We start from the raw sequence: 56,070 nt of genomic DNA on the forward strand, positions 1-56,070 counted from the left end.
TCGAGCTTCTCCATGATCTCGTCGGAGACGTCGAAGTTGGCGTAGACGTTCTGCACGTCGTCGCTGTCTTCGAGGGCGTCGATGAGCCGGAACACCTTCTTGGCGGCCTCCTCGTCGAGGGGCACGCTGATCGTCGGCAGGAAGCTGGACTCGGCCGAGTCGTAGTCGATGCCGGCGGACTGCAGGGCCTGGCGCACCGGCACCAGGTCGCCCGCCTCGCACACCACCTCGAACGAGTCGCCCAGGTCGTTGACCTCCTCGGCGCCCGCCTCCAGGACGGCCATGAGCACGGTGTCCTCGTCGAGGCCGTCGGTGCGCGGCACGATCACGACGCCCTTGCGGTTGAACATGTAGGACACCGAGTTGGGGTCGGCCAGCGAGCCGCCGTTGCGGGTGAGCGCGACCCGGACCTCGGAGGCGGCGCGGTTGCGGTTGTCGGTGAGGCACTCGATGAGCACCGCGACGCCGCCGGGGGCGTAGCCCTCGTACATGATGGTCTGCCAGTCGGCGCCGCCGGCCTCCAGGCCGCCGCCGCGCTTGCGGGCCCGCTCGATGTTGTCGTTGGGGACCGAGTTCTTCTTCGCCTTGAAGATCGCGTCGAACAGGGTGGGGTTGGCATCCGGGTCAGGCCCGCCCGTCCTGGCCGCCACCTCGATGTTCTTGATGAGCTTCGCGAACAGCTTGCCGCGCTTGGCGTCGAGTGCGGCCTTCTTGTGCTTCGTCGTCGCCCATTTGGAGTGGCCGGACATCGCCTAGAGCTCCCTCACCATGTCTACGAAGTATCGGTGCACGCGCGCGTCTCCCGTCAGCTCGGGATGGAAGGACGTCGCGAGCAGCGGCCCCTGTCGAACCGCGACGATCCTATCTCCAGGCTCGGCCCTTCCCAGCACGTCGACTCCCGGCCCGACCGATTCGACCCAGGGAGCGCGGATGAAGACGGCGTGCACGGGAGCGCCGGCGAAGTCGAGATCGGCCTCGAAGGAGTCCACCTGACGGCCGAAGGCGTTGCGCCTGACCACCATGTCGATGCCGCCGATCGTCTGCTGGCCGGCGATGCCGTCCTCGATGCGGTCGGCCAGCATGATCATGCCTGCGCACGAGCCGTAGGCGGGCATGCCTTCCTTGATCCGCAGCCGCAGCGGTTCGAGCAGCTCGAAGGTGTCGGCGAGCTTCCAGATGGTGGTCGACTCGCCGCCGGGGACGACCAGCGCGTCGACGGCGTCGAGCTCGGCCGGCCGGCGTACCGGGCGGGCCGTGGCGCCCGCCTCCTGGAGCATGCGCACATGCTCACGCACGTCGCCTTGCAGAGCGAGCACCCCGATTTCGGGCACGGTCGTCCTTCCGTCAGCTTCCGGGTGTCATCTGTTCAACACCTCGCGTACGTGACATCTTCCTACAGGGCCAGCTCCGCGTAGAGCGGCCGGTGGTCGGAGAGCGTGACGGGATGGTCGACGTGGCAGCGCCGGACGCTGCCGGGCGGCGCGAACACGTAGTCGAGCTTCTTGCGGCCCGTGCTGCCGTCGTGCGTCCACCGGCCGGCCCTGGAGGCGCCGCGCTGGTCGCACTCCCGGTGGTCGCGGTAGGCGGCGGCCGCCGCCCGCCGGCCCGCGGCGCCGCCGACGCGGCCGTCGGGCGGGGCGACGTTCAGGTCGCCGCCGAAGACGGCCCGGTGGCCGGGCCGGGCCGCCACGTCCAGCAGCCGCCTGATCTGCCGGGTGCGGTAGGGGGCGCCCGGCTGCCGGTCGTCGTAGGCGGCGCCCGACGACAGGTGGGTGTTGCAGGCGTGCACGCGGATGGCGCCGATGGTCGCGCAGAGGACGGCGCGGCGGACGTACCAGGGCGGGAACGGCAGCGGGTGGGTCCGGAAGACGGCCCGGTGGTCGGCGACCGCGACGGCGATGCTCTGCGCGCCGCGCGGCCGGCCGAGGCGGTCGGGGTGGCACAGGTACGGTGCGCCGCCGGCGTCCTGAAGGCTCCAGGAGCCGACGGTCCAGGGGCGGCCGGTGCGGATCTCCAGGGTGCGTTCCAGGGTGGCGGTGGCGCCGGAGCAGAACTCCTGCAGGAAAATCACGTCGGGCCGGACGGGGCCGCCGATCGCGTGGCCGCTGATGTTCCAGGCCAGCTCCAGCGCTCCGGCCCGGTAGAGGGCGCACAGGGAGTTGGTGCCCGCGCAGACGTTCCAGGTGAGCACCGACAGGCGGGTGCGGGCGTGCCCGGCGCCGGCCGGGACGACGGCCGCGACGGTCAGCGCCATGACGAGGATCACCCGTGCCATCACGGACGCATCCAATCAGATCCGGACATCCTCGTACGGCGGGTTCTCCGGGCCGGCGGTCCCCGTCACGGGCGCTCGGTCTCCCAGCGGACGGTGTCCTCGATCGTCGTCCGGCCGCTGACGCGGGCCGTGGGGTCGAGCGGGCGCAGGTAGGTCCGCTGCACGCCGGGCACCCGGTCCTCGATCACGAAGGTGGCCCTGGTGTGCGCCCGCGCGCCGGGTTCGCGCACGGTCGGCACGACCTTGAAGTCGGCGGTGAGCCGGTCGCGTTCGACGCGGGTGAGGACGTAGCCGCGCTGGTTGTTGTAGAACCGCAGGTGCGGGTTGTTCCACAGGAACGGGTGCGTGGCCGGGTCGGAGTCGGCCCCGTCGCCGCCGCTGGTGATGGAGGTGGTCACCAGTTCCGAGCCGACCGTCGGCCCGGTCGGGTCGTCGTAGTCGAGTTTGAGGTCCGAGGCCCAGTGGGCGTGCACGTCGCCGGTGAGCACCACCGGGTTGCGCACCCCGGCGTCGATCCAGCCCTGCGTGATGCGCTGCCTGGAGGCGGCGTAGCCGTCCCAGGCGTCCTGGCTGATGATCTTGGCGGGGCCCTCGTCTCTGTCGCGCTGGGCGAAGAACACCTGCTGGCCGAGGACGTCCCAGCGGGCGCGCGACCGGTGGAAGCCGTCGAGCAGCCATTCCTCCTGTCTGGCCCCGGTGATGGACCTGGCCGGGTCGACCGCCTCGGGGCAGTCCCGGTAGCCGTCTCCGCAGCTCTGGTCGTCGCGGTACTGGCGGGTGTCGAGCAGGTGGAAGGTGGCCATCCGGCCCCACCGCACCCGGCGGAAGAGCTGCATGCCGATGCCGCGCGGGACGGAGCCGCGGCGCAGCGGCATGTTCTCGTAGTAGGCGCGGAAGGCCGCCTCGCGCCTGGTCAGGAAGTCCGGCTGGGGCCGGTCGGGCCGCTCGGGCACCTCGCCGGCCCAGTTGTTGTCCACCTCGTGGTCGTCCCAGACGACCAGCCAGGGGGCCGCGGCGTGCGCCGCCTGCAGGTCGGGGTCGGCCTTGTACTGGGCGTGCCGCTGCCGGTAGCCGGCCAGGGTCTCGGTCTCGGGGCCCTCGTGGTCGCGGACGTTGCCGCCGAGGGCCATGTAGCTGTCGGGGGCGTACTCGTACTGGTAGTCGCCGAGGTGCAGGACGAGGTCGGGCTGCTCCTCGGCGAGCCTGCGGTAGGCGGTGAAGTAGCCGTGCTCGTACTGGCTGCAGGAGACGAAGGCCATCGCCAGCGGCCCGCCGAACGAGTCGCGGCGCGGCGCGGTGCGGGCGCGGCCGACCGGCGAGAGGTACGGGCCGAGCCGGAAGCGGTACCAGTAGTCGCGGCCTGGGCGGAGGCCGTTGAGCTCGACGTGCACGCTGTGACCCCACTCCGGCGCGGCGACGGCGACGCCCGAGCGGACCGGGCGCCGGCCGCGCTCGTCGGCGTACACCTGCCAGCGCACTTCGAACGGGCGTGGCGGCATGCCCCCCAGGCCGTCCTCGGCCAGCGGCTCCTGGGCGAGCCTGGTCCACAGCACGAAGCCGTCGGCGTCGGGGTCGCCGCACGCCACACCGAGGGTGAAGGGATCGGTGCGCAGGCCTCGGGCCGCGCGGTCGCGTCCGGGATCGGGGCCGGCGTGGGCGGCGGCGGGGAAGGTTACGGCCGCGCCCGCCGCCAGACCGGTGACGAGGAAGTGCCGACGGTTGAGCTCGGGCATGTGACGCTCCTGAGTGGATCACGGTCAGGGGACGCACGCGTGCTGACTCGTGAGCGTGACTCGGAAATGAACGCCAGTAAACGCGAAAGGGCGACATCCTTCGCGGATGTCGCCGTTTCTCGAAAAATCCTTACCCCGCCCCGGGCGCCCCGCCGGACGAGATCGTCTCATCCGGCGGCCCGGAAGCGGAGCGCGACGCGCCGATCACCAGCCGCGTTCGGCCAGGCGGTGCGGCTGCGGGATCTCGTCGACGTTGATGCCGACCATGGCCTCGCCCAGACCGCGCGAGACCTTGGCGATGACGTCGGGGTCGTCGTGGAACGTGGTGGCCTTGACGATGGCGGCGGCGCGCTTGGCCGGGTCGCCCGACTTGAAGATGCCCGAGCCGACGAACACGCCCTCGGCGCCGAGCTGCATCATCATCGCGGCGTCGGCCGGGGTGGCGATGCCGCCCGCGGTGAACAGCACCACCGGCAGCTTGCCGCTGCGGGCCACCTCGGCGACCAGCTCGTACGGGGCCTGCAGCTCCTTGGCGGCCACGTACAGCTCGTCCTCGGGCAGCGAGGACAGGCGCTTGAGCTCGCCCCGAATGGTGCGCATGTGGGTGACGGCGTTGGAGACGTCGCCGGTGCCGGCCTCACCCTTGGAGCGGATCATCGCCGCGCCCTCGGTGATGCGGCGCAGGGCCTCGCCCAGGTTGGTGGCGCCGCACACGAACGGCACGGTGAACTGCCACTTGTCGATGTGGTTGGCGTAGTCGGCCGGGGTGAGCACCTCGGACTCGTCGATGTAGTCGACGCCGAGCGACTGCAGCAGCTGGGCCTCGACGAAGTGGCCGATGCGGGCCTTGGCCATCACCGGGATCGAGACGGCGCTGACGATGCCGTCGATCATGTCAGGGTCGCTCATCCTGGAGACGCCGCCCTGCGCGCGGATGTCGGCGGGCACGCGCTCCAGGGCCATGACGGCGACCGCGCCTGCGTCCTCGGCTATCTTCGCCTGCTCGGGGGTGACGACGTCCATGATGACGCCACCCTTGAGCATCTCCGCCATACCGCGCTTGACGCGGGCGGTGCCGGTGACGGTGCCGGTGACGGTGCCGGGGGTCGACGGGGTTTCGGGCGTGCTGGTGGACAACGGTCTTCCTCACGAGCTAGGAGGGAACGGTAAGTTTTCACACCCATCGTAGGTCCTGAGGTACTTGTCCCCCGCATGCCACCATGTCAGGAATGGCGCGGAGTTTTGTACGTCAAGGCGTCACGGGCTTGCGGCTGGCGAGCGCCACCCACACCTGACCGGGCGCGAAGTTCAACGGCTCGCCGCTCTGTGTGGTGAACGTCGTGCCACCCTCTTCGGATTCCCGCTCCCACCTGGCCTTGTACGCCTTGCCGTCGCGCAGCACGATGGCCGAGCCCTTGCCGACGGTGCGCACCAGCGGGGTGTAGCTCTGGTTCTTGTCATGGAACTGGGAGCGTTCGGTCTTGGTGTACTGGACGACGACCGTGGAGGCGCCGAGCTGGCCGCCCTCCGCCGCCATGTCCTTCTTGCCGTCCTGCCAGATCAGCCACTGCTTCTTCGCCTCCGACCAGCGGAAGGTGAAGCGGGCGGCGGGCCACTTGACGGTGTACGACGTACGGTCGACGCCGCCTTCGGCGGGCGGGTCGCCGAAGGTGAAGCCGATGTCGGAGGCCTTGCTCGCCTTGGGCGCGCCCGACAGCAGCTTCCTGGTGTTGGCGAACAGGTTGTAGGGAGCGTAGCGGCCGGGCTCGCGGTAGTAGGCGCCGGGCACCCGGCTGTCGGAGACGTCGAAGAGCGACGCCTCGGCGATGAACGGCAGCATCTTGGTCTGCGCGCCCGAGTAGGCGAACGCCGGCTTGCCGAACATGGGCGCCAGGTGCAGGTCGCTGATGCGGGCGCTGCGGACCGGCCCGATCTTGGCCGGGATCTTCGAGGAGAAGACCGCGATGAGCCGGGTCAGGCCCGCCTCGACCTGGGTCACGTACACGATGTCGGCGCTCTTGAGACCCAGCTGCGGCTTGCCCGCCGCGGTGTTCTCGATCTTGACCGCGAGGACCGGCCGGAGCCGGTTGGCGGGCTTACCGGTGAAGGGGTGCAGGTTCTCCGGCGTCGGCTCCTCGGTGGGCGCGGCGGCCGAGTCGGTGGACTGCGGGGCGGTGCCGGCCGCGGGCTCGTCCGACGAGCAGGCCGTGACGGGTAGCAGAACAGCCATCCCGGCCAGCGTGACGGTGATCATCCGGGTTAGCCGCACCTGTACACTCCTCCGCTTTTGCCCAGAACGGATGGAAGCTTACCGGTCTCCCCTAAAACGGGTCATTCAGTTGCCATGGCCGCCGGTGGATTGTCATCGATCTCGAAGAATTCCGGATACTCCGTATGGCCCGCCAGGCGGAGCGTACGGGCCAGCCACCGGCGCTGCGCCACCCGGGTGACGCCGACCGCGTTGTTGTAGAAGCGGCGCGAGTAGACCACCTTGGCCACCGCGGCGTCCAGCTCCTCCAGCAGGTCCTGGCCGCCGGGCGACTCGGCCAGCTTCTCCCTGAACCGCTCCTGGTCCACCACCGCGCGCAGGGCGCCCGACAGGTCGCTCTCGGCGTGCTCGCGCTCCTCGGGCCCGGCCATCCTGGCCTCGTGCGCGGCGGCGGCCAGCACCAGCGAGGTGGCCGGGTCGAGCAGCCGCGAGCCGGCCAGCTCCAGCACCACGGCCCGCCGCCGCACCAGCGCCGCCTCCAGCGCCTCGCGGGCCAGCTCCAGCCGGATGTGCAGCCGGTCCAGCCGGCCCGCCCGCCAGGAGACGTAGACGGCCATGAGCACCACGACGATGCCCACGATCAGCACGATCATCGTGGATGTCACAGATCTTCCTCCACGCCCGCGCCGGCGGCCGTCACCGTCTCGTAGACGCGCACCACGTCACGCGCCACCGTCGACCAGTCGTACTTCATGACCGCCACCCGGGCCTCCTCGGCGAGCTTGGCCCGCCGCTCCGGCGCGTCGAGCAGCGCGCCCGCCTCGCGCGCCAGCGAGGCCGGGTCGCCGTTGGCGAACAACGCGCCCGCCTGCCCCTCGCCGAGCACCTTGCGGAAGGCCGGGATGTCGCTGGCCAGCACCGTCGCCCCGGAGGCCATGGCCTCGGCGAGGACGATGCCGAAGCTCTCGCCGCGGGTGTTGGGGGCGCAGAACACGTCGACCGAGTGGTAGGCGCGGATCTTGTCGGCCTCGCTCACCATGCCGAGCACGGTCACCCGGTCGCGGAACTCCTTGCGCACCCGGTCGTAGACGTCACCGGCGTCACCCGGGCCGGCGATCAGCAGCTTGACGTCCGGCCGCTCGGCCGCCAGCAGGTCGAAGGCGTCGAGCAGGATCGGCAGGCCCTTGCGCTCCTCGTCCATCCGGCCCAGGAAGCCGATCGTGGCGCCGTCGGGGCCCCAGCCGTCGAGCGGCTCGGCGTCGGTGTAGCGGCTGACGGTCACCCCGTTGGGGATGAGCACGGTGTCGCCGCCGAACTGCTCGACCAGGCTCTTGCGGGCGGCGTCGGAGACGGCGATGCGGCCGCTGAGCTTCTCCAGCGCGCTCTGCAGCAGCGGCTCGGCCATCGCGATCGCCCGGGAGCGGGTGAAGGAGGCGTGGAAGGTGGCCACGATCGGGCCCCTGGCCGCCCAGCAGGCCAGCACGCCCAGGCTGGGAATCAGCGGCTCGTGGATGTGGAGCACGTCGAAGCGGCCGTTGCGCACCCAGCGGCGCACCCGGGCGGCCGACAGGAAGCCGAACGACATCCGGGCCACCGACCCGTTGTAGGGCACCGGCACCGCCCGGCCGGCGCCTGTCACGTACGGGGGAAGCTCGTCGTCGTCGCCGGCCGGCGCGATGACGGAGACCTCGTGGCCCTGCCCGATGAGCGCCTGGGCCAGGTCGTCGACGTGCTGCTTGACCCCGCCGGGCACGTCCCACGCGTAGGGGCAGACGATGCCGATCCTCATCGCCGGGGGTCTTCCAGCCACAGGCGCTGCAGCATGTGCCAGTCTTCGGGGTGCTCGGCGATGCCCTTCTCGAACACGTCGGCCAGGCGCTGCGCCACGATCGCCACCTTCTCCTGACGGGAGCCCTCCTCGGGCACCGGGATCTCCTCGTGGATGTGGATGCCCCAGTCGGCGCCGTCGAAGTAGACGACGGCGGGCAGCAGCGCGGCGCCGGTCTGGACGGCCAGCAGCGGCGGACCGGCGGGCACCTTGGTGGTCGCGCCGAAGAACCGCACCTCGATCCCGTTCTTGGTGAGGTCGCGCTCGGCCGGCAGGCACACCACGCCGCCCTTGCGCACGCGGGTGGCGAGCGTGCCGAAGTTGTGGCCGTCGCCGCCGGTCAGCGGCAGCACCTCCATGCCGAGCCCTTCGCGGAAGCGCACGTAGCGGCGGAAGAGCGACTCGGGACGCAGCCGCTCGGCCACGGTGGTGAACGGGTGGCCGACGCCGACCAGCCAGGCCCCGGCGGCGTCCCAGTTGCCCATGTGGGGCAGCGCCAGCACCACGCCCCGGCCCGCGGCGACGTTGCCGTGGATGTGCTCGGCGCCGATCACGTGGGTGCGCCGGACGATCTCCGCGCGGTCGATGGACGGCAGCCGGAAGATCTCGTGGAAGTAGCGGAAGTAGGAGCGCATGCCGGCCCTGGTGAGCTCGCCCAGTTCGCCGCTGCCGGGCGGCAGCCCGGTCACCCTGGCGAGGTTGGACTCCAGGCGGCGCACCGACGGGCCGCGCCGCCGCCACACCCGGTCGGCCAGGAAGCCGAACACCGCGGCCGTCGGCCGTTCGGGAAGGTAGGGGACCAGCGTCCACCCCGCCGCGAACCCCGCGGCGACGACGCGATCGGTGACTGACGGCTTGCCGCTCATCGCTCCCTCGTCTGCCGATAGACATGGACCACACGCTGTACAACGGTGACGGCGCCGGCCGCCGCGAGCAACCACATGCCGGCCGCCAGGAGATAGGGCACGCCGAGACCGGAGAAGCAGGCGGCGACCAGGACGACCACCAGCCGTTCCGGCCGTTCGGCCAGCCCCACGTCGCAGGTGAGCCCGAGCCCCTCGGCCCGCGCCTTCGCGTAGGACACCAGCATGCCCGCCACCAGGGCGAACAGCGTCACCCCTGCCAGCAGGGCGTCACCCTGGGCGATGAAGTAGAGGATCAGCCCGGAGAAGATCGCCGCGTCGGCGACCCGGTCGAGCGTGGAGTCGAGGAACGCCCCCCACGTGCTGCCCCCTCCCCCGCCGAGCCGCGCCACCACGCCGTCGAGCAGGTCGAACAGCACGAACACGGTGATCACCAGGGCGCCGACCGTGAGCAGGCCCCTGGGGAAGAAGAGCAGGGCGGAGACCACCGTGCCGAGAGTGCCGATCGCCGTGACGGCGTCCGGGCCGATCCCGCGGCGGACCAGGGCCCTGCCCAGCGGGGTGAGTATCCGGGTCATGGCCGGGCGCAGGAGTTTCAGCATCGCGCTGTCGATCGTAGGCCATCGCGGCGCCGGTGACTTTCTTTGCCCCGGCCCCCTTGTGATATCCGCCACATGGGTATTTGGTGAACACACCGCGTCCATGCGGTTTTCTCACTCCCCGCGCGGGCGCGGCGTTGGCACGCACACCGACGACGCGGGAGGCGATGTGGCGGACAAGAACGCGGGCGGGGCCATGGGAGCCGCGGGCAGGGCACCAGCGGCCGACAAGGCGGATGCGATACGCAATGTCGTCCTGGTCGGCCATTCGGGAGCGGGCAAGACGACCCTGGTCGAACAGCTGCTGGCGGCCACCGGCACGATCCAGCGGGCCGGCCGGGTCGAAGACGGCAACACGGTCAGCGACTTCGACGAGGTCGAGGTACGCCAGCAGCGGTCGGTCAACCTGTCACCGGCGCCCCTGGTCTTCAACGGCATCAAGATCAATCTTCTCGACACCCCCGGCTACGCCGACTTCGTGGGCGACCTGCGCGCCGGGTTGCGCGCCGCCGACGCGGCGCTGTTCGTGGTCTCGGCCACCGACGGGATCGACGGGCTCACCCAGATGCTGTGGGAGGAGTGCGCCCAGGTCCGCATGCCGAGGGCGGTGGTCATCACCAAGCTCGACCACCAGCGGGCGAACTTCGACGAGGTGCTCGCCACCTGCCAGGACGTCTTCGGCGACGGCGTGGCCCCCCTCTACCTGCCGGTCATCACGAACGGGAACGTGAACGGCCTGATCGGGCTGCTGACGCAGAAGTTCTACAACTACGCGGGCGGCACCCGTACGGAGAAGGAGCCGGGCGCCGAGTACGAGGCGCGCATCGAGGAGCACCGCGGCGTGCTGATCGAGGGCATCATCCAGGAGAGCGAGGACGAGTCGCTCATGGAGCGCTACCTCGAGGGCGAGCCCATCGACATCAAGGTGCTCATCCAGGACCTGGAGAAGGCGGTCTGCGAGGGCGACTTCCACCCGGTGCTCTGCACCGGGCTCGGCGTCGGCGCGATCGAGCTGCTGGAGCTCGTCACCCAAGGCTTCCCCGCACCCCACGAGCACCCGATGCCGGAGATCACCACGCTCGACGGCAAGCCCGTGACCGGCATCGCCTGCGACCCCGACGGCCCCCTCGTCGCCGAGGTCGTCAAGACCACCAGCGACCCGTACGTGGGCCGCATCAGCCTGGTGCGCGTCTTCTCCGGCACCCTGCGGCCCGACATGACCGTGCACGTCTCCGGTCACGGCCTGGCCGAGCGCGGTCACGAGGACCACGACGTCGACGAGCGCATCGGCGCCCTGAGCTGCCCGCTCGGCAAGCAGCAGCGCCAGATCCCCAAGGGCGTCGCGGGCGACATCGTGGCGGTGGCCAAGCTGTCACGGGCCGAGACCGGCGACACGCTCTCTGACGTCGAGCGGCCGCTGCTGATGACGTCCTGGACCATGCCGGAGCCGCTGCTGCCGGTGGCCATCCGCGCCAAGTCCAAGGCCGACGAGGACAAGCTCGGGCAGGCCCTGGGCCGCCTGGTGGCCGAGGACCCGACGCTGCGCCTGGAGAACAACGCCGAGACCCGCCAGCTGGTGCTGTGGTGCATGGGCGAGGCGCACACCGACGTGCTGCTCGACCGGCTGGGCAAGCGGCACGGCGTCGAGGTGGAGCGGGTCGACCTGCGGGTGCCGCTGCGCGAGACGTTCGGCGGGCGCACGCAGGCGATGGGCCGCAACGTCAAGCAGACCGGCGGCCACGGCCAGTACGCCATCTGCCATCTGGAGGTGGAGCCGCTGCCGTCGGGCGGCGGGTTCGAGTTCGTCGACAAGATCGTCGGCGGCGTGGTGCCGCGCCAGTTCATCCCTTCGGTCGAGAAGGGCGTGCGGGCGCAGATGGAGCGCGGGGTCCGCGCCGGCTACCCGGTGGTGGACGTGCGGGTCACGCTGTACGACGGCAAGGCCCACTCGGTCGACTCCTCCGACATGGCGTTCCAGATCGCCGGCCAGCTGGCGCTGAAGGAGGCCGCGTCGAAGGTGCCGACGCTGCTGCTCGAACCGGTCGACGAGCTGTCGGTGCTGGTCGCCGACGAGCACGTGGGCGCGGTGATGTCCGACCTGTCGTCGCGGCGCGGGCGGGTGCTCGGCACCGAGCCGGTGGGCCGGGGCCGCACGCTGGTCAAGGCGGAGGTGCCGCAGCTGGAGGTCACCCGGTACGCGATCGACCTGCGGTCCATGTCCCACGGCACCGGCTCCTTCCAGCGCTCGTTCCTGCGCTACGAGCCGCTGCCGCCGCACCTGGCCGACAAGGTGGCCGCCGAGTCGGGCTGATGTCCGGGCGCCGGGAGGGACCGTCCCTCCCGGCCCACCGGTCACAGTGATGTCACGAGTCGATTTCTTTTTTCGGTGCGAAGCATGCCGGCGCCGATGCCAGACTGGTTGGCACTATGCGAACCGGACGCCCCCTCCTCGCCACGACCGTCATCGCCGCCGCAGCCGTCGCCGCCGCCTACACCTTCGGGCCGGGCGCCGAGGCCGGCCGGCGCAAGGCGGAACCGGCCAAGAAGAAGACGACCGAGAGCGCGGCGGTGACCGCGGAGTGCACCCCCGACCCCCGTCACCCGAAGCGGCAGCTGCGCGGGGTGTGGATCGCCACGGTCAACAACATCGACTGGCCCTCGCGCACGGGGCTGTCGGCCGACCGGCAGCGCGCCGAGTACGCCAAGCTGCTCGACGCCGCGGCCAAGCGCAACTTCAACGCGGTCTTCGTCCAGGTCAGGCCGGCGTCCGACGCCCTCTACAAGTCGTCGATCGAGCCGTGGTCGCAGTTCCTCACCGGCACCCCGGGGCAGGACCCCGGCTGGGACCCGCTGCCGTTCCTCGTCGAGGAGGCGCACAAGCGGGGGCTGGAGTTCCACGCCTGGTTCAACCCGTACCGCGCCGCCTACGACGCGAACGTCGCCAAGCTGCCCGCCGGCCACCCGGCCCGCCGCAACCCCGGCTGGACCGTGAAGTACGGCGACCGCCTCTACTACAACCCGGGCCTGCCGCAGGTGCGCGCGCACGTGGTCAAGGTGGTCACCGACGTGGTCCAGCGCTACGACGTCGACGGCGTCCACTTCGACGACTACTTCTACCCCTACCCCGGGCCCGGCGGCACGTTCGACGACCGCGCCGCCTTCAAGAAGCACGGCAAGGGCATGAAGCTGGCCGACTGGCGGCGGCAGAACGTCGACAAGCTCGTGGCCGAGGTCGACGAGGCCGTCCACGCCGCCAAGGGGCACGTCAAGTTCGGCATCAGCCCGTTCGGCATCTGGCGCAACAAGGCGCAGGACCCGTCCGGTTCCGACACCTCCGGCATGTCCGCGTACGACTCGATCTACGCCGACGCCAAGGCGTGGATCAAGGACGGCACGGTCGACTACGTGATGCCGCAGCTCTACTGGTCGCGCTCGCACAAGCTGGCCGCCTACGGCAAGCTCGCGCCGTGGTGGGCCGACGCGGTCAAGGACAGCGACGTCCACCTCTACATCGGCCAGGCCCTCTACCGGGTCGGCGCGAGAGACGAGGCCGCCTGGACGAAACCGGGCGAGCTGCCCGCCCACCTCACGCTCAACCGCAAGCACGACGCGATCCGCGGCGACGTGTACTTCAGCGCCAAGCAGCTGCTCACCAACCCGCTGGGGGCCATCGACCGGGTGGCCAAGGCCCACTACGCCCGCCCGGCGCTGCTGCCGCTGATGAAGTCGCGCGGCGGCGACGCCCCGGCCAAGCCGTCGGGCGTCAAGGCGGCCGGCACGGCGGTGTCGTGGCAGCCCGTGCGGGGGGCGCGCGCGTACGCGGTCTACCGGGTGCCCAAGTCGGGCGACGACTGCCACACGAGCGACGCCCGCAACCTCGTCGCCGTGGTCTCCGGCCCGTCCTTCACCGCGAAGACGGCCGGCACCTACCTGGTGACCGCCCTCGACCGCCTCCACAACGAAAGCGGCCCGGCCCGGGTCAAGGTCGAAGCCGTCTGACCCAAGCGCCGCCCCGTTTTCCCAGGTGGACACCGGAACGGCCGCCCGCGGGCGGGCCCCGGGGGCCGGTCCCGCGGTTGTACGCCGAGGAGCGGCGACCTGCCTCGTGCGGGATCCCGGGGGTCAGGGGCGCCAGGCGTCGGCGAGGAGGCGGCGGGTGTCGCGGAGCATCTGAGGGAGCACCTTGGTGCGAGCCACCACGGGCATGAAGTTGGTGTCGCCGCCCCACCGGGGCACCACGTGCTGGTGGAGGTGGGCGGCGATGCCGGCGCCGGCGACGAGGCCGAGGTTCATGCCGACGTTGAAGCCCTGGGCGCCGCTGACCTCGCGCAGCGCGCGCAGCGCCCGCTGGGTGAACTCCCCCAGCTCGACGATCTCGGCGGCGGTCAGCTCGTCGTAGCCGGAGACGTGCCGGTAGGGCACGACCATCAGGTGGCCGGAGTTGTAGGGGTAGAGGTTCAGCACCGCGTACACCACCTCGCCTCTGGCGACGACCAGACCGTCTTCGTCGCTCATGGCGGGTATGGCGTCGAACGGGCACCCGTCGGGGTCAGTGCCGACCGGTTTGTTCTCGCCCTTGATGTAGGCCATGCGGTGCGGGGTCCACAGCCGCTCGAAGTTGTCGGGCTCCCCTGCTCCTGCCTGATCGTGCATACGTAGCAGCATAGGGCCCCCGTCGGCCGGACAAACGAGGTGCTCATCCGGCACAATCCAGACACGCGAAGGAGGCAGCCATGACCGACGCCACAGCCGAGCAGACCGCCCCGACCGAGCAATCACCCGTGATCCCCGCCGGACCCGGCGCCGCGAGCGGCATCGGGCTCGCCGTGGGACCGGACGGCTCTTCGTCCCACTCCGCCGTGGTGAAGGGCCGGATCAAGGTGGCGGACGAGGTCGTGGAGAAGGTGGCGGCGCTGGCCGCGCTGGAGGTGGCGGGGGTCGCCGACATGGGCGGCGACCTGGAGCGGGCCTTCGAGGCGGTACGCGACCGCATCGGCATCGGCTCCCGGCGCGGCACCCAGGGCGTCGAGGCGCACATCCAGGACCGCCAGGTGGCCGTCGACCTGACGATCGTGGTCGAGTACGGGCACGTGGTGATGGAGGTGGCCGCGGAGGTCAAGTCCAACGTGGCCAGGAGCGTGAGCCGGATGCTGGGCATGCGGGTGATGGAGGTGAACGTGACGGTCGATGACGTCCGCCTTCCCGGTGAGGGCCGCCCCGCCCCCGAACCGGCCGCCGAAGAGCCGTTCTGACCCGTTCTGACCTCTCACCACCCCGGGCCCTGCCCTGCCCCGTCTCAGCGCAGCCGGTCGGCGAGTGCGGTGACGGCGCCGATCAGCTCGGGGCCGGACAGGAACACCGGGTCGTTGTGGCCCGCCCCGGGAACCTCGACGACCGTGACGGGGCCGGCGGCGGCCGCCGCGACCGCGCGGCTCTGGCCGGCCGGAATGATCGTGTCGGCGCTCCCGTACACCACGACGGTCGGGACCCGGACCGCCGCGACCCGCTCCGCGACCGGGAAGCGGTCGCGGAGCAGCGCACGTACGGGGAGGAAGGGGTAGTTGACCTGGCCCGCGGCGGCGAGGTCGGTGAACGGCGAGCGGAGCACCAGCCCGTCCGGCGGTCGCTCGGCGGCGAGCCCGGTCACCACGGCGGCGCCGAGGCTCTCCCCGAAGTAGATCACCGGACCGTCGCCGAGGAAGTCGCGGGCCGCCCGCGCGTCGAGCCGGAGCCCGTCCTCGCTGGGGCTGCCGGGGTTGCCGCCGTAGCCCCGGTAGTCCATGAGCAGCACCGGCAGCCCGTGGGCGGCGAGCGCGCGGGCCAGCGGCGCCCGGTGGAGCCGGTTGCCGGCGTTGCCGCCCGCCACCAGCACGCGCACCGGGTGGTCGCCGGGCACGTACCAGGCGCCGAGCCGCAGGCCGTCAGCGGTGGTCAGCGTCACCTCGCGCGCACCCGGCACGACCTCGGCCGCGGGCGGCACCGGGGCGGCGTCGGGCAGGTAGATCAGCCGTCGCTGGAACGCCCAGAGGAGCCCGAGCAGGACCGCCAGCACCGCGAGGACCACGAGGGCGGGGCGCGCGCCGGGCAGGTTCACCGGGCCAGTCCACCACAGATCACGCGGTCCGGGTCATGTGGGAGTCGTAGCCGCCTCCGCCCGGGTAGACCCAGGCGCCGCTGACCGAGTCGCCGTCGGGGGCGAACGTGCCGCGGTAGTAGGCGGGCGAGCCCTTCTCCCCGCCCCAGATGGTGAGCGTGTCGCCCTCGACCTCGTACACGTAGTCGAAGGTCTCACCGTGGCTGCCGTAGAAGCGGGACATGATGTCCGCGCTCGGCTCGCCGCCGAAGGGCCGCGTGCGGCCGATCATCTCCACGCCCGCCACCCGCTGCCCGTCCTGGACGAGGTCGATGTCCTGGACGAGGAAGAAGCCGCCTTCCAGCCAGCGGTAGGTGACGGTGCCCTCGCCGCCGCCGGTCACCCGCCAGGTGCCCACGAGCCGGTCCAGAGCCTCGAGCTGCTTGTCGCCGGTGTTCATGTCAGGGTCCTTTCCTCAGGTCGTCGTCACTTGCACCCGTATGACGGGAGCGGCCCGGGAAAGGAATCGGTGGGAATCAGATTTTCTCCGGCAGGCCGAAGGCGGCCAGCACCTCCGGCCCGAACGTGGTGATCTCGGCGATCAGGCCGTCCTCGATCCGCAGCACGTCGAGGTTGACCGCGGTGAACGCGGTCTCGCCGCCCCGGCGCACGTAGTTGGCGACGGCGGGCAGCCGGTTCGCCGACGTCTCGATCGCGCGCCACTCGCCCCACGCCTCGGGGCCTTCCACGACCGGGCGCCACATGTCGAGGATGGCGGCGCGCCCGGCGTACAGGAGGGTGGCGGGCGGCATGGTCTGGCGGGCGTCCTCGCGGAGCAGCGCGGCGAGCGCGGTCAGGTCGGCCCGCTGGGAGGCCTCCAGGTAGCGGCGGAGCACTTCCCGTTCGGCCGCGCTCGGCTCCGTGACCGGGCCCCAGTCGGCGCGGCGCTCAGGCAGGTGAAGGCGGAGCGTGGCCCGGGCGCGCTGCAGCGCGCTCTTGACGGCCGGCACGCTCAGCTCCAGCGCCGAGGCGGTCTCCTCGGCCGGCCACCCGGCCACGTCGCGCAGGATGAGCACGGCCCGCTGGCGCGGCGGCAGGTGCTGGATGGCGGCCAGATAGGCCAGCTCGATCGTCTCGCGGGCCACCGCCACGGCGTGCGGCTCTGCCTCGCCCGGCGCGGCCAGGTCGAGCACCCGGTCGGGGATCGGCTGCAGCCACGGCACCTCCGCCTGCGCGGAGCGCTCGCCCTGCGCCGCCACCGCGATCTCCCGGCGGGCGGGGCCGGACAGCAGGTCGAGGCAGGCGTTGGTGGCGATGCGGTAGAGCCAGGCGCGCACCGTGGCCCGCCCCTCGAACGTCTCGCGCCGCCGCCACGCGCGCAGCAGCGTCTCCTGCACCATGTCCTCGGCGTCGGTGTACGAGCCGAGCATGCGGTAGCAGTGGACGTGCAGCTCGTGGCGGTGGCGTTCGGCCAGCGCGGCGAACCGCTCCCGGTCACCCGACCGGACCGCCTCGACGATCTCGTCCTCGCCCACCCCGATGCCCCTCCCCCGGTGCCCCTCCCCGGGGCGCTTCGCGAGGGTCATCGTACGGGTCCGGCGTCTAGGGTGAGACCCATGGCCGATCAACTCGAACCCATGCCCACCGACTGGCAGCGGGCCCTCGCCGTGGTGGCCCACCCCGACGACCTGGAGTACGGCTGCGCGGCGGCCGTGGCGACCTGGACCGCGGCCGGCCGCGAGGTCGTCTACCTGATGGCCACCCGCGGCGAGGCGGGCATCGACACGCTCGCCCCCGCCGAGGCGGGGCCGCTGCGCGAGCGGGAGGAGCTGGCCAGCGCCGCCGTCGTGGGGGTGACCACGGTGGAGTTCCTCGACCACGCCGACGGGGTGATCGAGTACGGCACCGCGCTGCGCCGCGACATCGCCGCCGCGATCCGCCGTCACCGCCCCGAGCTGCTGATCACGCTCAACTTCGACGAGACCTGGGGCGGCACGTTCTGGAACACCCCCGACCACAAGGCGGTCGGCCGGGCCGTGATGGACGCCGCAGCCGACGCGGGCAACCGGTGGATCTTCCCCGACGCGGGCGAGCCGTGGCAGGGCGTGCGCTGGGTGGCCGTGGCCGGCAGCGAGTCCCCCACTCACGCCGTCGACGTGACCGACGGGCTGGAGCCGGGCGTGCGCTCCCTGATGGAGCACCGCGCCTACATCGAAGCGCTCACCGGCGACGACCCGGAGAAGTACGCCCGCGAGCTCATCGAGGGGTTCGCCCGCGAGATGGCCCCCCGGTTCGGCGGGCGGCCGGCGATCACCTTCAGGCTCTTCGGCCAAGGCTGAGCGCCGGGGCCGCCGTCGGACGGCGGCCCCGGCCTCTGATCAGACCTGGATCCGGCGCTCGACGGCGTCGACGATCTCGGCGACCGCCCGGTCGACCGCGATCCCGTTCTTCTGCTCGCCGCTGCGGTAGCGGAAGGAGACCGCGCCGTTGGCGATGTCGTCGTCGCCGGCCAGGAGCATGAAGGGCACCTTGGCCTTCTGCGCGTTGCGGATCTTCTTCTGCATGCGGTCGTCGGAGGAGTCGACCTCGACCCGGATGCCGCGCTCACGCAGCTTCTTGGCGACGTCCTGCAGGTAGGGCACGTGGCTGTCGGCGATCGGGATGCCCACCACCTGGACGGGCGCGAGCCAGGGCGGGAACGCGCCGGCGTAGTGCTCGGTCAGCACGCCCAGGAAGCGCTCGATGGAGCCGAACAGCGCCCGGTGGATCATGACCGGGGTCTGGCGGCTGCCGTCGGCGGCCTGGTATTCGAGCCCGAACCGCTGCGGCTGGTTGAGGTCGAGCTGGATGGTCGACAGCTGCCAGGTGCGGCCGATCGCGTCCTTGGCCTGCACGGAGATCTTGGGGCCGTAGAAGGCGGCGCCGCCCGGGTCGTCGACCAGCTCCAGCCCCGACTCCTCGGCCGTCTCGCGCAGCGCCTCGGTGGCCTCGGCCCAGTCGGCGGGGTCGCCGATGAACTTGTCGGAGTCGTCGCGGGTGGACAGCTCCAGGTAGAACTCCGACAGGCCGAAGTCGCGCAGCACGCTGAGCACGAAGGTGAGCAGGCTCTTGATCTCGCCGACCATCTGCTCGCGGGTGCAGTAGATGTGGGAGTCGTCCTGCGTCATGCCGCGCACCCGGGTCAGGCCGTGGACCACGCCCGACTTCTCGTAGCGGTAGACGCTGCCGAACTCGCACAGCCGCAGCGGCAGCTCGCGGTAGGAGCGCCCGCGGGCCCGGAAGATCAGGTTGTGCATCGGGCAGTTCATCGGCTTGACGCGGTATTCGACGCCCTCCAGCTCGAAGGGCGGGAACATGTCGTCGGCGTACCACGGCAGGTGGCCGGAGGTCTCGAACAGCGTCGACTTGGTGATGTGGGGCGTGTTGACGAACTCGTAGCCGGCCTCCGCCTGGCGGCGGCGCATGTAATCTTCCATCTCCTTGCGGATGATGCCGCCCTTGGGATGGAAGACGGGAAGGCCGCTGCCCAGCTCCGGCGGGAAGCTGAACAGGTCGAGCTCGACGCCGAGCTTGCGGTGGTCGCGCTTCTCGGCCTCCTCCAGCAGCTTGAGGTATTCGTCCTGCTTGTCGCGGGACTCCCAGGCGGTGCCGTAGATGCGCTGGAGCTGCGGGTTCTTCTCGCTGCCGCGCCAGTAGGCGCCGCCAGAGCGCATGAGCTTGAACGCCGGGATGGACCGGGTGGACGGGACGTGCGGGCCGCGGCACAGGTCCTTCCAGCGCAGCGCGCCGGTCTTGGCGTCGAGGTTGTCGTAGATGGTGAGCTGCCCCGCGCCGACCTCGACGGACTCCTCGTCGGCCGCCCCGCCCTTGAGGCCGATCAGCTCCAGCTTGTAGGGCTCGCCGGCCAGCTCCGCGCGGGCCTCGTCGTCGCCGACGGGGCGGCGGGAGAACAGCTGACCCTCCTTGACGATCTCGCGCATGCGCTTCTCGACGCGCTTGAGGTCGTCGGGCTGGAAGGCCTCGGCCACGTCGAAGTCGTAGTAGAAGCCGTTGTCGACCGGCGGCCCGATGCCGAGCTTGGCCTCGGGGAACAGCTCCTGCACGGCCTGCGCCATGACGTGCGCGGTGGAGTGGCGGACGATCGCCCGGCCCTCCTCGCTGGAGATCTCGATCGGCTCGACCGCGTCGCCGTCGGCCAGCGGGCAGGCCAGGTCGCGCGCCTCGCCGTTGACCCGGGCGGCGATCACGGTGCGGCCGTCGGCGTCGAGCGCCTGGCCGGCCGTCGTGCCGGCCGCGACCACACGCTCGGCTCCGGCGAGGGTGATGCGTAGCTCGGCTGACACGATGGCTCCCTTGGATAGCGTCGGCAGTGACGGAAATCGATGCTATCGCGGGTCGAACCCCATCCTGGTCAGCCTTTTCCGGCTGCCCCTGAACACGTTCCGGTCGACCGGGCTGTTGGCGTGCTGGTGGATCACCCAGTCCTGCCACGGCCTGGGCACCGCGGGCCGGCCGCGGGGCCGGTGCGGGCTGGCGATCCACAGCGGATAGCCGTCCAGGCCCGCGCAGTTGCCCTCCTCGGCGAAGGATTGGTAGGTGTAGACGAACGGCCGAGTCCCGACGCGCCGCTCCACGTAGCCGCACCACCGGCGGGCGTAGCGGGCGACCCGCTCCGGATTGAGCCCGTCGTCGGTCTCGAGGTCGAGCGCGATCAGGTCGCCCCGGCGCAGCCCGCCCGCCTCCCTGATCGTGCGCAGGAAGTGGCGGGCCTGCTCCTCGGGATCACCCTTGGGGCGCGCGAAGTGGTACGCGCCGCAGACGATCCAGTTCTCCCGCATCCGTTCCCAGTTGCGGGAGAACCAGCGATCGGTCCAGTCGCCGCCCTCGGTGGCCTTCGCGAAGGCGAACGCCACCCCGTTGCGCGCGTGGTCGGCCCAGTCGACTGAGCCCTGCCAGTTGGACACGTCGATGCCGTGCAGCAGGCGATTGTCCCTGTCGGAGTACACCCTGCCGGAGTTTATGGAAACCTCTCCCGATCACCCCTTCGACGCGCCGATGAGCAGCTTGTGGGCACGTTCGCGGTCTCCGTACACCGCGGCCACGAAATCGGTGACACCCGCCTGGGCCAGCTCGTCGAGCTGGGCACGCACCGCGTCCTCGTCGCCGGCCACGGCCACGCCGCCGGGGCTCTCGACGCCTTCCCTGTCGAGCATGGCGCGGTAGGACGGGAGCTGGCCGTACATGACGAAGATCTCGTCTGCCCTGGCCCTGGCCTCCTGCGGGTCGTCGGTGACGCACACGGGGAGCGTGCAGACCACCCGCGGCCGGGGGCGGCCGGCCGCCTCGGCGGCGGCGTTGATGGTGGGCGCGATGTGCTCGGCGACGGTCTTGCGTCCGGTCATCCAGAGCACGGTGCCGTCGGCGAGAGCGCCGGCGAGCTTGAGCATGCGCGGGCCGAGCGCGGCGACCAGCACCGGCAGGCCGGTCCCCGGCGTGCTGAGCCCCAGGTCGGCCTTGAGCGTCTCGCCCGAGAAGGACGCCTGCTCGCCCCGGGTGAGGGGCAGCAGGACCTCCAGGTACTCCTTCATGTGCCGGGCCGGGCGGTCGAAGCTGTAGCCGTACATGCCCTCGATGACGATCTGGTGCGACAGCCCGATGCCGAGGGCGAGCCGGCCGCCGAGCGCGGCGTTGGCGGTCATCGCCTGCTGGGCGAGCACGGCGGGGTGGCGGGGGTAGGTCGGCACCACGCCGGTGCCGAACTCGATGTCGCGGCCGCCGGCCAGGGCGGCGCTGCCCGCCACGGCGAGCGAGGTGAGCGCGTCCAGGCCGAAGATCTGGGACATCCAGACCGAGTCGAAGCCGTCGTCGGCGGCGCGGGCGATCCTGTCGCGCAGCGCGGGGAACGGGTCCTGGCCGGGTGGCTCGTTGATCAAGAGTCCGAATCGCATGCTTACAGAACTCCATTCTGGTCGGCTGGGGCGAGTGTAACCCCGGTCACGCCGAGTGTTGCGGGAGCCGGGCCGGACCCGATTTGTAAAGTGGCCCCATGACCCACGAACGCGCGGGGCGGCCCGCTCAGCCCGAGGACCTGGTGGACGTGGCGCGGCTGGTGACCGCCTACTACGCGTTGCGCCCCGACCCCGCCGACCCCGGTCAGCGGGTGGCCTTCGGCACCTCGGGCCACCGGGGGTCGTCGCTGGCCACGGCCTTCAACGAGGACCACATCCTGGCCACCAGCCAGGCCATCGGCGAGTACCGCCGGATGCAGGGCACCGACGGCCCGCTCTTCCTGGGCATCGACACGCACGCGCTGTCGGAGCCCGCCCGGGTCTCGGCGCTGGAGGTGCTCGCGGCCAACGACGTGCACGTGCTGGTCGACTCCCGCGACGGCTACACGCCGACCCCGGCCGTCTCCCACGCGATCCTCACCCACAACCGCGGCAGGAAGTCCGGGCTGGCCGACGGGGTGGTCATCACGCCGTCGCACAACCCGCCGTCCGACGGCGGCTTCAAGTACAACCCGCCGCACGGCGGCCCGGCCGACACCGAGGCCACCTCGTGGATCCAGGACCGCGCCAACCGCCTGCTGGCCCAGGACCTCGACGGGGTGCGGCGGGTGCCCTACGCGAAGGCGCTGGAGTCGGCCGGACGTCACGACTTCCTCGGCGCGTACGTGGACGACCTGCCCTCGGTCGTGGACCTGGACGCGATCCGGGCCGCCGGGGTGCGGATCGGCGCCGACCCGCTGGGCGGCGCCAGCGTGGCCTACTGGGGCGAGATCGCCGACCGGCACCGCCTCGACCTCACCGTGGTCAACCCCTTGGTCGACCCGGCGTGGCGGTTCATGACGCTCGACTGGGACGGCAAGATCCGGATGGACTGCTCCTCCCCGTACGCGATGGCCTCGCTGATCGGCGGCCGCGACCGCTTCCAGATCGCCACCGGCAACGACGCCGACGCCGACCGCCACGGCATCGTCACCCCCGACGGGCTGATGAACCCCAACCACTACCTGGCGGTCGCGATCTCCTACCTGTACGAGCACCGCGACGGCTGGCCGCGTGACGCCGGGGTCGGCAAGACGATGGTCAGCAGCGGCGTCATCGACCGGGTGGCCGCGTCGCTGGGCCGGCGGCTCTACGAGGTCCCGGTGGGCTTCAAGTGGTTCGTGCCGGGGCTGCTCGACGGGTCGCTCGGGTTCGGCGGCGAGGAGAGCGCGGGCGCGTCGTTCCTGCGCCGCGACGGCTCGGTGTGGACCACCGACAAGGACGGCCTCATCCTGGCCCTGCTGGCGTCGGAGATCCAGGCGGTCACGGGCAGGTCGCCGAGCGAGCACTACCGCGCCCTGACCGAGCGGTTCGGCGAGCCCGCCTACGCGCGGGTGGACGCGCCCGCCACCCGCGAGGAGAAGGCGGTGCTGGGCAGGCTGTCGGCCGACCAGGTGACGGCCGGCAGCCTGGCCGGCGAGCCGATCACCGCGGTGCAGACGGCGGCCCCGGGCAACGGGGCGTCGCTGGGCGGGGTCAAGGTCTCCACCGAGAACGCGTGGTTCGCCGCCCGCCCTTCGGGCACCGAAGACGTCTACAAGATCTACGCCGAGTCGTTCCGCGGCCCGGACCACCTCGCCAAGGTGCAGGAGGAGGCCCGGTCGCTGGTCTCGGCGGCGCTCGGCTGACGCCTAGGACTTCGCGAGCACCCGGCCGTCGTCGGCGATGGCCGGGAACGCTCCGGTGTCGACGATGCCGTGCTGGTGGTAGAGCTGCTCGATGAGGGCGTGGGCGGCGGGCTCCAGCTTCCACAGCGCCCGCCACTCGCGGGCGACCGGCACCGGGATGCCGATCTCCTGGGCGATGTCGACGGTGCGCGGCACGATCCCCTTGGCGATCTGCCGGTCCCAGTAGGCGCGGGCCCGGCGCATGAGCGCGGCGCGCTGGGCGGTGTCGACGATCTGCGGGGCCGCGTCGATGACCGGGATCTCCTCGTCGTCCTCCTCGCGCACCAGCTCGGCGAGGGCCGGCGGCAGCTGGGGCCTGGCGGGCACCGGACGGTGGTCGTGCTCGGGCTCCCACGGCACCCGCGGGTCGGCGTCGATGAGCGCGGTGGTGTTGTAGAGGGCGGCGATCTGGGCGAGCAGGGCCTCCTGGCGGGCCTGGTCGACGGCCAGGCCGGTGTGCTCGACCGCCTGGTCCATGGCCTTGTCGAGCTTGGCCAGCGCGGCGCGCATCTTGCGGTCGGGGGCGCCGGCCTCGCGCAGCGCCTTGGCCCGCTTGGCCGCCAGCGCGACCCGGGTGAGCCTGCGGTGCGCGTCGACCTCGCTGGCGGTGCGGTCGCTGACCTCGGCCAGGCCGAGCCGGACCAGCAGCCGCTCGGGGGTGAGCCGCCAGTTGATGCGGCCGGTGCCGCGGATGCGGTGACGCTCTATGGCCATGCCACGCTCCCACAGCCAGGCGGCGACCAGCGGCGCGGCGAGCCGGAACACCGCCTCGGGGAAGCTGCTCGCGTCCATGCTGGACAGCACCGCGGTCAGGCAGGTCAGCGCCCACACGGCGATGCCGTCGATGCCCGCGGAGAAGTTCTCCCGCATGTTGCGGCGGGCGCGCACGGCGGAGGTGATGATGGCCACCTCGATGAAGGCGAACAGCAACAGCCTCAGCGGGCCGTCCAGGCCCAGCACGTCGCCCGAGAAGCGCCACATGCCCTGGGCGGACACGCCGGTCGCGATGGAGGCGGCCACGATCGTCAGCACGTCCTCGACGGGACGGGGCGCGACGTAGCGGGTGAACAGCCAGGCGGTGACCCGCCAGGCGGCGCGGAGCACCAGGAAGGCCAGGGCGAGCCCGGCCAGGGTCAGCAGCGCGATCACCGCGGTGGCGAGCGGCTTCTCGGCGATGAAGGTGGTGATTTCCTCAAGTGTGGGCATCAGTCGCTATCCGTTGAGGCTCAGTCTCGGGGGGCTCAATGACGAGATCATTGCAGACTGTAGCCATCTTGTACGCCAAACTCCGGCTGCTGCCCAGTTTGCCCCTGATTCCCCATACGTCCCCATCAGCAACGGAAGCCCCGTGGAACGCGCCAGCGAGCGGGGCGCCGGGGAGCCGGAGCGGCGGCCCGGAAACCCGGGCGACCCGACCTTGCGGTCGGGGCGGCGGGCTCGAACCGTCCCGTCTACGCTCATCACCGGACGGTTCCGTCCTAGGACTGGGTGACCAGGACTCTTGCCTGAGGTTGAGATGCAATCTCGTCCTTGAGGGGGTCACCGGCACGGCTCCGGGGTGGGACCATCTAGCGAGGGATTTATCCCAACATGGTGCGATGTATCCCAGCAGGACGGAATTTAATGTCAGAGCTAGAAGAGTTCCCTCTCGTTCAGTTCATGCGAGAGCGGTTCGACCCCGCCGAGGAGCTGCTCCGCATCCAGGCCGAGCACCCCGTCTTCCCCATGAAGATCCCCGGCGACCAGACGGTCTACCTGATCACCCGCTGGGACGACGTCCGCGGGGTGCTCGGCGACCACGAGCGGTTCAGCAACGACTTCGCCGGCGTCATCGGCCTCGGCTCGAACCAGGAGGATCCCGGCGGCCTCGGCTTCCGTGACCCGCCCGAGCACACCCGGCTGCGCAAGTTCCTGACGCCCGAGTTCACCATGCGCCGGCTGCGGCGCCTGGAGCCGCGCATCGAGGCGCTGGTCGCCGGCTGCCTGGACAAGATCGAGGCCAAGGGCTCCCCCGCGGACCTGATGGAGGACTTCGCGCTTCCCATCCCGTCCCTGGTGATCTCCGAGCTGCTCGGCGTCCCGTACGAGGACCAGGGCGACTTCGTCAAGGTGAGCACGGACCGGTTCGACTTCACCGCCGGGCCCGAGGCGTCGCTGCAGGCGATCAACGACGCGATGACGTACCTCACCGACCTGGTCGCCCGCGAGCGGCGTAACCCGGGCGACGGGCTGCTCGGCCAGCTGCTCCGCGACCACGGCGACGAGCTGGACGACCGCACGCTGGCCAGCATGGCCGACGGCATGCTGACCGGCGGGCACGACACCAGCACGAGCATGCTCGCGCTCGGCAGCCTGTGGCTGCTGGAGAACCCCGAGCACGCCGCCAAGGTGCGCGAGGTCGACGGCTACGTCGACGAGGTGATCGAGGAGCTGCTGCGCTACATGACCGTGGTGCAGGTGGCCTTCCCCCGCTTCGCCCGCCACGACCTGGAGCTGCACGGCCGGCAGATCAAGAAGGGCGAGCTGGTGCTGTGCTCGCTGGCCGCCGCCAACCGCGACCCGAACCTGGGCGAGGACATGGACCAGGTCAAGCCGGGCCGCCACACGGCGGGCTCCCACCTGGCGTTCGGGCACGGCATCCACCGCTGCATCGGCGCGCCGCTGGCGCAGATGGAGCTGCGCATCGCGTACCCGATGCTGCTGCGCCGCTTCCCGGAGCTGCGGCTGCAGGGAGAGGTGTCCTGGCGCAAGCTGGCCATCGTCTACGGCGTGGAGAAACTACCCGTGACGTGGTGAAGCGGTTACGTTCGCAGTGTGAGTCAGCCTGTCATCGACCTGAGTGCGATCGGCGCCGTCGTGTTCGACACGGACGGCACGGTCACCGACACCGCCCGCGGGCACGCGGCCGCCTGGAAGCACGTGTTCGACGGGTTCCTGCGTGGCCGCTCCGCCCCGTTCGACGTGCGGGAGGACTACCTGCGGTACGTCGACGGGCGGCCACGCCTCGACGGTGTCCGCGCCTTCCTCGCCTCGCGGGGGATCACGGCGCCTGAGGGCGCGCCGGACGACGAGCCGGACGCGCCCACCGTGCACGGCCTCGGCCGGGCCAAGGAGCAGCTGTTCATGGCGCAGGTGAAGCAGCACGGGGTGGCCGCGTTCCCGGCGGCCGTGGCGCTCCTGCACGAGCTGCGCAACCGGGGCGCCCGCACGGCGGGGGTGTCGGCCAGCCTGCACGGGCGCAGGCTGGTGGCGGCGGCGGGGGTGCTGCACCTGTTCGACACGGTGGTCGACGGGGGCGACGCGGCGCTGATGAACCTGCCGGGCAAGCCGGACCCGGCGCTGCCGCTGGAGGCGGCCCGCCGCCTCGGCGTGTCCGCGGGCAGGACCGCGGTGGTGGAGTCGGCGCCGCCTGGTGTCGAGGCGGGCAGGAAGGGCGGCTTCGCGCTGGTGATCGCCGTGGGGCCGGCCGGGGAGGGCGCCGATCTGGTGGTGCGCGACCTCGGTGAGCCGGTCGTGCGCGGGCGGGTCCTACCCTTGAGCATGTGACGGTGCTCATCGATCCCCCGCAGTGGCCGGGGCCGCGCGGCCTGATGTGGTCCCACCTGGTCAGCGACGCGTCCCTGGACGAGCTGCACGCCTTCGCCGCCCGGCTGGGCGTGCCCGGGCGGGCGTTCGACCGCGACCACTACGACGTGCCCGAGACGGTGCACGCGTTCGCGGTGTCGCTGGGCGCCCAGGCGGTCACCTCGCGCGAGCTGCTACGGCGACTGGTCGAGGCCGGGCTCCGGCGCCGTAAAGCGCACGCCCGCGCGGGCGGGGACGGCTGACGCCCCGCCGAGGTGCGGGGGGAAAGGCGCGTAGGCGTCGTCCGGCACCGGCTCGTCCTCTCCGCCGGGCTCTCCTGAGCCGAGCAGGGTGCGGGTCAGCGCCGCGCGCTCGTGCAGCATCTCGTCCAGCGCCCGGTTGAGGTGGTCGTCGGTGATCTCGGGCTCGTCGCCGTCGTGCGCGAGCGCGTCGAGCACCGCGCGGCGCAGCAGCTCCTTGAAGAACGAGGCGGTCGCGCCTTCCGTACGGGCCACGACCGGATCGAGGTCGGCCCGCAGCGGCAGGTCGCGGGCGTAGAGCCGGAGCAGCGCGGCCCGGCCCGCGGCGTCGGGCCTGGGGATCTCCACGGCCAGGTCGACCCGGCCCGGACGGTCGGCGAGCGCGCGTTCGAGCACGTCGGGCCGGTTGGTGGTGAGCACGAACGTGACGTCGGCGTCGGACCCGACCCCGTCCATAGCGTCGAGCAGCGCGAACAGCAGCGGGTTGCCGTCGTCGGTGAACGACCGGTCGCGCGCCACCAGGTCGACGTCCTCCAGCACCACGATCGCCGGCTGCAGCCGCCTGGCGAGCCCGGCCGCCTGCGACACGAACTGGATCGCCGTGCCGGTCATCACGATCACCGTGCAGCCGGTCATCCGGGTCATGAGGTAGCGGACGGTGTGGGTCTTGCCGGTGCCGGGCGGGCCGTGCAGCAGCAGGCCGCGCTTGAGGTGCTGACCGTGCGCGCGCAGCCGCGCGGCCTGCTCGGCGACGCCGACGATGTGCCGCTCGATCGTCTCCAGCACGCCGTCGGGCAGCACCACCTGGTCGGGGCCGAGGTCGGGGCGGGGCAGGAAGCTCACCAGGTCGTTGCCGCGGTGCTCGCTCCACGCGAACGACAGGACCTGCCCGCGGTAGACGTCGTGCGCGCGCATCAGGCGCTCGATCGCGTCGCGGGTCTCCTTGGCCGCCTCCCTGCCGGGAGACAGCACCACCACCTGGCAGTGGGTCGACATGTGCTCCTGCGGGCCGCGCAGGCCCAGCACCACGGGGGTGCCGCCGGGGGCCCGGGTGAGCACCAGCCCGAGCGTGATCACCTCGGTGGTCTCGTCGGGGCCGACGGCCGCGGCCTCGTAGTCGACGGCGCCCGGTTCGTACTGCTCCCAGCCGCGGGCGGCGCGGGCCAGCATGTTGACGATGTCGTCGTGCTCGCGGCCCTGGCCGGCGATGCCGAACCACTCGGCGCCCGGGGTGTGCGCCGCGAGGTAGGCGTCGACGCCGCGCTGCAGGTTGACGTGCTCCCAGCCGGGGAACGCCGCCACCACGCTGACCACGTGTTTCAGCTCGCAGCCCAGATGGCCGGTCACGCGGGTCACCAGCTCGGGCTGTTCGTCCTCGGCGAGGGTGCGGTGGGCGTCCTGGATCAGCTCTTTCAGCGACCGGGCGAGTGACCGGGCGTCGGCGGTGTCCATGGCACCCACCCTGACAGACGGCGGGGGCGCGCGCCCGCCGTTAACGTTCCAGCGCCGCCAGCTCCGCGGTCATGGCCGCCCGGGCGCGGGTCTCCCACAGCTCGCGCGCGGGAGGGGTGCGGTAGAGCCGGGGCGTGGCGAGCAGCCGGCGGAGCACCTGGGCGCGGCCCTGTCGGAACAGCTCGTCGGGGACGTGCGCGTACTCCTGCCGGATCTTGGCCGCGTAGCCGGCGTAGCCGTCGCCGCCCAGCACCGCCAGGTCGGCGTCGCAGAGCACGGCCCCGTCGCGGTCCGCGCCGGCCAGCGTGTCGTGCGCGGCGGTCAGCCGGACGAGCCTGGCCACCTCCGCCACCCGGGCGGCCGGCACCCCGCACCGGGGCAGGCGGGCCTGGGCGAGCTGGGCGCTGCGCTCCTCGTCCCAGCCGGGCCTGCCGTCGTAGACGGCGTCGTGGAACCAGGCGGCCAGCCGGACCGCCACCGGATCGGCGGCCCACTCGTGGATCAGGTCGACGGCCCGCAGCACGGCCCTGAGGTGGTCGAGGTCGTGGTAGCGCCGATGCGGCTCCGACCATCGGGCCACCAGCTCGGCGCCCAGCGCGTCACCGGCTCGGGACGCGCCGGCCAGCTTTCGCCATCCGTCCAGCACCCGGCCCACTCTAGTGGTGCGCGCGGCGGCCCGGCTTGTTAGCGTGGCGGCATCGAGCGACGGTGGGGCGCGGACCGGCGGCTGCCGCGGTGGCGGGAGCTGCGTGACTTCCTGCCCAAGGCGCGGGCGCACGGCGGGCCGGCCGGGGCCGCCGACGTGTCGGACGTCCGGCGGCTGGCGCGGCGGCGGGCGCCGCGGGTGGTGTTCGACTACGTCGACGGCGCGGCCGAGGGCGAGCTGTCGATGGCCAGGGCGGCGGAGGCGTTCGCGCGGGTGGAGTTCCGGCCGCACGTGCTGCGGGACGTGGCGCGGGCCGGCACCGAGGTGGAGGTGCTGGGGCGGCGGGTGGCGATGCCGGTGGTGCTCGGGCCGACCGGGTTCACCCGGATGATGCACCGGGCCGGTGAGCCGGCCGTGGCCAGGGCCGCCGCCCGCGCCGGGATCCCGTACACGTTGTCCACGATGGGCACCACGAGCGCGGCGGACGTGGCCGCGGCGGCGCCCGGCGGGTGGAACTGGTTCCAGCTGTACGTGATGCGCGACCGGGGCCGGGTCAGGGAGTGGCTGGCGCAGGCGCGGGCGGCGGGCATGGACGTGCTGGTGGTCACCGTGGACGTGCCGGTGGCCGGCGGCCGGCTGCGCGACGTGCGCAACGGCATGACCATGCCGCCGTCGCTGCGCTGGGGCGGTCTGGCGCAGGCGCTGACCCGGCCGGCCTGGTGGTTCGACTTCCTGACGAGCGAGCCGTTGCGGTTCGCCACGGTGGAGGGGGCGCCGGACGACCTGGCGGGGATCACCAACATGATGTTCGACCCGACGGTGACGGTCCGCGACCTGGAGTGGATCCGGGCGGAGTGGGGCGGGCGGCTGCTGGTGAAGGGCGTGCAGCGGGTCGACGACGCCAAGGAGCTGACGGCCGCTGGGGTGGACGGCCTGGTGGTGTCCAATCACGGAGGACGCCAGCTCGACCGTGCGCCCACGCCCCTGGAGCTGCTGCCGGAGGTGGCGGCGGCGGTGGGCGACCGGACCGAGGTGTTCCTCGACGGCGGCGTGCGCAGCGGCGCGGACGTCGCCGCGGCGGTGGCGCTGGGCGCGCGCGCCTGCCTCGTCGGCCGCGCCTACCTGTACGGGCTCATGGCGGGCGGCGAGGAGGGCGTGGACCGGGTGCTCGCGATCCTGCGCGGCGAGCTGGTCCGCACGCTCCAGTTGCTGGGCGTGGCCGGGGTGGACGGCCTGGACCGTGACGTGGTGCGGTTGCGCTGACCGCCCCGCGGCCTACCTGAGCCGCGACAGCCGGTGCTCCATCAGCTCGTCCTCGGCCTGCTCGGCGGCGGTGCGCAGCTTGCGCACGGCCCGCAGGACCTCCTCGACGTCGGTGCCGCTCCGCTCCACCTCCGCGGCCGCGTCCCGTACCCGGCGGAGCGTGGTGGCGATGAAGGTGTCATTCATGACCTGACGGTACGCCGGACATACCTGGCCAAACAGGACCCGACTCCCTTACGCCGTCCTGTCGTCCGTGCGCGCGGTTGAACCCGGGCCGCCCGGCGCGCGTATCCCCGCGTGTGAGTGGTGATCGCGCGTGTGGCGTCCGGGAGGCGCGGGCGGCCGGTCGGTCCGCCGTGCGGGTCCTGGGCGCCGCCGTGTTCGCCACCGTGTGCGTGTACGCGGCGCTCGGGACGCACCTGCTGGCCGGGGGTTCCGGGGCGCCTCTCGGGGTGGTGGCCGCGGCGGCGGGGGTCACCGGGGCGGGCGCCTGGGTGCTGGGGCGGCGCAGGCGGGGCCGGGGCGTGCTGCTGGTGGCGGCGTTCTCGGCGCAGTACGGCATGCATCAGGTGTTCGGCGGCGGGCACGGGGTGGGGCACCACGGCGGCCTGTCGTCCGGGGTGGGGATGGTGCTCGCGCACGTGCTGGTCGCGCTGGTGTGCGCCTGGTGGCTGGAGCGGGGCGAGACGGCGCTGACGACGGTGCTCTGCCTGCTGGCCTGCTCGCTGGCGGGGTTGTGGCGGACGGGAGGGCGGGCGGCGGCGTGGCGGCCGGTCGCGCCGGTCCGGCTCGTGCCCGGCGTGCCGGAGGAGCCGCCGGTCCGGGCGCCCCAGGTGCTCGCGTGGGCGCTGAGCCATCGCGGGCCGCCCGGTTAGAGCGAGGACGACGACATCTGCCCGCGGACCGGGACGCGGATCACCGCGCCGGAGCCGCCGGCCGACCGTGCCCGGGCTCCGCGCCGAGGCGCTCAGGTCCAGCGTGCCCAGGCCCCCGATCGCCTGTCGTGGCGGTCCCCCTCGCTCTCGCTCTTCCGGAGTTGACCATGACCACCGTCCACGTACGCCCGGAGACCGTAACCGTCCAGCCCGCGCCGTCCTCCTCGCAGCGGTACCGCGCCGTGTGGCGCTGGCATTTCTACGCGGGCCTGTTCGTCGCCCCCGTCCTGCTCGTCCTGGCCGTCACGGGGGCCGTCTACCTGTTCAAGGAGCCGTTCGAGGAGTGGCGCTACCAGGACGTGCGGTCGCTCGCCGGGCCGGTGGCCACGGCCCGCCCGCTGTCGGAGCAGATCGCGGCCGCGCAGCAGAGCATGCCCGGCACGCCCGTCCTGTCGGTGATCCCGCCGGCCGCCCCCGACCGCACGACCCGGATCATCTTCCAGGGCGAGGAGACCGGCCCGTTCGCGGAGGGCGTGTCGGTGTACGTCGACCCGGGCACCGCCACGGTGGTCGGCACGATCGACGACGCGGCCACGTTCATGCGGGTGGTGCGGACGATCCACGGTGAGCTGATGTCGGGCACGGTCGGCGACCGGGTGGTGGAGACGGCGGCCTGCTGGGCGCTGATCCTCGCCGCCACCGGCACGTACCTGTGGTGGACGAGCCGCGGCAGGCGCCCGGCGCGCTCGTCCAGGGCCCGGCTGCGCCGCCTGCACGCGCTGACCGGGGCGGGCGCCGGGGTCGTCGTGGTGTTCCTGGTGATCTCTGGGCTGCCCTGGTCGGGTGTGTGGGGCGACGCGCTGCAGCGGATCCAGGAGCGGACCGGCTCCACCTATCCCGACGCCGGCGCCTACCCGAACCGCTCGGCCGATCTGTCGGACAACCCCGACGCCAAGGTGCCGTGGGCCGCGGAACGTCTTCCCGTGCCGTCCTCCCAGGACGGCGGGCACGCGGGGCATGACGCGGGCGGCGGCAGCGCGCTGCACCCGGGCGCTCTCCCCCTGGAGCAGGCGCTCGCCGCCGCCCGTCCGTCCGTCCGCGACTGCTCTCCTGCCGAGTGCGACCTGAAGATCCTCCTGCCCAAGGACCGCGAAGGCGTCTACACGGTCGTCACCGCGCCCCGGCGCGACCCGTCGGCCGCGCAGACCCTGCACGTCGACCAGTACAGCGGCCGGGTGCTCGTCTCGTACGGCTGGAACGAGTACGGGATCCTGGCCAAGGCCGTGGAGCAGGGGGTGGCGCTGCACGAGGGGCGCCGGTACGGGATGGTCAACCTGCTGGTGATGCTGGGCGCCTGCCTGGCGCTGGTCACGCTGGTGGTCTCGGGGGCGTGGATGTGGTGGAAGCGCCGCCCGCGCGGGCGGCTGGGCGCGCCCGCCCGCCCGGCGGACAGGCGGACCGCGTACGGGGTGGCGGCGATCATGGTGGTGCTGGGGGTGCTGTTCCCGCTGGCCGGTGTGACCATGCTGGCGGCGCTGCTGGTGGACCGCCTGGTGCTGCGCCGGATCCCGCGGCTGTCCGGGATCACCGGCTGACCCGGCGCCGGCGGGTGCGCAGGCCGGTCAAGCGGGCCCGCAGGATGGTCAGCGGCCGCGCAGGATGAGGCGCAGGCGGGTGCGCGAGCGCTTGCCGTGCCACGCGGCGCGCTCGTTCGCCTGCGGGAACGGCTCGGGCGGCACGGGCACGCCGAGGAAGGCGCAGAGCGGCGCCCAGCCGTCGCGCACGTCGAACACCAGCAGCCGGTCCGTCGGGATCGCCGCCCGGACCTCGGCCTGGTGCCGCCCGTACACCTCCAGCACGTGCGCCTTGTCGTCGACGCGGCCGTCGAAGACCCGGTCCATCACCGTCGCCCCGGCCATCCGGGGGTAGAGGGCGAAGTCGGGCGCCCGCCTGGACACCAGCCGGCGGACCAGGCGGCGGTGGGGCGGCAGTGGCCGGCGCTCGGCCAGGGCGCTGGCGAAGATGGTGCCGCTGACGCTCTCGTACCAGCGTTCCGGGTCGCGGACGGTGAGCACCACCTTGGCCTCGGGGTAGTGGGCGGCCAGCTCGCGCCAGTAGGCGGCGGCCGGCCAGTCCACGGCGGAGCCGAAGCCCGCGAAGAGCGCGTCCCAGTCGCGGGAGCGGCCTTCGCCGACGTCGAGCCAGTGCCGGATCCGGTACGGCTCGGCGATCAGGGTGGACATGTGGTGGCAGGGGCCGAAGCCGAGCTGTTCCAGCGCCGCCTTGAGGGATCTGGTGCCCGTCCGGCCGAAGCCGGCGCCGATCACTTTCACGGGATGCTCCCGGTCTCTGATGAGTCTCTGATCTGGGCTGCTTACGGTGCGGGTGGTGGTCGCGCGAGGGGCCAACCCTCGTTATATGCCGATATTTCGGTTCAGAGGAGGTTGCCGATGACGGTTTTCCCCCAATCACTCCTCGACGCGCTGCGTGCCGCGCCGGACACGCCGGTCCTCGAGCACGGCTCCCGTACGGTCACGCGCGGCGCATGGCTGGATCTGATCCGCCGGCTGGCGGGCGCGCTCCGGCGGGCCGGGCTCGGGCCCGGTGACGGATTGGCGATCCGGACGGCGGTCACGCCCGAGGCGTTCGCCGCGCACCTGGCCGCGCACGCGGTGGGCTGCCGGGTGGTCGGCGTCCGCCCCGGCTATCCGCCCGCCCAGCTCGCCCACGTGCTCGGCACGGGCGTGTCCGCCTATCTGGTCGACGAGCCCGCGGCGTCCGGGCTGCCCACGCTGTCGCTCGGCCCGGTGCCGGGGGCGGCCGACCTGCTGGCCGCGCCCGACGAGGGCGAGCCGCTCGTGGTGACCGCGAGGCCGGACGACGTGGCCGCGCTGCACTTCACCAGCGGCAGCACCGGCCGTCCCAAGGGCTGCGCGGTCACGTACGCCGCGCTGAGCCGGCACTGGGCCTGGCAGCCGGCCGCCTGGTCGCGGGCGGCCCACGAGTTCGCCGGCCGGTTCGAGCGGTACCTGCTGTTCGGGACGCTGGCCAGCATGGTCGTGCTGGAGCACGTGGCGCCCTGCCTGCTGGGCGGCGGGGTGGCGGTGATCCCGGAGGACGACGGGCGGCCGATGTTCCCGTACGCGATCGAGCGCCACCGGATCACCGGGTCGATCATCACCGTGCCGCGCCTGGGCGCGATGCTCGACCTGCTCAAGGCCGAGCCGGTGGACGTGTCCAGCCTGCGGGCGCTGATGGTGTCCGGCTCGCCGATCGGCCCGGCCCGGCTGGCCGAGGCGGTGGACCGGCTCGGGCCGGTGGTCTACCAGGGGTACGGGCAGACCGAGGCGGGGTCGATCGCCATGCTGACGCCCGGTGACCTGGCCCGGCTCGGCCCCGGCGTGCTGGCCTCGACCGGCCGCCCGCACGAGGGGGTGGAGGTCAGCGTGCGCGACGCCGCCGGCCGCCTGGTCGCCCCGGGCCTGACGGGCGAGATCCACGTACGCAGCCCGTACCAGATGGCGGGCTACTGGGACGCCGACGAGGAGAGCCCGATCCGCGACGGCTGGCTGAACACCCGCGACCTCGGCCGGATGGATGACGCGGGCTTCCTCCACCTCTCCGGGCGCAGCCGGGACGTGATCATGGTGAACGCCATGGTGGTGTACGCGGGCCCGATCGAGCGGGTGCTGGCCGGGCATCCGGACGTGCTGGAGGCGTACGTCGCCGGTGCGCCGGACGAGCGGACCGGGGAGGCCGTGCACGCGTTCGTGGTGCCCGCGCCGGGCCGCGAGCCGGACCGGGCGGCGCTGCGCGAGCTGGTCCTGGCCGAACTCGGCCAGGACGCCGTGCCCCGGACGATCACCCCGGTGCCCGGCGTGCCAGTGACAGACGGCGGCAAACCCGACAAGCGGGCGCTGCTCGGCCGGCTGGCGCCGGACGCGCTCTGAGACTTCTCTGAGAATCACCTGCCGACAATGCGCTTGATTCTTCAACCACACCGCTCTGTCGGAGGTGTCCATGCTGGACTACCTGGTGCTCGGCGCAGGACCGGCGGGCCTGCAGCTGGGGTACTTCCTCGGAAAGGCGGGACGTGACCACCTGATCCTGGAGGCCGGACCCGCGCCGGGCACGTTCTTCCGCACCTTTCCGCGTCATCGCACGCTCATCTCGATCAACAAGCGGCACAACGGCACGGACGACCCGGAGCTGAACCTCCGGATGGACTGGAACTCGCTGCTGTCCGACGACCCCGGCCTGCTGTTCACCCGCTACAGCGACCGCTACTTCCCGGCCGCCGACGACCTGGTCCGCTACCTGGCCGACTTCGCCGACCGCTGGCGGCTGCCGGTCGCGTACGGGGCGCGCGCCACCCGGGTCGGCCGCGACGGCGACGCCTTCCGGGTGACCGACGGGCAGGGCCGGACGTACCGGGCCAGGCGGCTGGTCGTGGCCACCGGCCTGACCCGGCCCAACCTCCCGCCCATCCCCGGCATCGAGACGGCCGAGACGTACGAGGAGGCGTCCACCGACCCGGCCCGCTACGTCGACCAGCGCGTGCTCGTCATCGGCAAGGGCAACTCGGCGTTCGAGACGGCCGACAACCTGATGGAGACCGCCGCGGTGATCCACGTGGCCGGGCCGCGCTCCCTCCGGATGGCGTGGCGCACGCACTTCGTCGGGCACCTGCGGGCCGTCAACAACAACTTCCTGGACACCTACCAGCTCAAGTCGATGAACGCGATACTCGACGGCGACGTGCGGCGCGTCGAGCGGCAGGCCGACGGCTCCTACCTGGTGACCGTGGCGTTCGCCAGGGCCGACGAGGTGACCAAGGACATCCCGTACGACAAGGTCATCGTGTGCACCGGGTTCCGGTTCGACGCGTCGATGTTCGACGAGGAGTGCCGGCCGGAGCTGGTGATCGACGGGCGGTTCCCGGCCCTGACGCCCGCCTACGAGTCCGTCAGCGTGCCGGGGCTGTACTTCGCCGGCACGCTCACCCAGTCGCGCGACTTCAAGCGCGGCACGAGCGGGTTCATCCACGGCTTCCGGTACGGGACGCGGGCGCTGCACCGGATCCTGGAGGAGCGCCACCACGGCGTGCCGTGGCCGCACCGCCTCCTGCCGGCTGACCCGGCGGCCCTCGCGGCGGCCGTGCTGGAGCGGGTGAACCGCAGCTCGGCGCTGTGGCAGCAGTTCGGCCTGATGACGGACGTGATCACGCTGGACGGCCGGGGCGGGGCCCGCTACCTGGAGGAGGTGCCCATCGGGCTGGCCGAGGGCGAGCACGGGCACTTCGCGATCACCCTGGAGTACGGGCCGGAGCACGACCAGGTCGACCCGTTCGACATCACGGTGGGCCGGATCCGGCAGAGCGACGCGCGGCGCGCGGCCGAGGGCCACTACCTGCACCCGGTGATCCGCCACCACCGGCCGGGCGGGCCGGTCGCCGTGCACCACGTGACGGAGAACCTGGAGAACGCGTGGACCTCGCCGGAGGTGCACGCCGAGCCGCTGCGCGCGTTCTTCGCCCGGACCCTCCCGGTCCCGGCGTGAGCGCCGCGGCGGTGCGGGAGTTCGAGGCCGAGGCCCGCCGCCGCCTCGAACCGGCGCACTACGACTACTTCGCGGGCGGCGCGGCCGACGAGCTCACGGCCCGCGCCAACGAAGCCGCCTGGGACCGCGTCACCGCCCCCGCCGCCGTGCGGGGCGCGCCGGCGACCGGGCTGCTCGGGGCCGGGCCGGTGCTGATCGCGCCCACGGCGTTCCACCGGCTGGCCCACCCGGAGGGCGAGCGGGCCACCGCGCGGGCGGCGGAGGCCGCGGGCACGATCATGATCGTGAGCATGGCGGCCACCGTGGCCGTCGGGGAGATCGCCGCGGCGGCGCCCGGCGCGACCCTGTGGTTCCAGCTCTACGTCCAGCCCGACCTGGCCTTCACCCGGACGGTGGTGCGGCGGGCGGAGGCGGCCGGGTGCCGGGCGCTGGTGGTCACGGTGGACTCCCCCGCCCTGGGCCGGCACGACCGCGACGCCCGCCACGGCTTCCGCGACCTGCCGGCCGGGCTGCGCTGCGAGAACCTGCGCGACGGCGACCGGGTCCGCCCGATCGCGATGTGGCCGGAGCTGTCGTGGCGGCACCTCGCGGCGCTGCGCGGCATGACCTCGCTGCCCATCGTGCTCAAGGGCGTCACCCACCCGGCCGACGCCCGGCTGGCGGTCGAGCACGGGGCGGCGGCGGTGATCGTGTCCAACCACGGCGGGCGGCAGCTCGACACCGTCCCGCCCACCGCGCGCCTGCTGCCCGGGGTGGTGGCGGCCGTCGGCGGCGCGGTGCCGGTGCTGGTGGACGGCGGCCTGCGCAGCGCCGATCAGGTGCGCGCCGCCCTGGCGCTGGGCGCGGCCGCGGTCGGCGTCGGCCGGCCCGTGCTGTGGGGCCTGGCGGCGGCCGGCGAGGCGGGTGTCCTGCGGGTCCTGGATCTGCTGCGCCCCGGATGTCAGGAGGCGGTGACCGCATGCTGGGCAAGCTGATCGCCGGGGCCTTCGTGGCCAGCCTGCCGTGGTGGCTGCCCGGCCGGGTGGTGGCGCTGCGCACCCGCCTGTTCGCCCGGGTCAACGGCGACGGGGCCGTGCCGGTGCCCGGCCCGCTGGCCGGCGCCGACCGGTTCGTCGAGCTGTACTCGCACCCGGCCGCCGGCGGCCGCAGCAAGGGCGCCGCCCTGTCGGACCTGTTCTGGTACTGGCTGTCGCCGGGGGCCGAGCTGCACCAGGAACACCTGGAGGCCGGGCCGCGCCACGACGCCGTCGCCCGGGCCACCCGCGCGTTCCTGTCGCTGCCCCGTACCGACATCGAGGAGCTGACCCGCAGGGCCGCCGCCCGCACCCTGCCGGACGCGGGCGGGCTGGTGCGGCTGCGCGACCTGATGATGCCGCTGTGGGCGGAGTTCGCGTACGAGCTGGTCTTCGGCGAGCCGTGCCCGCGTGCGGCGCGCGAGCTGATCGTCGGCAACGCCGACGACGTCGTCACCGCGCTCAAGTGCTGCGGGCCGCGGCACATGGCGCGCCGGCACCGCCTCACCCGCTATCTGGAGGACCGCCTGGACATGGTCCGATTGTCCACTCCAGACGGGCTCACCACGCGCGAGCGGGCGCTGTACCTTCAGGGCGTGTTCTTCACCACGGCGGTCGTGCAGCTGGCGGAGGGCATGGCCCACCTGCTCATGGTGCTCGCCCGTCACCCCGGTGTGCAAGACAGGGCTCGCACCGGTGACATCCGTTATCTCGACCAGGTGATCCAGGAGACGTTCCGGCTCTACCCGTTGTTCGGCGTCGCCCACCGGGTCACCACGGCCGACATCCCCGTCGGCGGGAGCACGATCCCCGCCGGGTCCGTGCTCTGCTTCAACTATCCGGAGTTCCACCGGGCCGGCTACCCCGAGCCCGGCCGGTTCGACCCCGAGCGGATCCGTGAGAACCACGTCCCGTTCGGGGTCGCGGCCAACCGTCCCTGTCCCGCCTGGCGGGTGGCGCCGATCGCCATGCGGGTCGCGGCCGCGGAGGTCCTGCGCCGGTTCGCGCTGGAGACGACCGCGGCGCACACCCGTTCCCTGCCCAGCCGGGGCCCGTGCCTGCTCACCCCTCGGCACGGCGCGCCGCGCCCGGATCGCCGCCGGCTGCTGCTGTACCTGCGCGTCCGCGACCGGTGGGAGGACGTCTGGCGCAGCGTGGTCCAGCTCGTCCTCGGCGCCTACATGGTGTGGGACGCGCGCCGGCTGCGGCTTTGTGAGCGACATTTCGGCTTGTCTATGGAAGGAGACCCTGGTGATCCCCATGACCGCTGACGTCAACCTGGAGCTGATGCTCAAGGTCTTCCCAGCGCTCGTCCTGTTGCTGCTGGTCGCTTGGATCTGCGGGCGGCTGGCCCTGATGGTGATGCAGCCGCGGGTGCTCGGCGAGATGGTGGCCGGCGTGCTGCTCGGTCCCACCCTGTTCGGCGCGCTGTTACCGGAGACGCAGGCCGCGCTCTTCACGCCCGAGGTCCGGTCCGTGCTGTACGTGCTCAGCACGATCGGGCTCACCCTCTACATGTTCCTGGTCGGGGCCGGCATCGAACACGGCAGGAAGATGCCCGGCGAGGTGGGCAAGGCGGGCGTGCTGGCGGTGTCGGGCATCCTGCCGTCGGTGGTGCTCGGCTTCGGCGTCGGGCTCGCCCTGCACGGGACGCTGTCGCGGCCGGACATCAGCCCATTCGAGTTCGCGCTGTTCCTGGGCGGCGCGCTGTCGCTGACCGCGTTCCCGATGCTGGCGAGGATCCTGTACGAGCGCGGCCTGGAGAACACCCGGCTGGGACGCCTCACGCTGATCGCGGCCTCCATCGACGACGCGGCCGCGTGGTGCCTGCTCGCCGTGCTCACCGCGATGCATCTCAACACCGGGGCGAGCGGGGCGCTGCGCACGATCCTGCTGGCCGGGGCGTTCGCCGTGGTCATGCTCACGGTGGTGCGGCGGCTGCTGAGGCCGCTGTCGGCGGCCGTGGCCCGCACCGGCAGGCTGGGCCCGACCGCCATGTACGTGGTGGTGCTGGTGCCGCTCACGGCCGGCTGGTTCACCGACTGGATCGGCGTCTACGCGGTGTTCGGCGGGTTCATCGCCGGGGTGGCCATGCCGCGTGACGCGGTGTTCCGCCAGGCGCTGCACGGGCGCATGATGGACGTCGTCTCGACGCTGCTGCTGCCCACGTTCTTCACCTTCTCCGGGCTCAACACCCAGCTCGGCGGGCTGGCCGGGGGCGGGCTGCTGCTGGCGTTCGCGGCCATCCTGCTGGCGGGTTTCTGCGGCAAGTACTTCGGCTGCTCGCTGGCGATGCGCGGGATCGGGTTCGGCTGGCGTGAGTCGTACGCGGTGGGGGCGCTGATGAACGCGCGCGGGCTGATGATCCTCATCTTCATCAACATCGGCCTGGCCCAGGGCATGATCACCTCGGAGCTGTTCGCGATGCTGGTGCTCGTGGCGGTGATCACCACGGCGGGGGCTCTGCCGCTGTACAAGCTGGCGCTGCCGGACCGGCTGGAGCGGGCCCGGACGGCGGACGACGCTGAGGAACGGCCGCTGGAGCAGGCGGGCGAGCGCGTGGGCTGATCCCCCGGCGGCCGACATTCCCTCCCTTTCAGGAAATATCACTGGTCATCCTGACTCTGGTAATTCCGTGGGGGTGATGCCACCGTAGGTGGGTGGCTGGGACACCGGGCGAGGCCGGTCCGTCCGCCCGCCGGCTGCTCATCGTGGAGGACGACCGCGACCTCGGGGACATGCTGGTCGGCCTGTTCACCGACCACGGATACGCCGTCGACCTGGCGGTGGAGGGTCAGCGCGGCCTGCATCTCGCGCTGAGCCGCCCCTACGACGCGTTGATCGTCGATCGCGGGCTGCCCGTGATCGACGGTCTCGACCTGCTCGCGCGGCTGCGCCGCCGGGCCGTCACGGTGCCCGCCCTGGTCCTGACCGCCTACGGCGCGGTCGCCGACCGGGTGGCCGGGCTGGACGCGGGCGCCGAGGACTACCTGGTCAAGCCGTTCGAGGTGGAGGAGCTGCTGGCCAGGGTGCGGGCGCTGCACCGCAGGAACCTGGACCTGGCCAGGCTGCTGCCGCTCGGCGGGGCGGGGTGGCTGGATCCCGAGTCGCACGCCGTGCTGCGCCCGGACGGCGGCCGGGTGCAGCTGTCCGCGCGGGAATGCCGGCTGCTGCGCGAGCTCGCGAGTCGTCCGAAGCAGGTCCACACGCGAAGTTCCTTACGACAGCGGGTCTTCGACGGGGCCAGCAAGGAGTCCGTCGTGGACACGTACGTCTACTATCTGCGGACCAAGCTGGGGACGGGTGTCGTATGCACGGTACGGGGCGTCGGTTACCGGCTGGGCGGGCCCTAGCTCCAGGGCTCGCCCGAGGCGCGCCGGCCGGGACCGCGCCGCGGCCCGATCCGGACCAGCGGCTGCTGCGCGGCGCGCGCCGGCGGCTGACGGCGCAGGTCGCGGGCGCGATCTCGGTGCTGCTCGGGCTGCTCGGGACGATGGTGTGCGGCGTCATGTTCGCCGAGCAGGACAGGTCGGCCCTGCGCGAGCTGTCCGCCGCCACCCAGCGGGGCTCGGTGACCCACCCGCCGCCGTGCGTGTGGCTGTTCGAGCTGAGCGGCCACACCCTGCGCGGGTCGCCGGGCGCGCCCTGGGAGCTGCCGGTGGGCTACGCGCTGCGGGCCGTCGCCGCCGGTGCGCCGCCCAGGGTGGAGCGGGTGGAGGTGGCCGGGGTCAGCTATCTGGTGCGCAGCGAGCGGCGCGGTCTGGCGGCGTACCAGGCGGTGCTGGACCTGCGTTACCAGGCCGCAGAACGGGCCCGCCTGGTGGGCACGCTGCTGGCCGCCGAGCTGGCCGGGCTGCTGGCGGCGGTGCTGCTCGGGCAGGTGATCGCCCGGCGCGCGATCGAGCCGCTGGGCGCGGCGCTGGCCCGGCAGCGCCGCTTCGCCGCCGACGTCAGCCACGAGCTGCGCACCCCGCTGACCCGCCTGCACACCCGCGCCCAGCTCGTGGCCCGCCGGGCGCGCCAGGACGGCGGGCGGGTCGCCGAGGACCTGGACCGCATCGTGACCGGCACCAGGCAGCTCGGCGAGGTGGTGGAGGACCTGCTGATCTCGGCCCACCTGGGCCGGCCGAGCGGCCCGTACGGCGAGGTGGACCTGGCGGCGCTGGCCGAGGAGGCGGCGGACGCGGAGTCCGCCCGCGCGCAGGCGCGCGGGGTGGCCGTCGAGGTGACCCTCGGCGGGACCGGGCCGGTGCCTCCGGTCCACGGTGCGCGGACGGCGCTGCGCCGGGTGATCACGGCCCTGCTGGACAACGCGCTGCGGCACACCGGCCCCGGCGGGCACGTCCGGATCACCGTGTCGGCCGTCCCCGGCGCGGTGCTGCTGGCGGTCAGCGACGACGGCGCCGGGCTGGACCCGCGCGACGCCGAACGTCTCTTCACCCGCTTCACCACCGGCCGCCAGGGCTTCGGCCTCGGCCTGGCGCTGGTCCGCGAGGTGGTGGACGGGCACGGCGGCACCATCACCGCGGACGGCAGCCCCGGCCAGGGCGCCGTGTTCACCGTCCGGCTCCCCGCCCTGACCTGAACGCCCCGGGGCCGCGGGGCTCAGCTCCGGCGGAGTGGGATCTCCAGGCGGCCGGCCAGCTCGTCGAAGCCGATGCCGTACGTCTCCGCCACCGTGACCCCGCCGGGGCCGAGGTGGAAGACCGCCAGGTCGGTGTAGAGGCGGCTGACGCACGCCAGCCCCGTCAGCGGGTAGGTGCACTCCGGGACCAGCTTCGGGGTGCCGTCCTTGGCGAACAGCGTCATCATGACGAACACCTGCTTGGCCCCGATGGCCAGGTCCATGGCCCCGCCGACGGCCGGGATGGCGTCGGGCGCCCCGGTGTGCCAGTTGGCCAGGTCGCCGCGGCCCGACACCTGGTACGCGCCGAGCACGCACACGTCGAGGTGGCCGCCGCGCATCATGGCGAAGGAGTCGGCGTGGTGGAAGTAGGAAGCCCCGGGCAGCTCGGTGACGGGGATCTTGCCGGCGTTGGTGAGGTCCTGGTCGACGTCGTCGCCCTTGGCGGCCGGGCCCATGCCGAGCATGCCGTTCTCGGTGTGCAGGATGACGCCCGAGTCGGCCGGCAGGTGCTCGGCGACCGTGGTGGGCTGGCCGATGCCGAGGTTGACGAACGCGCCGCGCGGGATGTCGCGGGCGACCACGGCGGCCAGTTCCTCCCGGCCGAGCGGGCCGCGGCCGGCGTTCTCGACGGTGCTCATGCGACCTCCTCGGCCTTCGTGTCCAGGATCCGGTCGACGTAGACGCACGGGGTGACCACGGCCTCGGGATCCAGGTCGCCGACCTCGACCACGTGGCGCACCTGCGCGATCGTCAGCGTGGCCGCGGCCGCCATGACCGGGCCGAAGTTGCGCGCGGTCTTGCGGTAGACGAGGTTGCCCAGCCGGTCGCCGGCGTGCGCGGCGACGAGCGCCACGTCGCCCCTGATCGGGTACTCCAGCACGTAGTCGCGGCCGTCGATGGTGCGTGTCTCCTTGCCCTCGGCCAGCGGCGTGCCGACGCCGGTCGGGCAGTAGAACGCGCCGATGCCGGCCCCGGCGGCGCGCATGCGCTCGGCGAGCGTGCCCTGCGGCACCAGCTCCAGCTCGATCTCGCCCGCGCGGTAGAGGCCGTCGAACACCCACGAGTCGCTCTGCCTCGGGAACGAGCAGACCATCTTGCGCACCCGTCCGGCGGCGAGCAGCGCGGCCAGGCCGGTGTCGCCGTTGCCGGCGTTGTTGCTGACCACGGTCAGGTCCTTGGCGCCCTGCCGGATCAGCGCGTCGATGAGCGTGACCGGCATGCCGGCCATGCCGAAGCCGCCGATCAGGACGGTCGAGCCGTCCTCGACGCCCGCGAGCGCCTCGTCCGGGTCGGTGAGTATGGCGGTCATGCGGCGCTCACGTTCTCCAGCACGACGGCCAGGCCCTGGCCGACGCCGATGCAGATGGCGGCGACGCCCCACCGCTCGCGCCGCTCGCGCAGCACGTGGGCCAGCGTGCCGAGGACGCGCCCGCCGGAGGCGCCCAGCGGGTGGCCGATGGCGATGGCGCCGCCCTTGACGTTGACGATCTCCGGGTCGATCCCCCAGGCGTCCACGCAGGCCAGCGACTGGACGGCGAAGGCCTCGTTCAGCTCGACCGCGCCGACGTCGTCCCAGCCGATGCCGGCCCGTCTCAGCGCCTGGTTGGCCGCCTCGACCGGGGCGTACCCGAACAGGTGGGGTTCCAGCGCGGCGGCGCCGCGCCCGGCGACGCGCGCCAGCGGCTCGGCGCCCAGCCCGGCGGCGGCCCGCTCGGACCCGAGCACCAGCGCCGAGGCGCCGTCGCTGAGCGGCGAGGCGTTCCCGGCGGTGATCGTGCCGTCGGGCCGGAACGACGGCTTGAGCCCGGCCAGCACCTCGGGCGTGGACCCGGGCCTGATGCCCTCGTCGCGGGTCAGGTCGGCGCCCTCGACCGGCACGGCCAGCTCGTCATAGAACCCGGCGGTCCAGGCGGCGTCGGCCAGCGCGTGGGAGCGGGCGGCGAAGGCGTCCTGGCGCTCCCTGGAGATGGAGAACTTCTCCTGGAGCTGCTCGTTGGCCTCGCCGAGCGAGACCGTCCACTCCTTCGGCATCCGCGGGTTGACCAGACGCCAGCCGAGGGTGGTCGACACGGCGGTGACGTCGCCCGCGGGGAAGGCCCGCGACGGCTTGGGCAGCACCCACGGGGCGCGCGTCATCGACTCCACGCCGCCGGCCACCACGATCTCGGCGTCGCCGCTCTCGATCGTGCGCGAGGCGGCCATGGCGGCGTCGAGGCTCGACCCGCACAGCCGGTTGACGGTGGTGGCGGGGATCGTCACCGGCAGCCCGGCGAGCAGCACGGCCATCCGGCCGACGTTGCGGTTGTCCTCGCCGGCGCCGTTGGCGTTGCCCCAGATCACGTCACCGATGTCGGCCGGGTCGAGGCCGGGCACCTTGGCCAGCGCGCCGCGCAGCGCGGTGGCCGCCAGGTCGTCCGGCCGGACACCGGCCAGCGCCCCGTTGAACCGGCCGAACGGTGTCCGCGCGGCGGCGTAGACGAAGGCCGAACCCATCACGTCCTCCCTTCTGTTCGCTATACGAACACGCGTTCCTTCTGCGAACATTTCGTAGCTTAACCCAGGACGCGGCGTCCGCCTAAGGCAGGAGGCATGAGAGGGCATGGCAGGACGAACGTCCCACCGGGCTCGCCCAGGACGCGGCTACGGCTTCGCGGAGCCGCTGAGCGCCGCCTTGTCGATCTTGCCGGTGGCGTTCTTGGGCAGGTCGGCGAGCAGGACGACCTCGCGCGGCACCTTGAAGTTGGCCAGCCGCTCCCGGCAGTGGGCGATCAGCTCCTCCGGCGTGACGGCCGAGCCCGGCCGGGGCGCCGCGTACGCCCGGCCCACCTCGCCCAGGCGGGCGTCCGGCACGCCGGTCACCACGGCCTCCGCGACCGCGGGGTGCGCGGCCAGCACTTGTTCGATCTCCGCCGGGTAGACGTTGAAGCCGCCGGTCACGTACATGTCCTTCGAGCGGCCGGTGATGGTGAGGTAGCCGCGCTCGTCGAGCCGGCCGCGGTCACCGGTGATCAGCCAGCCGTCCCTGACCGCGGCGGCCGTGGCGGCCTCGTCGCCGAGGTAACCCAGCATCACGTTGTGGCCGCGTACCAGGATCTCGCCGTCCTCCCCGGCGGGCAGCGGCTCGCCGGCGGGGCCCGCGACGCGCACTTCGACGCCCTCGATGGGCCGGCCCGAGGTGGTGGCCACGGTGTGGTCGTCGTCGTCCACCGAGCAGGCGGTGACCGTGCCGCACGACTCGGTGAGCCCGTAGGCGGTGACGACCTCGGGGAACAGCTCGGCCCGCATCCAGCGGACCAGCGCGACCGGCACCACCGCCGCGCCGGTGACCGCCAGCCGGAGCGACGACAGGTCGCGGCGGGCGCGGCCTGGGGCGTCCAGCATCGTGATGTAGATGGTCGGCGCGCCGGGCAGGACGGTGATCCGCTCGGCCTCGATCAGCCGCATCGTCTCCTCCGCCTCGAACACCGGCTGCAGCACCATCGTGGCGGCCCTGATCAGGCAGGAGAAGACGCCCGCCTTGTAGCCGAAGGAGTGGAAGAGCGGGTTGACGATCAGGTAGCGGTCGCCGTGGCGCAGCCCGGTCCTGTCGGCCCAGGCGCGGTTGGTGCGCACGTCCTGGCGGTGGGTGCACATGGCGCCCTTGGACCGGCCGGTGGTGCCGGAGGTGAACAGGATGTCGGCCACGTCGCCGGGCCGGACCGCGGCGGCGCGGGCGTCGGCCTCCTCGTCGGTGACGGACGCGCCGGCCGCCAGGAAGTCCTCCCAGGTGATGGCGCCAGGCCGGGGCTTGGCGTCGTACGTGACGGCGGTCAGGCCGGGCAGGGGCGGCGCCGCCGCGCCGGGGGTGAGACCGAGCATGGCGAGATAGCCGTTGCCGAGGAAGCCGTCCTCGGTGAAGAGCAGCCGCACGCCGGCCCGGCCGAGCATCCACCGGGCCTCGTCGCCCTTGTAACGGGTGTTGACCGGGACGACGACGGCCCCGGCGGTCAGCGCGCCGAGCGCGGTCACCACCCAGCGGTGGCTGTTGGGCGCCCAGATGCCGATCCGGTCGCCGTGCCCGACGCCGGCGGCGACGAAGGCCTTGGCCGCCTCGCGCACCCGGGCCCGCAGCCCCGCGTAGGTGAGCCGGACGGGGCCGTCGACGAGGGCCTCCATGTCCGGGTGCGCGTCGGCCGCCCGCTCCAGCAGGGCGGGGATCGTCAGCGCCTCGGTGTTCATCGTTCCGCTCCCAGGATCAGGCCGCTGGTCGGCACGCCGGTGCCCGCCGTGACGAGGACGTGCCGTACGGAGGGAGGCTGGTTCACGGAGGTGCCGCGGACCAGCCGCACGCCCTCGGCGATGCCGTTCATGCCGTGGATGTACGCCTCGCCGAGCTGGCCTCCGTGGGTGTTGACCGGCAGCCGGCCGCCCACCTCCAGGTGGCCGTCGGCGATGAAGTCCCTGGCCTCTCCCCTGCCGCAGAAGCCGAGCTCCTCCAGCTGGGGCAGCACCAGCGGCGTGAAGTGGTCGTACAGGACGGCCGCGTCGACGTCGGCGGGGCCGAGCCCGGCCTGCCCGTAGAGCTGCCGCCCGACCAGGCCCATCTCCGGGATGCCGGTGATCTCCTGGCGGTAGTAGCTGGTCATCATGTGCTGGTCGGCGCCGGAGCCCTGGGCGGCCGCGAGGATCAGCGCGGGCGGGTGCGGCAGGTCGCGCGCGCGTTCGGCGGAGACCACCACCAGGGCTTGGCCGCCGTCGCTCTCCTGGCAGCAGTCGAGCAGCCGCAGCGGCTCGGCGATCCAGCGCGAGGCCTGGTGGTCGGCGAGCGTGATCGGCCGCCCGTGGAACCACGCCGCCGGGTTGACGGCGGCGTGCTTGCGGTCGACCACCGCGACCCGGCCGAAGTCCTCGCTGGTGGCCTTGTACTCGTGCATGTACCGCCGGGCGAACATGGCCACCCACTGGGCCGGGGTGAACAGCCCGAACGGGCTGACCCAGGCGAAGGCCGCCTCGTCGGCCCCGGCGCCGGAGAGCGCGTCCGCCCGGCCGAGGCCGAAGCGCTGCCCGGACCGCTCGTTGAAGGCCCGGTAGCAGACGACCACGTCGGCGACGCCGGTCGCCACCGCCATCGCGGCCTGCTGGACGGTGCCGCAGGCCGCGCCGCCGCCGTGCGGGATCCGGGAGAAGAACCGCAGCTCCCCGATGCCGGTGCTGCGCGCGATGTGGATCTCGGAGCTGGAGTCGGCGGTGAAGGTGACCATCCCGTCCACGTCCGACGGGCGCAGCCCGGCGTCGGCCACGGCGGCGAGCACGGCCTCGCAGGCCAGCCGGAGCTCGCTGCGGCCGGAGTCCTTGGAGAACTCGGTGGCGCCGATCCCGGCGATCGCCGCCCGCCCCGACAGGCCGCTCACGGCTCCTCCCGGCGGGGCAGCCGCACCGCGACGGTGCCGGTGACGTGCGCGCCGACGCCGTTGTCGCCGCGCACGGCGATCTCGACCCGGTGGTCCTCGTCGTGCTTGGCGGTGACGGCGCCGGTCAGCACCATGGTGTCGCCGGGGTAGTTGGGCACGCCGAGCCTGATCTTGATGGCCTTGACCTCGGCGGCCGGTCCGGCCCACTCGGTGACGTACCGGTCCACCAGGCCGTTGGTCGTCAGGATGTTCATGAACACGTCCCTGGACCCGCGCTCCACGGCCAGGCCGGGGTCGTGGTGCACGTCCTGGTAGTCGCGGCCGGCGATCGCCGTCGCCACGATCAGCGTGCGGGTGAGCGGGATCGACAGCTCGGGCAGCGTCTCGCCGACCGTCACCTCGTCGTACGCGCGGCTCCTCATGCCGTCACCGGCCGGAACACCGGCAGCGACAGGTCCGGGTCCGGGTCGAGCCATTCCAGGGCGACCGGCATGTCGATCTCGACCTCCTCGGGGGTGACGCCGACCAGGTTGGTGACGAGCCGGGTGCCCTCCTCCAGCTCGACGAGAGCGACCAGGTGCGGGGGCGGGAAGGCCGGGTGGCGGGGGTGGTGGCTGACCACGAAGCTGTGGACCCGGCCGCGGCCGGACGCCTCGGCGGTGTCCCAGGCGTACGAGCCGCAGCCGGGGCAGCAGGGGCCGGGCGGGTGGCGCAGGGCGCCGCAGCCGGTGCAGCGCTGGATGACCAGGCGGTGCTCCCGCGCGGCCTCGAACCAGAACGCGTTGTCGCGGTTGACGGCGGGGCGCGGACGCAACATCGGCGGCGCCTCGGCGCGCGGGGTTTCGGACTGCGGGCTTGCGGACTGCGGGCTTGCGGGCTGCGGGCTTGCGGACTGGCGCGGGCGGAACCAGAGCATGCGCCAGCGCTGCCGGGCCACGACCTCCCCGTGCTGGTCCAGGTACGTGCGCTCGGTGGTCACGAACCGCCCGGCGCCGAGCGCGGTCTTCTTCTCCGGCGAGACCGACTCGACGACCTCCCGCACCCCGACGTGGTCGCCGACCGTCAGCTCGCGGTGGAAGTCGAACTCCGAGTCCGTCGCGACCACGGAGGTGTAGCCGCCCTCGGCCAGCACCGCGATCAGCCCGCCCAGCCCGTCGCCGTCGTCCCGGCGGGCCTCCGTGGCCGCGTACCCGGGCATGGTCCAGGCCTGCGTCATCGAGGCCGGCGCGACGATCCCGGCGCGGCCGGTCGCCCGGGCCGCCGCCTCGTCGAGGTAGACGGGGTTGCGGTCCCCCATCGCCTCGACCCAGTGGCGGATCATCGGCACGTTGACGGGGTCGGGTCCTGGCCGCGGCGGGAGGACCTCCCGTCCGGCGAACTCCCCCAGCCGCTTCTCGTAACCGTCCTGCTCTGTCGGAGCCAACGGGGTCCTCCCTGGGCACGTCTGCCGTCCCCCGACGTTAGCCAGGTGGAGCCCCCGGCAGGAGTGCCGATCCCGCTGACCGGGAGCGATCATCCCCGGGAGGCGTTCGACCGGCCGGCGAGCAGGAGGCGGCAGGCGATGCGCAGGTCGCCCTCCACCCGGTCGATCTCCAGCCGCCCGTTGAGCCCCGACTGCAGCACCCCGTACCAGCACTGCACGAGCAGCCGCACCAGCGTCACGTCCATCGGGGTGGGCTCGGCGATCGCCAGCGCGCGCAGGATGAGGTCGCGGGAGGTGTCCTCGATCCGCGCGGCGTCGGCGACCACGGACGGGTTGGCGGTGCTGGCCGCCTGGAGCATCGCGGCGGCGAGCACGGGCCGGCGCAGCAGCCGGCGGCTGGCCTGGACGAGCACGTCCGCGACCGCGTCCTCGGGCGCGGTGCCGGGCTCGGGGCGGCCGACGCTCGCGCCGAACCGGACGATCTGCTCGGCCAGCACGGCGGTGAACAGGTGGGTCTTGGACGGGAAGTAGCGGTAGAGCGTGGCGATGGCCACCCCCGCTTCCTTCGCCACCTCGTGCATCTGCACGCGCTCCAGGCCCCGCTCGGCGCCGATCCGCGCCGCCGCCCCGAGGATGCGCAGGTGGCGTGCCCGCTGCTCCGGGGAGCTGGGCTCGGCCGGAGTCCTGACCTCGGCGATCCGCGGCACTCGCTTTCCCCCGCTCGGACTGTGGGCAGCGCCGACGATACACATCGGCGGGCCGTCCGGCGGCGGGCTTTCCGCTCAACGGGATCCCGGTCGTGGAATGCGGGGGCGGGGTTTGTAGGTTCGACTCTTCGAGCGCGTGTTGAGGGGAAGCGATGACAGCCGAGTTCGCCCGCGAAGAACCCGACGAACCCGTGGCGCCCAGGCCCGGTCCGGCGGAGTTCCGCAGGGCGATGGGGATGTTCGCCAGTGGAGTGACCGTGATCACCGGTCTCGACGGCGGCGAACCCGTCGGCTTCGCCTGTCAGTCGTTCGCGTCGGTGTCGCTGGAGCCGCCGCTGATCCTGTTCTGCGCCGACCATCGCGGCCGTGCCTGGCCGCGCATCAGGAAGAGCGGCCGGTTCTGCGTGAACGTGCTCGGCGAGGGCCAGACCGAGCTGTGCGAGCGGTTCGGCTCCAGCAGGGGCGCGAAGTTCGACGGCCTCGGCTGGGACCTGTCGAGGTGGGGCGTGCCGGCGCTGCGCGAGGTGCTGCTGCGGGTGCACGGCGAGGTGCGCGACGTGCACGTCGCGGGTGACCACGACGTGGTCATCGGTCTCGTACGTGAGCTCGAACCGGTCACCGAGCAACGGCCGATGCTGTTCTACCGGGGCCGGTTCGGCGTCGGCGAGCGGCGGCCGGGCGAGCCGGGCGCCAACCTGTGGAGCTGGGGCGACTACTGACCTCGGCCCTGGCCGGCGGCGAGCAGCCGCGGCTCGGGCGACCAGCCCTGGTGCGGCACCTCCAGGGCCGGGGCGAGCGCCCGCGAGACCTGCCGCGCGGCGTCCGCGACCAGCGGCGCCACCCGCTCCAGAGGCGCGCGGGCGTCTCCGGCGAGTGACAGGGCCGCCGCCGGCCCGCCGGGGCGCCGGATGGCCGCCGCGACCGAGGAGACGCCGGGGAAGCAGTCGCCGCGCTCGAAGGCGAGCCCGCGGCGCTGGCGGATGCGGTGCAGTTCCTGGTGCAGGGAGCCGGGGGCGCCGACGAGGGCGTGCGCCCGCTCCGGCTCCAGCCAGGCCAGGATCGCCCTGCCGAGCGCGGTGAGGTGGGCGGGCGCCCGGCCGCCGACCCGGGAGGGCACCGACCCCGCCAGCCGGCCGCCCGCCTTGTCCAGGTAGAGGACGTCGGCGCCGTCGAGGACCGCCAGGTGGGCGACCAGGCCGGTGCTGAGCTGGAGCTCGTGCAGCAGCGGCGCGGCGGCCTCGCGGAGCTCGCCGTGGCCGCCTTCGCCGCCGCCGAGCCCGAGCGCGCGCCGGCCGAGGCCGTACCCCGAGGAGGTGTGGTCCAGCCAGTCGAGCCGGACGAGCTGGTCGAGGATGCGGTGGGTGGTGGAGCGCGGCAGCCGGGTGCGGCGGGCGACGTCCTCCAGGGTGAGGCGGGTGGACCGGCGGGCGAACACGTCCATGATGAGCGTCATCCGCTCGACCATGGACGGCGGCGGCCCGGAGTCGGTGCTGAGAGAGGTCATCGCACCCTGCCAAACCTGAAATGAATTCTTGTGTGGACACTAACAACGGGAGGGACCCGTGGGAAGGCCGCGGGGCCCGCCGCGTCGCACGCCGGGCCCCGCCGCCGCCGGGTCAGGAGGCGCTGTGGCCCACCGCTCTGGCGTAGAACGAGCGGTCCACGTACCGGTCCTCCGGGATGACGTCGGTGAACTTCACGGTCTTGAAGGCGATGAACACCTTCTGCTCCGACTCGCCCGTCCCCTGGCGGATCTCCCAGTCGAAGGTGAGCGACGGGGTGCGGGTCAGCGCGTCACGCGGCTGCTGGGTGCCCTCCACCATGGCGGCCAGCACCTTCTCGTCCTTGATGTAGTCGCCGGCCAGGTAGGTGTTGACCGTGCGGATGTACGCCCGGACGAACGCCTGGAGCACCTCGGGCCGCTCCTTGAGCATCGACTTGCCCGTGTAGAAGCCGCCCAGCGGCTCCCCCGCGGGCTGCCCGCCGACGAGCACGTACTTGTCCGGCTGGTCGGCCGCGCTCAGCCAGTACGGGTCCAGCAGCCAGGCCGTGTCGATGGCCTTGTTGGACAGCGCGGTCATGAGGTCGGCGGCCGGGAGCTGCTTGATCTCCATGTCCCCGAGCGAGATGCCGTGCTCCCGCAGCGCCTTGTCCATCGGGTAGGCGATGGCGGAGGCGGCGCCCACGGTGGAGCCGAGCGTCTTGCCCTTCAGCTCCTCGAGGTTCGGGTTCTTCGGGTCGGAGAAGATGTCGCGGCGCGCCCACAGGCCGGTCTGCGGCTGGGACAGGTCGGCCGCCTTCGGCTCGACGAAGTTGCCCAGCACCCACTTGACGTCGAGGCCCTGGTGAACCGCGTTGAACAGGCCCGCCTCGGTGCCGCCGTAGGAGATGTCCACCCGTCCTGCGGCGAGCTGCGGCATCGCGTCCGCGAACGGCAGGACGGAGAACTCGATTTTCAGGTTCTCCTTCTCGAACTCGCCCAGCTCCATCCCGACGAAGATCGGCGCGAGGCTGCTGGACCGCGACGCCGACGTCATGCGGATGGTCGTGGCCTCCTTCAGCGGCTGCGGCGCGGGCTTGCCCGCCTCGCAGCGGGCGATCTTGCGCTGGGGGCTCAGGTCCGCGGGGTCGACGTACGAGTCCGGCCCGCAGCCCTCCACCGGCACCACGGCGCCCAGGTCGGTCGCGGGGGCCGCGGCGGATCCCCCGCCACCGCCGCCCCCGCCGCACGCCGCGGCGGACAGCAGTAACAGCGCGGCGCCAAGAACGCGGAATCTGGACATGGGGTCTCCTTCAGGGATGAACGGGCGGGAAGGGTCAGGTGGGGATGATCGCGTTGTCGTCGGCCGTCCACCGGACGAACAGCCGCCCGATGAGCTTCACCAGAAGCGCGAAGAGGTAGCCGATGAGGGCGACGAGCACGATGCCGACGTAGCTCTGCTCCAGCAGCAGGAGGGTGCGGCCCTGCTCGATGAGGTAGCCGAGGCCCTGGTCGCTGATCACGAACTCGATGCCGACGAGCATCAGGACGGAGACGCCCGCGGAGATGCGCAGGCCGACGAAGATCTCCGGCAGCGCGGCGGGGAGCAGCACGTGGCGGAACATCTCCCAGCGGTTGGCGCGCAGCATCAGCGCCGCCTCGCGGTAGCCGGTGGGCACCGCCATGACGGCCGACATGACCGAGATCCAGACGAAGAAGTACACGGTCGCCGCGATCAGGACCACGACCGAGGTGTCGCCGAAGCCGAAGATGGTCAGGAAGATCGGCAGCAGGGCCAGCTTGGGCACGGTGTACCAGGCCCAGGAGAAGGGTTCGAGCGCCGCCCGCAGCACCCTCGACATGCCCATGAGCAGGCCGACCACGAGCCCGCCCGCGGCGCCCAGCAGGTAGCCGAGGATCACCCGGCGGACGCTGGTGACGGTCGCGTCGACGAGCTTGCCGTCCTCCCAGAGCGTGACCAGGCCGGGGACGAGCCTGCTCGGCGGCGGGTAGAGGAACGGGTCCACCCATTCCAGCACGGCGCTGAGCTGCCACAGCGCCACGAAGAGCACCGGCACCGAGACGCCGAGCGCGACTTTGGTGGCGTTCCAGCGGCGGCGGGTCCGTACGGGGTGCAACTCCGCCACCCCGGGGCGGCGGTGGAGCGTGGTGCTCATCGCTGGTCCTTCCCTGTGTCGAACTGGGCGACGACCTCGGAGTGCAGGCTCGACCACAGCTCGCCGCGGAGCTTGGCGAACAGGGGGTCGGTGCGGATCGCGCTGGAGCGCGGGCGCTCGAACGGGACGTCGATGTCGGCGATGACCCGGCCGGGCCGGGCGCTCATCACCACCACCCGGTCGCCGAGCAGCAGCGCCTCCTCCAGGCTGTGGGTGACGAACACGACGGTGCGCCGCCTGGCCTGCCAGATGGCCAGCAGCTCGTCCTGCAGCACCTCGCGGAGCTGGGCGTCGAGCGCCGCGAACGGCTCGTCCATGAGCAGGACCTCGGGGTCGACGGCCAGCGCGCGGGCGATGGAGACCCGCTGGCGCATGCCGCCGGAGAGCGCGCCGGGGTAGACGTCGGCGAAGTCGGTGAGGCCGAGCCTGCCGAGCCAGTCGTCGACGGTCTCGCGCCGTTCGGCCGGGGGCCGGCCGCTGAGCCGGAGCCCGAGCTCGACGTTGGCGCGGACGGTCTTCCACGGGTAGATCCCGTAGTCCTGGAAGACCATGGCGATCGGGATGCGGCGCTCGCCGGAGACCTCGACCGCCACCTCCCCCGAGGACGGCGCCAGCAGTCCCGCCATGATTTTCAGCAGGGTCGACTTGCCGCACCCGGACGGCCCGACGACGCAGAGGAACTCGTCGTCGCCGATGGACAGGTCGACCGGGCCCAGGGCGTGCACGGCCGAGCGGCCGGTGGTGACGAAGGAGCGGGTGACCTCGCGGGCGGTGATGCGCCGGCCAACGTGATCCATGGGTCTCCCTGTCGGCGGGGGTATGTTAACGACAACCTTCATTGCTATCATTTAGAAGATAGTAATGAAGTTAGACACAAGTCAATGATCGGGAGGCAACGTGGCGATCCGGCTGCTGGAAGGTGTCCGCGTGGTGGAGTTCGCTCTCCTCGAAGCGGGCGGGGCGGGCACCGTCCTCGCCGATCTGGGCGCCGACGTGGTCAAGGTGGAGCGGCCCGGCGGCGGCGACTACATCCGCCGGGTCGGCTGGCCGTTCGTGCACGGCGTCTCCCTCATGCACCACCACCTCGGCCGGGGCAAGCGCAGCCTCGCGCTGGACATCCAGCGGCCGGAGGGCGCGCGGCTGGCCGCCCGCCTCATCGAGGCGAGCGACGTGGTCATCGAGGGCATGCGGCCGGGCGTGCTCGCCCGGCGCGGGCTCGGCTCGGCCGAGATGCGCGAGCGCCGCCCCGCGCTGGTGTGGTGCACGGTCTCCGGGTACGGCACCACCGGCCCGTACGCCGGGCTGGCGGCGCACGGGGTGGCGTTCGACGCCTGGGCGGGCGGGCTGCGGCTGGGCACCGACGAGCGGGGGTTCGCGTCGGCGGGCCTCGGCGTGCCGCTCGGCACCCGGGTGGCGCCGCTGCTGGCGGCGAGCGCGATCGTGGCGGCGGTGCTGCGGGCCTCGCGCACCGGGCAAGGCTGCGCGATCGACATCGCCCAGGCCGAGGCGGCGGCGTCGGTCGACTGGCTGACGATCGAGGGGCACCGGGCGCACCTGCGGCCGGAGACCGAGGTGACCGGCAACCCGTCGGACGGCGGGGTGCGCCGCGAGCCGGGCACGGCGGGCATGGGCGGCAGCGTGCGCTACCAGGTCTACCGGAGCGCCGACGGGCACGTGCTGATCATGGCGACCGAGCGGAAGTTCTGGAAGCGGTTCTGCCACGCGATCGAGCGGCCCGACCTGCTCGGCGACGGCCCCGGCGGCGAGGTCGCCGACCACGCGCTCGGGGACCACCGGCTGCGCGCCGAGCTGACGGACGTCTTCCGCACCCGCTCGACCGCCGACTGGGTCCGGCTCGGGCTGACGGCCGACGTGCCGATCGCACCGGTGAACTCGCCCGCGACGCTCCCGGACGACCCGCACTTCGCCGCCCGCACCGACTGGTTGCCGGCCGACGCGTACGGCGCCGACCTGCTGCCGCTCCCCGTCCACCTGGAGGACGACGAACTGGCCCGGCCCGCCCCGGCCGCCACCCCGGGTCAGCACACGGACGAGATCCTCACCGAACTGGGCGTGCCGGACGCCGAACTGTCCGGCCTGCGCGAGTCCGGCGTCGTCGGCTGACCCCGGTTCAGATCAGCTCGATGGCGGCCAGCACCGGATCGCCCGCCCGGCAGACCTGCACGTCGATCTGCACCGCGCAGGCCGGGCAGTAGAGACGCCGCACCACGAACCGCTCGGCGCCCTCGTACACGGCGCCGAGCGGGCTGCGCCCGGCCGGGGACGCGTCGGACACGACGAGGTGCGCGTACACGTTCCCGGCCGCCTCGCACAGCACGG

At 72.9% G+C, this 56,070-nt stretch carries 55 protein-coding genes (2 of these 55 only partly in view); 20 read left to right on the top strand and 35 right to left on the bottom strand.

Annotated features, from left to right (window positions below; translation table 11 throughout):
* The 10 genes from ACGFI7_RS39205 to pgsA form a co-directional block, all read right to left on the bottom strand.
* A protein-coding gene (locus tag ACGFI7_RS39205) for a YebC/PmpR family DNA-binding transcriptional regulator (RefSeq protein WP_393413999.1) crosses the window boundary here: on the bottom strand, positions 1-749 show its 5' portion. 7 nt of this gene lie to the left of the window's left edge; only the first 749 of its 756 coding nucleotides appear in the window; the start codon lies at positions 747-749; its stop codon lies off the left edge, out of view.
* 3 nt (positions 750-752) lie between these two features.
* Positions 753-1,331 (bottom strand): pyridoxal 5'-phosphate synthase glutaminase subunit PdxT, encoded by a 579-nt coding sequence (pdxT, locus tag ACGFI7_RS39210; RefSeq protein ID WP_393414002.1) that lies wholly within the window; start codon positions 1,329-1,331, stop codon positions 753-755.
* A gap of 62 nt (positions 1,332-1,393) precedes the next feature.
* A complete protein-coding gene (locus tag ACGFI7_RS39215; protein ID WP_393414258.1) occupies positions 1,394-2,275 on the bottom strand; it encodes an endonuclease/exonuclease/phosphatase family protein in 882 nt (293 codons plus the stop codon).
* A 65-nt stretch (positions 2,276-2,340) separates the two neighbouring features.
* Positions 2,341-4,008 (bottom strand): alkaline phosphatase D family protein, encoded by a 1,668-nt coding sequence (locus tag ACGFI7_RS39220; protein ID WP_393414005.1) that lies wholly within the window; start codon positions 4,006-4,008, stop codon positions 2,341-2,343.
* 204 nt (positions 4,009-4,212) lie between these two features.
* Positions 4,213-5,145, bottom strand: a complete 933-nt coding sequence (gene pdxS / locus ACGFI7_RS39225) for a pyridoxal 5'-phosphate synthase lyase subunit PdxS (RefSeq protein WP_393414008.1) — start codon at positions 5,143-5,145, stop codon at positions 4,213-4,215.
* Positions 5,146-5,257: 112 nt separating this feature from the next.
* The gene (locus tag ACGFI7_RS39230) at positions 5,258-6,277 is read right to left on the bottom strand and encodes a DUF3048 domain-containing protein (RefSeq protein WP_393414011.1); all 1,020 of its coding nucleotides are present in this window, start codon (positions 6,275-6,277) and stop codon (positions 5,258-5,260) included.
* A gap of 62 nt (positions 6,278-6,339) precedes the next feature.
* Positions 6,340-6,870 (bottom strand): hypothetical protein, encoded by a 531-nt coding sequence (locus ACGFI7_RS39235; RefSeq protein ID WP_393414261.1) that lies wholly within the window; start codon positions 6,868-6,870, stop codon positions 6,340-6,342.
* An 8-nt stretch (positions 6,871-6,878) separates the two neighbouring features.
* Positions 6,879-8,006, bottom strand: a complete 1,128-nt coding sequence (locus ACGFI7_RS39240; protein ID WP_393414014.1) for a glycosyltransferase family 4 protein — start codon at positions 8,004-8,006, stop codon at positions 6,879-6,881.
* Entirely contained in the window at positions 8,003-8,911 is a 909-nt protein-coding gene (locus ACGFI7_RS39245; protein ID WP_393414017.1) for a phosphatidylinositol mannoside acyltransferase, read from the bottom strand. The genes ACGFI7_RS39240 and ACGFI7_RS39245 overlap by 4 nt, the downstream gene beginning before the upstream one ends.
* Entirely contained in the window at positions 8,908-9,510 is a 603-nt protein-coding gene (gene pgsA / locus ACGFI7_RS39250; protein WP_393414020.1) for a phosphatidylinositol phosphate synthase, read from the bottom strand. Before pgsA ends, ACGFI7_RS39245 begins: the two co-directional genes overlap by 4 nt.
* Positions 9,511-9,676: 166 nt before the next feature.
* On the opposite strand from pgsA, the gene ACGFI7_RS39255 reads away from it, so the two are divergent.
* Complete coding sequence (locus tag ACGFI7_RS39255) at positions 9,677-11,818, top strand: elongation factor G-like protein EF-G2 (protein ID WP_393414023.1); 2,142 nt, start codon at positions 9,677-9,679, stop codon at positions 11,816-11,818.
* 116 nt (positions 11,819-11,934) lie between these two features.
* Positions 11,935-13,506 carry a family 10 glycosylhydrolase gene (locus tag ACGFI7_RS39260; RefSeq protein WP_393414026.1) on the top strand — a complete coding sequence of 524 codons (1,572 nt, stop codon included), beginning with the start codon at positions 11,935-11,937 and terminating at the stop codon, positions 13,504-13,506.
* A 123-nt stretch (positions 13,507-13,629) separates the two neighbouring features.
* Here the strand turns inward: ACGFI7_RS39260 and ACGFI7_RS39265 are convergent, their stop codons facing one another.
* A complete protein-coding gene (locus tag ACGFI7_RS39265; RefSeq protein ID WP_393414029.1) occupies positions 13,630-14,160 on the bottom strand; it encodes an HIT family protein in 531 nt (176 codons plus the stop codon).
* An 80-nt stretch (positions 14,161-14,240) separates the two neighbouring features.
* Here ACGFI7_RS39265 and ACGFI7_RS39270 point away from each other — a divergent pair, with 80 nt between their 5' ends.
* Positions 14,241-14,759: an Asp23/Gls24 family envelope stress response protein gene (locus ACGFI7_RS39270; protein ID WP_393414032.1), complete on the top strand. Its 519-nt coding sequence runs from the start codon at positions 14,241-14,243 to the stop codon at positions 14,757-14,759.
* Between the two features lie 44 nt (positions 14,760-14,803).
* Here the strand turns inward: ACGFI7_RS39270 and ACGFI7_RS39275 are convergent, their stop codons facing one another.
* From ACGFI7_RS39275 to ACGFI7_RS39285, 3 genes are all read right to left on the bottom strand, one after another.
* Positions 14,804-15,601 carry an alpha/beta hydrolase gene (locus ACGFI7_RS39275; protein ID WP_393414035.1) on the bottom strand — a complete coding sequence of 266 codons (798 nt, stop codon included), beginning with the start codon at positions 15,599-15,601 and terminating at the stop codon, positions 14,804-14,806.
* A gap of 19 nt (positions 15,602-15,620) precedes the next feature.
* A complete protein-coding gene (locus ACGFI7_RS39280) occupies positions 15,621-16,040 on the bottom strand; it encodes a hypothetical protein (RefSeq protein ID WP_393414038.1) in 420 nt (139 codons plus the stop codon).
* Between the two features lie 76 nt (positions 16,041-16,116).
* Positions 16,117-17,166, bottom strand: a complete 1,050-nt coding sequence (locus ACGFI7_RS39285; RefSeq protein ID WP_393414041.1) for an RNA polymerase subunit sigma-70 — start codon at positions 17,164-17,166, stop codon at positions 16,117-16,119.
* Between the two features lie 30 nt (positions 17,167-17,196).
* On the opposite strand from ACGFI7_RS39285, the gene ACGFI7_RS39290 reads away from it, so the two are divergent.
* Positions 17,197-17,919 carry a PIG-L deacetylase family protein gene (locus ACGFI7_RS39290; RefSeq protein ID WP_393414044.1) on the top strand — a complete coding sequence of 241 codons (723 nt, stop codon included), beginning with the start codon at positions 17,197-17,199 and terminating at the stop codon, positions 17,917-17,919.
* A gap of 39 nt (positions 17,920-17,958) precedes the next feature.
* Here ACGFI7_RS39290 and thrS read toward each other — a convergent pair whose 3' ends face one another.
* From thrS to ACGFI7_RS39305, 3 genes are read right to left on the bottom strand one after another with little or no spacing between them, the layout of a single operon-like run.
* Complete coding sequence (gene thrS, locus ACGFI7_RS39295; RefSeq protein ID WP_393414047.1) at positions 17,959-19,923, bottom strand: threonine--tRNA ligase; 1,965 nt, start codon at positions 19,921-19,923, stop codon at positions 17,959-17,961.
* 42 nt (positions 19,924-19,965) lie between these two features.
* Positions 19,966-20,586, bottom strand: coding sequence for a glycoside hydrolase family 25 protein (locus ACGFI7_RS39300; RefSeq protein ID WP_393414049.1), 621 nt, complete (start codon positions 20,584-20,586; stop codon positions 19,966-19,968).
* Positions 20,587-20,616: 30 nt separating this feature from the next.
* Complete coding sequence (locus ACGFI7_RS39305) at positions 20,617-21,528, bottom strand: LLM class F420-dependent oxidoreductase (protein WP_393414052.1); 912 nt, start codon at positions 21,526-21,528, stop codon at positions 20,617-20,619.
* A gap of 98 nt (positions 21,529-21,626) precedes the next feature.
* On the opposite strand from ACGFI7_RS39305, the gene pgm reads away from it, so the two are divergent.
* Complete coding sequence (pgm, locus tag ACGFI7_RS39310; protein ID WP_393414055.1) at positions 21,627-23,255, top strand: phosphoglucomutase (alpha-D-glucose-1,6-bisphosphate-dependent); 1,629 nt, start codon at positions 21,627-21,629, stop codon at positions 23,253-23,255.
* Positions 23,256-23,258: 3 nt separating this feature from the next.
* Here pgm and ACGFI7_RS39315 read toward each other — a convergent pair whose 3' ends face one another.
* Positions 23,259-24,500 (bottom strand): hypothetical protein, encoded by a 1,242-nt coding sequence (locus ACGFI7_RS39315; RefSeq protein WP_393414058.1) that lies wholly within the window; start codon positions 24,498-24,500, stop codon positions 23,259-23,261.
* A 453-nt stretch (positions 24,501-24,953) separates the two neighbouring features.
* Here ACGFI7_RS39315 and ACGFI7_RS39320 point away from each other — a divergent pair, with 453 nt between their 5' ends.
* From ACGFI7_RS39320 to ACGFI7_RS39330, 3 genes are read left to right on the top strand one after another with little or no spacing between them, the layout of a single operon-like run.
* Positions 24,954-26,090 carry a cytochrome P450 gene (locus ACGFI7_RS39320; protein WP_393414061.1) on the top strand — a complete coding sequence of 379 codons (1,137 nt, stop codon included), beginning with the start codon at positions 24,954-24,956 and terminating at the stop codon, positions 26,088-26,090.
* A gap of 18 nt (positions 26,091-26,108) precedes the next feature.
* Positions 26,109-26,840, top strand: coding sequence for an HAD family hydrolase (locus ACGFI7_RS39325; protein ID WP_393414064.1), 732 nt, complete (start codon positions 26,109-26,111; stop codon positions 26,838-26,840).
* Positions 26,837-27,121, top strand: a complete 285-nt coding sequence (locus ACGFI7_RS39330; protein ID WP_393414067.1) for a DUF4031 domain-containing protein — start codon at positions 26,837-26,839, stop codon at positions 27,119-27,121. The genes ACGFI7_RS39325 and ACGFI7_RS39330 overlap by 4 nt, the downstream gene beginning before the upstream one ends.
* Here the strand turns inward: ACGFI7_RS39330 and ACGFI7_RS39335 are convergent.
* Together ACGFI7_RS39335 and ACGFI7_RS39340 are read right to left on the bottom strand one after the other, a co-directional pair.
* Entirely contained in the window at positions 27,053-28,570 is a 1,518-nt protein-coding gene (locus tag ACGFI7_RS39335; RefSeq protein ID WP_393414070.1) for an AAA family ATPase, read from the bottom strand. The two genes, ACGFI7_RS39330 and ACGFI7_RS39335, sit on opposite strands and share 69 nt — an antisense overlap.
* A gap of 40 nt (positions 28,571-28,610) precedes the next feature.
* Entirely contained in the window at positions 28,611-29,216 is a 606-nt protein-coding gene (locus ACGFI7_RS39340) for a metal-dependent phosphohydrolase (RefSeq protein WP_393414073.1), read from the bottom strand.
* Positions 29,217-29,372: 156 nt separating this feature from the next.
* Between ACGFI7_RS39340 and ACGFI7_RS39345 the strand changes: the two genes are divergently transcribed.
* A complete protein-coding gene (locus ACGFI7_RS39345; RefSeq protein WP_393414076.1) occupies positions 29,373-30,479 on the top strand; it encodes an alpha-hydroxy acid oxidase in 1,107 nt (368 codons plus the stop codon).
* A gap of 12 nt (positions 30,480-30,491) precedes the next feature.
* Here the strand turns inward: ACGFI7_RS39345 and ACGFI7_RS39350 are convergent, their stop codons facing one another.
* Entirely contained in the window at positions 30,492-30,665 is a 174-nt protein-coding gene (locus ACGFI7_RS39350) for a hypothetical protein (RefSeq protein WP_393414078.1), read from the bottom strand.
* 113 nt (positions 30,666-30,778) lie between these two features.
* Here ACGFI7_RS39350 and ACGFI7_RS39355 point away from each other — a divergent pair, with 113 nt between their 5' ends.
* Positions 30,779-31,354: a hypothetical protein gene (locus ACGFI7_RS39355; RefSeq protein ID WP_393414081.1), complete on the top strand. Its 576-nt coding sequence runs from the start codon at positions 30,779-30,781 to the stop codon at positions 31,352-31,354.
* Between the two features lie 167 nt (positions 31,355-31,521).
* A complete protein-coding gene (locus tag ACGFI7_RS39360; RefSeq protein WP_393414084.1) occupies positions 31,522-32,949 on the top strand; it encodes a PepSY-associated TM helix domain-containing protein in 1,428 nt (475 codons plus the stop codon).
* Between the two features lie 48 nt (positions 32,950-32,997).
* Here the strand turns inward: ACGFI7_RS39360 and ACGFI7_RS39365 are convergent, their stop codons facing one another.
* Positions 32,998-33,687 (bottom strand): sulfotransferase family protein, encoded by a 690-nt coding sequence (locus ACGFI7_RS39365; protein WP_393414086.1) that lies wholly within the window; start codon positions 33,685-33,687, stop codon positions 32,998-33,000.
* Between the two features lie 117 nt (positions 33,688-33,804).
* On the opposite strand from ACGFI7_RS39365, the gene ACGFI7_RS39370 reads away from it, so the two are divergent.
* The 7 genes from ACGFI7_RS39370 (at position 33,805) to ACGFI7_RS39400 (ending at position 42,511) form a co-directional block, all read left to right on the top strand.
* A complete protein-coding gene (locus ACGFI7_RS39370; protein WP_393414088.1) occupies positions 33,805-35,304 on the top strand; it encodes a class I adenylate-forming enzyme family protein in 1,500 nt (499 codons plus the stop codon).
* Positions 35,305-35,374: 70 nt separating this feature from the next.
* Positions 35,375-36,913, top strand: coding sequence for an NAD(P)-binding domain-containing protein (locus tag ACGFI7_RS39375; RefSeq protein WP_393414091.1), 1,539 nt, complete (start codon positions 35,375-35,377; stop codon positions 36,911-36,913).
* Positions 36,910-37,887: an alpha-hydroxy acid oxidase gene (locus ACGFI7_RS39380; RefSeq protein ID WP_393414093.1), complete on the top strand. Its 978-nt coding sequence runs from the start codon at positions 36,910-36,912 to the stop codon at positions 37,885-37,887. Before ACGFI7_RS39375 ends, ACGFI7_RS39380 begins: the two co-directional genes overlap by 4 nt.
* Entirely contained in the window at positions 37,872-39,197 is a 1,326-nt protein-coding gene (locus ACGFI7_RS39385; protein ID WP_393414096.1) for a cytochrome P450, read from the top strand. The genes ACGFI7_RS39380 and ACGFI7_RS39385 overlap by 16 nt, the downstream gene beginning before the upstream one ends.
* Entirely contained in the window at positions 39,187-40,494 is a 1,308-nt protein-coding gene (locus tag ACGFI7_RS39390) for a cation:proton antiporter (protein WP_393414264.1), read from the top strand. Before ACGFI7_RS39385 ends, ACGFI7_RS39390 begins: the two co-directional genes overlap by 11 nt.
* A gap of 92 nt (positions 40,495-40,586) precedes the next feature.
* Positions 40,587-41,279, top strand: coding sequence for a response regulator transcription factor (locus ACGFI7_RS39395; RefSeq protein WP_393414099.1), 693 nt, complete (start codon positions 40,587-40,589; stop codon positions 41,277-41,279).
* Complete coding sequence (locus ACGFI7_RS39400) at positions 41,237-42,511, top strand: sensor histidine kinase (protein ID WP_393414102.1); 1,275 nt, start codon at positions 41,237-41,239, stop codon at positions 42,509-42,511. Before ACGFI7_RS39395 ends, ACGFI7_RS39400 begins: the two co-directional genes overlap by 43 nt.
* A 20-nt stretch (positions 42,512-42,531) precedes the next feature.
* Here the strand turns inward: ACGFI7_RS39400 and ACGFI7_RS39405 are convergent, their stop codons facing one another.
* The 8 genes from ACGFI7_RS39405 to ACGFI7_RS39440 form a co-directional block, all read right to left on the bottom strand.
* On the bottom strand, positions 42,532-43,191 hold the full coding sequence (locus ACGFI7_RS39405) for a 3-oxoacid CoA-transferase subunit B (RefSeq protein ID WP_393414104.1): 660 nt from the start codon (positions 43,189-43,191) through the stop codon (positions 42,532-42,534).
* Positions 43,188-43,862: a 3-oxoacid CoA-transferase subunit A gene (locus ACGFI7_RS39410; protein ID WP_393414107.1), complete on the bottom strand. Its 675-nt coding sequence runs from the start codon at positions 43,860-43,862 to the stop codon at positions 43,188-43,190. Before ACGFI7_RS39410 ends, ACGFI7_RS39405 begins: the two co-directional genes overlap by 4 nt.
* Complete coding sequence (locus ACGFI7_RS39415; protein ID WP_393414110.1) at positions 43,859-45,046, bottom strand: thiolase family protein; 1,188 nt, start codon at positions 45,044-45,046, stop codon at positions 43,859-43,861. Before ACGFI7_RS39415 ends, ACGFI7_RS39410 begins: the two co-directional genes overlap by 4 nt.
* Positions 45,047-45,193: 147 nt before the next feature.
* Positions 45,194-46,771, bottom strand: a complete 1,578-nt coding sequence (locus ACGFI7_RS39420) for a FadD3 family acyl-CoA ligase (protein WP_393414113.1) — start codon at positions 46,769-46,771, stop codon at positions 45,194-45,196.
* Entirely contained in the window at positions 46,768-47,943 is a 1,176-nt protein-coding gene (locus tag ACGFI7_RS39425; RefSeq protein ID WP_393414116.1) for a lipid-transfer protein, read from the bottom strand. The genes ACGFI7_RS39420 and ACGFI7_RS39425 overlap by 4 nt, the downstream gene beginning before the upstream one ends.
* Positions 47,940-48,365 carry a MaoC family dehydratase gene (locus tag ACGFI7_RS39430; protein ID WP_393414119.1) on the bottom strand — a complete coding sequence of 142 codons (426 nt, stop codon included), beginning with the start codon at positions 48,363-48,365 and terminating at the stop codon, positions 47,940-47,942. Before ACGFI7_RS39430 ends, ACGFI7_RS39425 begins: the two co-directional genes overlap by 4 nt.
* A complete protein-coding gene (locus ACGFI7_RS39435) occupies positions 48,362-49,366 on the bottom strand; it encodes a bifunctional MaoC family dehydratase N-terminal/OB-fold nucleic acid binding domain-containing protein (RefSeq protein WP_393414121.1) in 1,005 nt (334 codons plus the stop codon). The genes ACGFI7_RS39430 and ACGFI7_RS39435 overlap by 4 nt, the downstream gene beginning before the upstream one ends.
* A gap of 89 nt (positions 49,367-49,455) precedes the next feature.
* Positions 49,456-50,073, bottom strand: a complete 618-nt coding sequence (locus ACGFI7_RS39440; RefSeq protein WP_393414124.1) for a TetR family transcriptional regulator — start codon at positions 50,071-50,073, stop codon at positions 49,456-49,458.
* A gap of 152 nt (positions 50,074-50,225) precedes the next feature.
* Here ACGFI7_RS39440 and ACGFI7_RS39445 point away from each other — a divergent pair, with 152 nt between their 5' ends.
* Positions 50,226-50,792, top strand: a complete 567-nt coding sequence (locus ACGFI7_RS39445) for a flavin reductase family protein (RefSeq protein WP_393414127.1) — start codon at positions 50,226-50,228, stop codon at positions 50,790-50,792.
* Here ACGFI7_RS39445 and ACGFI7_RS39450 read toward each other — a convergent pair.
* The 4 genes from ACGFI7_RS39450 to ACGFI7_RS39465 form a co-directional block, all read right to left on the bottom strand.
* Positions 50,786-51,577 (bottom strand): IclR family transcriptional regulator, encoded by a 792-nt coding sequence (locus ACGFI7_RS39450; protein ID WP_393414130.1) that lies wholly within the window; start codon positions 51,575-51,577, stop codon positions 50,786-50,788. The two genes, ACGFI7_RS39445 and ACGFI7_RS39450, sit on opposite strands and share 7 nt — an antisense overlap.
* 112 nt (positions 51,578-51,689) lie before the next feature.
* A complete protein-coding gene (locus ACGFI7_RS39455; RefSeq protein ID WP_393414133.1) occupies positions 51,690-52,856 on the bottom strand; it encodes an ABC transporter substrate-binding protein in 1,167 nt (388 codons plus the stop codon).
* 34 nt (positions 52,857-52,890) lie between these two features.
* Entirely contained in the window at positions 52,891-53,730 is an 840-nt protein-coding gene (locus ACGFI7_RS39460) for an ABC transporter permease (protein WP_393414136.1), read from the bottom strand.
* Positions 53,727-54,527 (bottom strand): ABC transporter ATP-binding protein, encoded by an 801-nt coding sequence (locus tag ACGFI7_RS39465; RefSeq protein ID WP_393414139.1) that lies wholly within the window; start codon positions 54,525-54,527, stop codon positions 53,727-53,729. The genes ACGFI7_RS39460 and ACGFI7_RS39465 overlap by 4 nt, the downstream gene beginning before the upstream one ends.
* A gap of 100 nt (positions 54,528-54,627) precedes the next feature.
* Between ACGFI7_RS39465 and ACGFI7_RS39470 the strand changes: the two genes are divergently transcribed.
* A complete protein-coding gene (locus tag ACGFI7_RS39470; RefSeq protein WP_393414142.1) occupies positions 54,628-55,854 on the top strand; it encodes a CaiB/BaiF CoA transferase family protein in 1,227 nt (408 codons plus the stop codon).
* A 7-nt stretch (positions 55,855-55,861) separates the two neighbouring features.
* On the opposite strand, the gene ACGFI7_RS39475 is transcribed toward ACGFI7_RS39470, so the two are convergent.
* Positions 55,862-56,070, bottom strand: the 3' portion of a protein-coding gene (locus ACGFI7_RS39475; RefSeq protein WP_393414145.1) for a hydantoinase B/oxoprolinase family protein. The gene runs 1,930 nt beyond the window's last position; only the last 209 of its 2,139 coding nucleotides appear in the window; its start codon lies beyond the right edge, outside the window; it ends in the stop codon at positions 55,862-55,864.

The organism is Nonomuraea sp. NPDC048826, from assembly GCF_043198225.1.
In the GTDB taxonomy this organism is placed as follows: domain Bacteria; phylum Actinomycetota; class Actinomycetes; order Streptosporangiales; family Streptosporangiaceae; genus Nonomuraea.

Coding starts and splice junctions, on each gene's coding strand:
- ACGFI7_RS39305 (WP_393414052.1), bottom strand. CDS start 21,528: ATGCGATTCGGACTCTTGATCAACGAGCCACCCGGCCAGGACCCGTTC.
- ACGFI7_RS39455 (WP_393414133.1), bottom strand. CDS start 52,856: ATGTCCAGATTCCGCGTTCTTGGCGCCGCGCTGTTACTGCTGTCCGCC.
- ACGFI7_RS39240 (WP_393414014.1), bottom strand. CDS start 8,006: ATGAGGATCGGCATCGTCTGCCCCTACGCGTGGGACGTGCCCGGCGGG.
- ACGFI7_RS39410 (WP_393414107.1), bottom strand. CDS start 43,862: ATGACCGCCATACTCACCGACCCGGACGAGGCGCTCGCGGGCGTCGAG.
- ACGFI7_RS39385 (WP_393414096.1), top strand. CDS start 37,872: ATGCTGGGCAAGCTGATCGCCGGGGCCTTCGTGGCCAGCCTGCCGTGG.
- ACGFI7_RS39370 (WP_393414088.1), top strand. CDS start 33,805: ATGACGGTTTTCCCCCAATCACTCCTCGACGCGCTGCGTGCCGCGCCG.
- ACGFI7_RS39280 (WP_393414038.1), bottom strand. CDS start 16,040: ATGAACACCGGCGACAAGCAGCTCGAGGCTCTGGACCGGCTCGTGGGC.
- ACGFI7_RS39375 (WP_393414091.1), top strand. CDS start 35,375: ATGCTGGACTACCTGGTGCTCGGCGCAGGACCGGCGGGCCTGCAGCTG.
- ACGFI7_RS39285 (WP_393414041.1), bottom strand. CDS start 17,166: ATGACCCTCGCGAAGCGCCCCGGGGAGGGGCACCGGGGGAGGGGCATC.
- ACGFI7_RS39405 (WP_393414104.1), bottom strand. CDS start 43,191: ATGAGCACCGTCGAGAACGCCGGCCGCGGCCCGCTCGGCCGGGAGGAA.
- ACGFI7_RS39245 (WP_393414017.1), bottom strand. CDS start 8,911: ATGAGCGGCAAGCCGTCAGTCACCGATCGCGTCGTCGCCGCGGGGTTC.
- ACGFI7_RS39350 (WP_393414078.1), bottom strand. CDS start 30,665: ATGAATGACACCTTCATCGCCACCACGCTCCGCCGGGTACGGGACGCG.
- ACGFI7_RS39450 (WP_393414130.1), bottom strand. CDS start 51,577: ATGACCTCTCTCAGCACCGACTCCGGGCCGCCGCCGTCCATGGTCGAG.
- ACGFI7_RS39465 (WP_393414139.1), bottom strand. CDS start 54,527: ATGGATCACGTTGGCCGGCGCATCACCGCCCGCGAGGTCACCCGCTCC.
- ACGFI7_RS39335 (WP_393414070.1), bottom strand. CDS start 28,570: ATGGACACCGCCGACGCCCGGTCACTCGCCCGGTCGCTGAAAGAGCTG.
- ACGFI7_RS39270 (WP_393414032.1), top strand. CDS start 14,241: ATGACCGACGCCACAGCCGAGCAGACCGCCCCGACCGAGCAATCACCC.
- ACGFI7_RS39235 (WP_393414261.1), bottom strand. CDS start 6,870: ATGATCGTGCTGATCGTGGGCATCGTCGTGGTGCTCATGGCCGTCTAC.
- ACGFI7_RS39260 (WP_393414026.1), top strand. CDS start 11,935: ATGCGAACCGGACGCCCCCTCCTCGCCACGACCGTCATCGCCGCCGCA.
- ACGFI7_RS39315 (WP_393414058.1), bottom strand. CDS start 24,500: ATGCCCACACTTGAGGAAATCACCACCTTCATCGCCGAGAAGCCGCTC.
- ACGFI7_RS39420 (WP_393414113.1), bottom strand. CDS start 46,771: ATGAACACCGAGGCGCTGACGATCCCCGCCCTGCTGGAGCGGGCGGCC.
- ACGFI7_RS39360 (WP_393414084.1), top strand. CDS start 31,522: ATGACCACCGTCCACGTACGCCCGGAGACCGTAACCGTCCAGCCCGCG.
- ACGFI7_RS39290 (WP_393414044.1), top strand. CDS start 17,197: ATGGCCGATCAACTCGAACCCATGCCCACCGACTGGCAGCGGGCCCTC.
- ACGFI7_RS39265 (WP_393414029.1), bottom strand. CDS start 14,160: ATGCACGATCAGGCAGGAGCAGGGGAGCCCGACAACTTCGAGCGGCTG.
- ACGFI7_RS39400 (WP_393414102.1), top strand. CDS start 41,237: ATGCACGGTACGGGGCGTCGGTTACCGGCTGGGCGGGCCCTAGCTCCA.
- ACGFI7_RS39415 (WP_393414110.1), bottom strand. CDS start 45,046: ATGGGTTCGGCCTTCGTCTACGCCGCCGCGCGGACACCGTTCGGCCGG.
- pgm (WP_393414055.1), top strand. CDS start 21,627: ATGACCCACGAACGCGCGGGGCGGCCCGCTCAGCCCGAGGACCTGGTG.
- ACGFI7_RS39215 (WP_393414258.1), bottom strand. CDS start 2,275: ATGGCACGGGTGATCCTCGTCATGGCGCTGACCGTCGCGGCCGTCGTC.
- ACGFI7_RS39460 (WP_393414136.1), bottom strand. CDS start 53,730: ATGAGCACCACGCTCCACCGCCGCCCCGGGGTGGCGGAGTTGCACCCC.
- ACGFI7_RS39320 (WP_393414061.1), top strand. CDS start 24,954: ATGCGAGAGCGGTTCGACCCCGCCGAGGAGCTGCTCCGCATCCAGGCC.
- ACGFI7_RS39445 (WP_393414127.1), top strand. CDS start 50,226: ATGACAGCCGAGTTCGCCCGCGAAGAACCCGACGAACCCGTGGCGCCC.
- pgsA (WP_393414020.1), bottom strand. CDS start 9,510: ATGCTGAAACTCCTGCGCCCGGCCATGACCCGGATACTCACCCCGCTG.
- ACGFI7_RS39220 (WP_393414005.1), bottom strand. CDS start 4,008: ATGCCCGAGCTCAACCGTCGGCACTTCCTCGTCACCGGTCTGGCGGCG.
- ACGFI7_RS39390 (WP_393414264.1), top strand. CDS start 39,187: ATGACCGCTGACGTCAACCTGGAGCTGATGCTCAAGGTCTTCCCAGCG.
- ACGFI7_RS39430 (WP_393414119.1), bottom strand. CDS start 48,365: ATGAGGAGCCGCGCGTACGACGAGGTGACGGTCGGCGAGACGCTGCCC.